The organism is Pseudoalteromonas sp. 10-33 (assembly GCF_001469195.1).
Taxonomy (GTDB): Bacteria; Pseudomonadota; Gammaproteobacteria; order Enterobacterales; family Alteromonadaceae; genus Pseudoalteromonas.
Genome location: NZ_LOFI01000025.1, coordinates 215,387 through 273,057, shown reverse-complemented (window position 1 = coordinate 273,057; position 57,671 = coordinate 215,387). Strand labels below are relative to the sequence as shown.

Annotated in this window: 50 protein-coding genes and 6 tRNA genes (1 of these 56 cut by a window edge); 22 read left to right on the top strand and 34 right to left on the bottom strand. The window is 39.2% G+C overall.

The features are described from left to right. Together ATS76_RS15305 and ATS76_RS15300 are read right to left on the bottom strand one after the other, a co-directional pair. Positions 1 to 509 carry the 5' end (the start) of an ATP-binding protein gene (locus tag ATS76_RS15305; protein WP_058552771.1) on the bottom strand. The gene continues 2,203 nt to the left of window position 1, outside the view, so 509 of the gene's 2,712 nt are visible here — the first part of the coding sequence; the start codon lies at positions 507 to 509; the stop codon falls past the left edge of the window. A 72-nt stretch (positions 510 to 581) separates the two neighbouring features. Further along, a complete protein-coding gene (locus ATS76_RS15300; protein WP_058552770.1) occupies positions 582 to 1,037 on the bottom strand; it encodes an Lrp/AsnC family transcriptional regulator in 456 nt (151 codons plus the stop codon). 127 nt (positions 1,038 to 1,164) lie between these two features. On the opposite strand from ATS76_RS15300, the gene ATS76_RS15295 reads away from it, so the two are divergent. Next, positions 1,165 to 2,334: a PrnB family protein gene (locus ATS76_RS15295; RefSeq protein ID WP_058552769.1), complete on the top strand. Its 1,170-nt coding sequence runs from the start codon at positions 1,165 to 1,167 to the stop codon at positions 2,332 to 2,334. Position 2,335: 1 nt separating this feature from the next. After that, entirely contained in the window at positions 2,336 to 3,460 is a 1,125-nt protein-coding gene (locus tag ATS76_RS15290) for an aminotransferase class V-fold PLP-dependent enzyme (RefSeq protein ID WP_058552768.1), read from the top strand. On the opposite strand, the gene ATS76_RS15285 is transcribed toward ATS76_RS15290, so the two are convergent. From ATS76_RS15285 to ATS76_RS15270, 5 genes are all read right to left on the bottom strand, one after another. Then, positions 3,444 to 3,932 carry an RNA-binding protein gene (locus tag ATS76_RS15285; protein WP_058552767.1) on the bottom strand — a complete coding sequence of 163 codons (489 nt, stop codon included), beginning with the start codon at positions 3,930 to 3,932 and terminating at the stop codon, positions 3,444 to 3,446. The genes ATS76_RS15290 and ATS76_RS15285 overlap by 17 nt on opposite strands. A 308-nt stretch (positions 3,933 to 4,240) precedes the next feature. Next, a tRNA-Ser gene (locus ATS76_RS15280) sits at positions 4,241 to 4,333 on the bottom strand. Between the two features lie 50 nt (positions 4,334 to 4,383). Then, a tRNA-Ser gene (locus ATS76_RS15275) sits at positions 4,384 to 4,474 on the bottom strand. A gap of 217 nt (positions 4,475 to 4,691) precedes the next feature. Further along, complete coding sequence (locus tag ATS76_RS19320; RefSeq protein WP_008128321.1) at positions 4,692 to 4,832, bottom strand: hypothetical protein; 141 nt, start codon at positions 4,830 to 4,832, stop codon at positions 4,692 to 4,694. A gap of 898 nt (positions 4,833 to 5,730) precedes the next feature. Continuing rightward, complete coding sequence (locus ATS76_RS15270; RefSeq protein WP_058552766.1) at positions 5,731 to 6,528, bottom strand: YggN family protein; 798 nt, start codon at positions 6,526 to 6,528, stop codon at positions 5,731 to 5,733. 381 nt (positions 6,529 to 6,909) lie between these two features. Here ATS76_RS15270 and ATS76_RS15265 point away from each other — a divergent pair, with 381 nt between their 5' ends. Then, on the top strand, positions 6,910 to 7,095 hold the full coding sequence (locus ATS76_RS15265; RefSeq protein WP_010558095.1) for a PA3496 family putative envelope integrity protein: 186 nt from the start codon (positions 6,910 to 6,912) through the stop codon (positions 7,093 to 7,095). 116 nt (positions 7,096 to 7,211) lie between these two features. Here the strand turns inward: ATS76_RS15265 and ATS76_RS15260 are convergent, their stop codons facing one another. The 3 genes from ATS76_RS15260 to ATS76_RS15250 all read right to left on the bottom strand — a co-directional run bounded on the left by ATS76_RS15260 (position 7,212) and on the right by ATS76_RS15250 (position 8,932). Further along, positions 7,212 to 7,709 (bottom strand): glutathione peroxidase, encoded by a 498-nt coding sequence (locus ATS76_RS15260; RefSeq protein WP_058552792.1) that lies wholly within the window; start codon positions 7,707 to 7,709, stop codon positions 7,212 to 7,214. A 222-nt stretch (positions 7,710 to 7,931) separates the two neighbouring features. Further along, the gene (locus tag ATS76_RS15255) at positions 7,932 to 8,231 is read right to left on the bottom strand and encodes an AzlD domain-containing protein (protein WP_058552765.1); all 300 of its coding nucleotides are present in this window, start codon (positions 8,229 to 8,231) and stop codon (positions 7,932 to 7,934) included. Then, positions 8,228 to 8,932 carry an AzlC family ABC transporter permease gene (locus ATS76_RS15250; protein ID WP_058404714.1) on the bottom strand — a complete coding sequence of 235 codons (705 nt, stop codon included), beginning with the start codon at positions 8,930 to 8,932 and terminating at the stop codon, positions 8,228 to 8,230. The genes ATS76_RS15255 and ATS76_RS15250 overlap by 4 nt, the downstream gene beginning before the upstream one ends. A gap of 244 nt (positions 8,933 to 9,176) precedes the next feature. On the opposite strand from ATS76_RS15250, the gene ATS76_RS15245 reads away from it, so the two are divergent. The 3 genes from ATS76_RS15245 (at position 9,177) to ATS76_RS15235 (ending at position 12,818) form a co-directional block, all read left to right on the top strand. Continuing rightward, a complete protein-coding gene (locus ATS76_RS15245; RefSeq protein ID WP_058552764.1) occupies positions 9,177 to 9,833 on the top strand; it encodes a cytochrome b/b6 domain-containing protein in 657 nt (218 codons plus the stop codon). A gap of 204 nt (positions 9,834 to 10,037) precedes the next feature. Continuing rightward, entirely contained in the window at positions 10,038 to 10,607 is a 570-nt protein-coding gene (locus ATS76_RS15240) for a hypothetical protein (RefSeq protein WP_058552791.1), read from the top strand. 135 nt (positions 10,608 to 10,742) lie between these two features. Further along, positions 10,743 to 12,818 carry a S9 family peptidase gene (locus ATS76_RS15235; RefSeq protein ID WP_058552763.1) on the top strand — a complete coding sequence of 692 codons (2,076 nt, stop codon included), beginning with the start codon at positions 10,743 to 10,745 and terminating at the stop codon, positions 12,816 to 12,818. Positions 12,819 to 12,887: 69 nt separating this feature from the next. Here ATS76_RS15235 and ATS76_RS15230 read toward each other — a convergent pair whose 3' ends face one another. Beyond that, a complete protein-coding gene (locus tag ATS76_RS15230; protein WP_058552762.1) occupies positions 12,888 to 13,361 on the bottom strand; it encodes a Dps family protein in 474 nt (157 codons plus the stop codon). A 313-nt stretch (positions 13,362 to 13,674) separates the two neighbouring features. Here ATS76_RS15230 and ATS76_RS15225 point away from each other — a divergent pair, with 313 nt between their 5' ends. Continuing rightward, positions 13,675 to 13,884 carry a hypothetical protein gene (locus ATS76_RS15225; RefSeq protein ID WP_058552761.1) on the top strand — a complete coding sequence of 70 codons (210 nt, stop codon included), beginning with the start codon at positions 13,675 to 13,677 and terminating at the stop codon, positions 13,882 to 13,884. Here the strand turns inward: ATS76_RS15225 and ATS76_RS15220 are convergent. Then, on the bottom strand, positions 13,881 to 14,486 hold the full coding sequence (locus ATS76_RS15220; RefSeq protein ID WP_058552760.1) for a PGAP1-like alpha/beta domain-containing protein: 606 nt from the start codon (positions 14,484 to 14,486) through the stop codon (positions 13,881 to 13,883). The genes ATS76_RS15225 and ATS76_RS15220 overlap by 4 nt on opposite strands. A 22-nt stretch (positions 14,487 to 14,508) precedes the next feature. Further along, a complete protein-coding gene (locus ATS76_RS15215) occupies positions 14,509 to 15,045 on the bottom strand; it encodes a YaeQ family protein (protein ID WP_058404720.1) in 537 nt (178 codons plus the stop codon). A 90-nt stretch (positions 15,046 to 15,135) separates the two neighbouring features. Here ATS76_RS15215 and ylqF point away from each other — a divergent pair, with 90 nt between their 5' ends. Further along, complete coding sequence (gene ylqF / locus ATS76_RS15210) at positions 15,136 to 16,080, top strand: ribosome biogenesis GTPase YlqF (protein WP_058552759.1); 945 nt, start codon at positions 15,136 to 15,138, stop codon at positions 16,078 to 16,080. A gap of 181 nt (positions 16,081 to 16,261) precedes the next feature. Here the strand turns inward: ylqF and ATS76_RS19235 are convergent, their stop codons facing one another. Both ATS76_RS19235 and ATS76_RS15205 read right to left on the bottom strand, forming a co-directional pair. Continuing rightward, on the bottom strand, positions 16,262 to 16,420 hold the full coding sequence (locus tag ATS76_RS19235; protein WP_160327120.1) for a formate--tetrahydrofolate ligase: 159 nt from the start codon (positions 16,418 to 16,420) through the stop codon (positions 16,262 to 16,264). A 33-nt stretch (positions 16,421 to 16,453) separates the two neighbouring features. Continuing rightward, entirely contained in the window at positions 16,454 to 19,432 is a 2,979-nt protein-coding gene (locus ATS76_RS15205; RefSeq protein ID WP_058552758.1) for a DUF3857 domain-containing transglutaminase family protein, read from the bottom strand. Between the two features lie 505 nt (positions 19,433 to 19,937). Between ATS76_RS15205 and fusA the strand changes: the two genes are divergently transcribed. Beyond that, entirely contained in the window at positions 19,938 to 22,022 is a 2,085-nt protein-coding gene (gene fusA, locus ATS76_RS15200) for an elongation factor G (RefSeq protein ID WP_058552757.1), read from the top strand. Between the two features lie 151 nt (positions 22,023 to 22,173). Here fusA and mdoH read toward each other — a convergent pair whose 3' ends face one another. The 14 genes from mdoH to ATS76_RS15130 form a co-directional block, all read right to left on the bottom strand. After that, positions 22,174 to 24,135, bottom strand: coding sequence for a glucans biosynthesis glucosyltransferase MdoH (gene mdoH / locus ATS76_RS15195; RefSeq protein WP_058552756.1), 1,962 nt, complete (start codon positions 24,133 to 24,135; stop codon positions 22,174 to 22,176). Then, on the bottom strand, positions 24,107 to 25,726 hold the full coding sequence (locus ATS76_RS15190; protein ID WP_058552755.1) for a glucan biosynthesis protein: 1,620 nt from the start codon (positions 25,724 to 25,726) through the stop codon (positions 24,107 to 24,109). The genes mdoH and ATS76_RS15190 overlap by 29 nt, the downstream gene beginning before the upstream one ends. A 259-nt stretch (positions 25,727 to 25,985) precedes the next feature. Continuing rightward, positions 25,986 to 28,718: an ExeM/NucH family extracellular endonuclease gene (locus tag ATS76_RS15185; RefSeq protein WP_058552754.1), complete on the bottom strand. Its 2,733-nt coding sequence runs from the start codon at positions 28,716 to 28,718 to the stop codon at positions 25,986 to 25,988. Between the two features lie 142 nt (positions 28,719 to 28,860). Beyond that, entirely contained in the window at positions 28,861 to 29,871 is a 1,011-nt protein-coding gene (hemB, locus tag ATS76_RS15180) for a porphobilinogen synthase (protein WP_058552753.1), read from the bottom strand. Between the two features lie 12 nt (positions 29,872 to 29,883). Next, positions 29,884 to 31,737 (bottom strand): sensor domain-containing diguanylate cyclase, encoded by a 1,854-nt coding sequence (locus ATS76_RS15175; RefSeq protein WP_058552752.1) that lies wholly within the window; start codon positions 31,735 to 31,737, stop codon positions 29,884 to 29,886. After that, a complete protein-coding gene (locus ATS76_RS15170; protein WP_058552751.1) occupies positions 31,737 to 32,522 on the bottom strand; it encodes a TatD family hydrolase in 786 nt (261 codons plus the stop codon). Before ATS76_RS15170 ends, ATS76_RS15175 begins: the two co-directional genes overlap by 1 nt. Next, positions 32,522 to 33,025: a hypothetical protein gene (locus ATS76_RS15165; protein WP_058552750.1), complete on the bottom strand. Its 504-nt coding sequence runs from the start codon at positions 33,023 to 33,025 to the stop codon at positions 32,522 to 32,524. The genes ATS76_RS15170 and ATS76_RS15165 overlap by 1 nt, the downstream gene beginning before the upstream one ends. A 1-nt stretch (position 33,026) precedes the next feature. Continuing rightward, positions 33,027 to 33,767 (bottom strand): twin-arginine translocase subunit TatC, encoded by a 741-nt coding sequence (tatC, locus tag ATS76_RS15160; protein ID WP_058552749.1) that lies wholly within the window; start codon positions 33,765 to 33,767, stop codon positions 33,027 to 33,029. Between the two features lie 48 nt (positions 33,768 to 33,815). Next, complete coding sequence (tatB, locus tag ATS76_RS15155; RefSeq protein ID WP_058552748.1) at positions 33,816 to 34,148, bottom strand: Sec-independent protein translocase protein TatB; 333 nt, start codon at positions 34,146 to 34,148, stop codon at positions 33,816 to 33,818. A gap of 5 nt (positions 34,149 to 34,153) precedes the next feature. After that, positions 34,154 to 34,393: a Sec-independent protein translocase subunit TatA gene (gene tatA / locus ATS76_RS15150; protein ID WP_058552747.1), complete on the bottom strand. Its 240-nt coding sequence runs from the start codon at positions 34,391 to 34,393 to the stop codon at positions 34,154 to 34,156. An 80-nt stretch (positions 34,394 to 34,473) separates the two neighbouring features. After that, on the bottom strand, positions 34,474 to 36,075 hold the full coding sequence (ubiB, locus tag ATS76_RS15145) for a ubiquinone biosynthesis regulatory protein kinase UbiB (protein WP_058552746.1): 1,602 nt from the start codon (positions 36,073 to 36,075) through the stop codon (positions 34,474 to 34,476). 9 nt (positions 36,076 to 36,084) lie between these two features. Beyond that, positions 36,085 to 36,759: a ubiquinone biosynthesis accessory factor UbiJ gene (locus tag ATS76_RS15140; protein ID WP_058552745.1), complete on the bottom strand. Its 675-nt coding sequence runs from the start codon at positions 36,757 to 36,759 to the stop codon at positions 36,085 to 36,087. 11 nt (positions 36,760 to 36,770) lie between these two features. Next, positions 36,771 to 37,526 carry a bifunctional demethylmenaquinone methyltransferase/2-methoxy-6-polyprenyl-1,4-benzoquinol methylase UbiE gene (gene ubiE / locus ATS76_RS15135; protein WP_058552744.1) on the bottom strand — a complete coding sequence of 252 codons (756 nt, stop codon included), beginning with the start codon at positions 37,524 to 37,526 and terminating at the stop codon, positions 36,771 to 36,773. Positions 37,527 to 37,609: 83 nt separating this feature from the next. Next, positions 37,610 to 38,596: a GGDEF domain-containing protein gene (locus ATS76_RS15130; RefSeq protein WP_058552743.1), complete on the bottom strand. Its 987-nt coding sequence runs from the start codon at positions 38,594 to 38,596 to the stop codon at positions 37,610 to 37,612. 479 nt (positions 38,597 to 39,075) lie between these two features. Here ATS76_RS15130 and ATS76_RS15125 point away from each other — a divergent pair, with 479 nt between their 5' ends. Next, the gene (locus tag ATS76_RS15125) at positions 39,076 to 40,857 is read left to right on the top strand and encodes a DUF885 domain-containing protein (RefSeq protein ID WP_058552742.1); all 1,782 of its coding nucleotides are present in this window, start codon (positions 39,076 to 39,078) and stop codon (positions 40,855 to 40,857) included. An 88-nt stretch (positions 40,858 to 40,945) separates the two neighbouring features. After that, positions 40,946 to 42,427: an FMN-binding glutamate synthase family protein gene (locus ATS76_RS15120; RefSeq protein ID WP_058552741.1), complete on the top strand. Its 1,482-nt coding sequence runs from the start codon at positions 40,946 to 40,948 to the stop codon at positions 42,425 to 42,427. Between the two features lie 169 nt (positions 42,428 to 42,596). On the opposite strand, the gene ATS76_RS15115 is transcribed toward ATS76_RS15120, so the two are convergent. Next, positions 42,597 to 44,747 (bottom strand): winged helix-turn-helix domain-containing protein, encoded by a 2,151-nt coding sequence (locus ATS76_RS15115; RefSeq protein WP_058552740.1) that lies wholly within the window; start codon positions 44,745 to 44,747, stop codon positions 42,597 to 42,599. A 362-nt stretch (positions 44,748 to 45,109) separates the two neighbouring features. Between ATS76_RS15115 and ATS76_RS15110 the strand changes: the two genes are divergently transcribed. Together ATS76_RS15110 and ATS76_RS15105 are read left to right on the top strand one after the other, a co-directional pair. Then, positions 45,110 to 45,883, top strand: a complete 774-nt coding sequence (locus tag ATS76_RS15110; protein WP_058552739.1) for an amidohydrolase — start codon at positions 45,110 to 45,112, stop codon at positions 45,881 to 45,883. A 76-nt stretch (positions 45,884 to 45,959) separates the two neighbouring features. Beyond that, positions 45,960 to 47,381 carry a mannose-1-phosphate guanylyltransferase/mannose-6-phosphate isomerase gene (locus ATS76_RS15105; protein WP_058552738.1) on the top strand — a complete coding sequence of 474 codons (1,422 nt, stop codon included), beginning with the start codon at positions 45,960 to 45,962 and terminating at the stop codon, positions 47,379 to 47,381. A 17-nt stretch (positions 47,382 to 47,398) separates the two neighbouring features. Here the strand turns inward: ATS76_RS15105 and ATS76_RS15100 are convergent, their stop codons facing one another. The 3 genes from ATS76_RS15100 to ATS76_RS15090 all read right to left on the bottom strand — a co-directional run bounded on the left by ATS76_RS15100 (position 47,399) and on the right by ATS76_RS15090 (position 50,904). Beyond that, on the bottom strand, positions 47,399 to 49,555 hold the full coding sequence (locus tag ATS76_RS15100; RefSeq protein WP_058552737.1) for an ATP-binding protein: 2,157 nt from the start codon (positions 49,553 to 49,555) through the stop codon (positions 47,399 to 47,401). Positions 49,556 to 49,679: 124 nt separating this feature from the next. Continuing rightward, on the bottom strand, positions 49,680 to 50,336 hold the full coding sequence (locus ATS76_RS15095; protein ID WP_058552736.1) for a helix-turn-helix transcriptional regulator: 657 nt from the start codon (positions 50,334 to 50,336) through the stop codon (positions 49,680 to 49,682). Positions 50,337 to 50,532: 196 nt separating this feature from the next. Beyond that, positions 50,533 to 50,904: a histidine triad nucleotide-binding protein gene (locus ATS76_RS15090; protein WP_058404687.1), complete on the bottom strand. Its 372-nt coding sequence runs from the start codon at positions 50,902 to 50,904 to the stop codon at positions 50,533 to 50,535. Between the two features lie 92 nt (positions 50,905 to 50,996). On the opposite strand from ATS76_RS15090, the gene ATS76_RS15085 reads away from it, so the two are divergent. Then, a complete protein-coding gene (locus ATS76_RS15085; RefSeq protein WP_058552735.1) occupies positions 50,997 to 51,599 on the top strand; it encodes a DUF2057 domain-containing protein in 603 nt (200 codons plus the stop codon). A 68-nt stretch (positions 51,600 to 51,667) separates the two neighbouring features. Here the strand turns inward: ATS76_RS15085 and ATS76_RS15080 are convergent, their stop codons facing one another. Then, the gene (locus ATS76_RS15080) at positions 51,668 to 53,509 is read right to left on the bottom strand and encodes a M1 family metallopeptidase (protein ID WP_058552734.1); all 1,842 of its coding nucleotides are present in this window, start codon (positions 53,507 to 53,509) and stop codon (positions 51,668 to 51,670) included. Between the two features lie 142 nt (positions 53,510 to 53,651). Here ATS76_RS15080 and murB point away from each other — a divergent pair, with 142 nt between their 5' ends. From murB to ATS76_RS15040, 8 genes are all read left to right on the top strand, one after another. Next, positions 53,652 to 54,662, top strand: coding sequence for a UDP-N-acetylmuramate dehydrogenase (murB, locus tag ATS76_RS15075; protein ID WP_058552790.1), 1,011 nt, complete (start codon positions 53,652 to 53,654; stop codon positions 54,660 to 54,662). Further along, positions 54,659 to 55,663, top strand: coding sequence for a bifunctional biotin--[acetyl-CoA-carboxylase] ligase/biotin operon repressor BirA (gene birA / locus ATS76_RS15070; protein WP_058552733.1), 1,005 nt, complete (start codon positions 54,659 to 54,661; stop codon positions 55,661 to 55,663). Before murB ends, birA begins: the two co-directional genes overlap by 4 nt. Then, the gene (locus tag ATS76_RS15065; protein WP_058552732.1) at positions 55,660 to 56,370 is read left to right on the top strand and encodes a type III pantothenate kinase; all 711 of its coding nucleotides are present in this window, start codon (positions 55,660 to 55,662) and stop codon (positions 56,368 to 56,370) included. The genes birA and ATS76_RS15065 overlap by 4 nt, the downstream gene beginning before the upstream one ends. 126 nt (positions 56,371 to 56,496) lie before the next feature. After that, positions 56,497 to 56,572, top strand: a tRNA-Thr gene (locus tag ATS76_RS15060). A gap of 40 nt (positions 56,573 to 56,612) precedes the next feature. Continuing rightward, positions 56,613 to 56,697, top strand: a tRNA-Tyr gene (locus ATS76_RS15055). A gap of 45 nt (positions 56,698 to 56,742) precedes the next feature. Further along, positions 56,743 to 56,817: transfer RNA gene (locus tag ATS76_RS15050), tRNA-Gly, on the top strand. Positions 56,818 to 56,828: 11 nt separating this feature from the next. Beyond that, a tRNA-Thr gene (locus ATS76_RS15045) sits at positions 56,829 to 56,904 on the top strand. Positions 56,905 to 57,032: 128 nt separating this feature from the next. Beyond that, positions 57,033 to 57,671 (top strand): GTP-binding protein (locus ATS76_RS15040; RefSeq protein ID WP_082664358.1); only part of this gene is annotated, 639 nt, incomplete at its 3' end.

The following is a 57,671-nucleotide window of genomic DNA, read 5'->3' as shown; positions in this document are numbered from 1 at the left end:
CCTAACCACCAATAAATAACATGAAGCCAATGGTCCTCAATATTATAAAGTGGGTTAAAGTTACTTAACGCAAATACACCAATATTCGATGATAGTAAGCTTACTAAAACAGCAACTACAGCAATAAAATAAGCAATGTTTTTTCGTTTACGAAAATAAAGCGGATTTCCCAACCAATACCTAAGTAATGCAGCACCTACCATAGCCTGGATAATAACGCCAAAGGCAATGTAAATGGCCTGAGTAAACGTATTGCCGACCAGCATTACTTCATGAGCTGAGTTATCGAATATATTTAAGTTAAATGCAATTGCTGCAGCGAATAAAGGGGGAATAAAGCGCCACCACCAAATATAACAGCCAATTAAAGCAACCCCCGCGGGTAACCAAATAGGTACTATTTGCGAATTAAATGCAAACGCAGTAAGGCCAATACCCAGTAAATAGTATGCTAGGGCAAACAGTATGTAGAAAATAATTGATTGAAAAGTTGAGGTGAATATTTTCACATAATATCCATATATTTATGTTTTGGTTTTTAAAATATTAGTATAGCTAACAACACTTTATTTGCTGCACTATTACAACGGAAGCTGCTTTTTAGTAAATGATTGCTTAAGTACCACCGTTGACTCTATGTTAGCGATACAACTTAAACCACCTAATTGATGCTTTACAAATTGTTCATAGCTTTCAAGATCGTTGGCAATAATTTTCAATAAATAATCATAACTACCTGATATTACACTGCACTCTAATACATGAGAAAGTTTTTCTACGGATTGTTCAAATTGATCTGCCGCGCTAACTGAATTTTGATTTAACCTAATAAAAGCATATACCAATACATTGAGATCAAGCGCTTTAGGATTAATTGCAGCGTGATAGCCCGTAATAATATGTTCTTTTTCTAGTTTTTTAATCCGTCTTAAACAGGGAGTATCAGATAGGCTAATTGTATTTGCGAGGTCAGACACCGATATTCTGGCATTTGCTTGCAAGGTAGTAAGTATTTGCTGATCTTTTTTATCTAACATATTTTGGTAACTACTTTTATTATTTTAGTGATTTCCCCTAAGTATAGGCTTTTTTATACATTTTTTTGACGATTTACGCTCACGTTACTCTGTTAGCATTTAAATATAAAAATAATAGAGCGAAATAATGAATACACATACGGCCACATTTGATGATTGGATACGCACTGAGTTTGTAGAGATAAATACTGAATTAGAGCTGCTTTATTGGCAGCAATTCGATAAAGCAAATGTTGAAGGTGTTGGTGAGAAATTAAAGCAACAATTAAAAAGGCAAGGCAATGTATTAATCTCACACTTGTTAGCAGAAGGAAATACCGATCAAGGGTTTGATCGTGCATTTGATTTATTGGGCAATGTTGGCTTATTTATGGCTGCATGTCGTCGCCATGAGATAACAGAACCTAGCAGAGAAACTACATCACCCCTGGTAGAGGCATCGGCATTGGCAATGCATATTGGTGCGTCGATTGGTGTAACCCCTCGGTTTGCTACAGCGCATTTAACTACCCACAATAAAGCTGTTAAAGGCAACTATAAACGCTTTACTCAATTACCTGATGAAAAACTCTTTTTAGACTATAACACTCAAGGTATTTTGGCGTACAAGCGAGCTAGTGATGCTTTGTTAAAAATAGTTCCGCTTGGCATATCACACCCTTTATGTGGTGAATTACTTAATGTTGCAAAAGATGCGCTCATGAATGTGATTGAATCAAATAATGCGTTATACAAACAGCTTGATACCGATCGCTTTTTTAATTGTGTTCGCCCTTATTACAAACCATATAGAGTGGGCAAAGAGGTTTATCGAGGTGCAAACGCAGGCGATTTTGCCGGGATTAACGTCATTGATATGTTACTTGGCCTATGCAGTGCAAATGAGCCCAGTTACTCACAAATGCTGGTGGACAAGTTTTTATATATGATGCCAGAAGATCAGCAAATATTAAGAGAGTCTATGCGTATTCAAAGTTTTATGGATGATTTTTTGCTTGCTCATAACAGCAAAAGCGCTCACTGGTTTAAGCATCATGCGCAGCTTTTTATACAGGTATGTAAGCTTCATGGTGACACCGCTATCGGTCATCATAACCAACTGGTAGAAAAGTTTATCGCGCAACCATCTAAGCGAATGCAAGAACAGCATTTAAGTAAAGTTACGGCAAGTGGGCCACCATTGAATGTATTGTTAGATTCGCTTGAAAAATTAAGAGACAGGCGGGCAGCGGCAAAAAGAGACGATATAAAAACGCGATTTGACGATCTTAACTTATTAAAAGAGTGGGTAAAGTAATATGTTTAAAGATGATTTTTGCATAGCTGAAGGGAGTTATTTATTAAGCCACTCTGTCGGTAGGCCGCTAAAAAGCATGGAGCGGCATTTTGCAGAACATTACCTATCACCATGGCAAGATTCAAATAAAGAGCCATGGCAGCAATGGCTACCTCAAATAGACGCGTTTACTTCTGCGTTAGGTAAGTTATTTAATTCACCAAGCTCACAGTTTTGCCCACAGGTTAATTTATCAAGCGGATTAACTAAGTTAGTGATGTCGCATCCTCAATTACAACGAGAGCACTGCAAAGTTCTTATGGCGCAAAGTGACTTTCCGAGTATGGGGTTTGCCATGCAAAAGGCGCTACCGTCTTGTGCGCAAATTGTGTTTATTCCCGAAGAAGAAAACCTAAGCGAACTATCTGTATGGGAGCGTTATTTAACTTGCGATATAGACATGGTTTTTGTAAGCCATGTTTATTCAAATACGGGGGTGCAAGCCCCGATAAACGATATTGTATTGCGCAGTAAGATTACTAATAGTCTTACAATAATTGATGTGGCGCAATCTGCTGGAGTGTTGCCTGTGGATTTAACGACACTTGATGCCGATTTCATGATTGGATCGAGTGTTAAGTGGTTGTGTGGTGGACCCGGTGCTGCTTATTTATGGATTAATAAAGACCAACTAGCACAGTGTAAACCTAAAGATGTAGGATGGTTTTCTCACGAAAATCCCTTTGAGTTTAATATTAATAATTTTACTTATCACCATAGCGCACTTCGATTCTGGGGGGGAACACCCTCTGTTGCGCCTTATGTAATTGCTGCCCATAGTATTTCTTATTTTGCAGAGCTAACAGTGAACAAGGTAAGAAAGCACAATCTAGCGATGATTTCGGATATTCATCAGTATTTAAGTGAATTTGTTGTATCGCCATTGCATAACAGCCAATGCAGTGGAACAGTTATTTTGTTTTTTGATAAAAAACAGCCGCAGGTATTAACCGCGCTAAGCAAAGCAAACATTAGCGTTGATGAGCGCAAATACGGAGTGCGAGTTTCACCGCATATTTATACAACTAAAGAAGATATCAACGCGCTGATCAAAATCATAAAGCAAGCCCTTAAGGAATTTGACTAAGTAACTGCTTACGTTGACGCAAAGCGTCTATTTGCTGTTGTGTACGCGTGACTTTTGACTCATAGGCGCTAGTAATTGGTGCGGTTTTTTTTGCAATGGCGTCAGCAATAGAAGAGGCGCCTAACCGATTAGCCTGATCTTGTGTAACATAGCTGGCTTGCTTTACTTGCTCTAGGTAGGTTTTTTCTGTTTGTTTAAGTGTTAATTGTAGCTTGCTTATTTCACGTTCTATTTGCTGAACTTCTAAAAAATTGTCTACTGAACTATCTGTAACATTATTTGCTTGAGTGGGGCTTTTATAGGCTTCAATTATATTGATTTCTTTTAGTGTGATCTGTTCGGCATCTTTTGAGCAAGGTGTTTGGCTAAAGGTAGGAACACCTTTAATTACACACTTGTATACCGTTGTATTTTGCGAAAAAGAAAAAAAAGGTAGCACTGCGCATGTAATTAACAATATGAATCGGTTCATAGCAAAACCTAAAGTGGCTATCGTTTTAGTAATAATGCACTAAGTCATAGCGGGTTACAATTTGTTTAATTTTTATAAATTTTAGGCACAAAAAAACCACAATTAAGTGGTTTATATAGTATGTGGTGGAGAGGGAGGGATAGACTTGCTTACATCCATGTAATCAGCCGCTACGCGACGCTTGCAGCGGCCTAAACTGTTCCAGACATTTTATCGAGCCCTATCGAGGGTTCTCACCCTCCCAGTTTTTATCGGAGTTAAAATTCAGGCACAAAAAAACCACAATTAAGTGGTTTATATCTAGTATATGGTGGAGAGGGAGGGATTCGAACCCTCGATAGAGCTACAAACTCTATACTCCCTTAGCAGGGGAGCTCCTTCGGCCACTCGGACACCTCTCCAACGCATAACCGGTTGTGTTAATGATATTAAAAAACCACCAACTAAAATATGGTGGAGAGATAGGGATTTGAACCCTAGATAGGCTACAAACCTATGCCGGTTTTCAAGACCGGTGCATTCGACCACTCTGCCATCTCTCCGTGACGCAGAATAATACTTAGGTGATGGGGGTGTGTAAATAGCAAAATGTCTGTTTGCCTAAAAAATAGACGTAAATACGTGTTTTTTTACAAATTAGGGGAAATTAAGGCAATTATTAATAAAATAAAGAGGTTGCAGCAAACTGTGGGAGCTAAAAAAGAGACTTTTTAGTGGTTGGGTGCTTGCTGCACCTAATAAATAACCATGGTTGGGTGATTATTTATATTGCGCTGCGCCGCCAAGTGCTAATTTTTTTCCAAGCGTATTAAGTCTAGCTAGCATTTTTGCTTTTCGGTTGGTTGGTTTAACTGCAATTTGTGTGTTTGCTGTTTGGTTTAATGTATTTATAGGGTTCATCACTTGGCTCCGGTTTAGGTCTGTTGAAAACATGCGCATTTTGCATGCGAAACGTACAAAAATAAAACGATAAAAATTACATGTGAGGCATTAGTTATATTTATCTGAATTGATGTTTGTTAACTAAGTGTTTAATTGTTTTTTTCTATTTTTTGATTTTTATATTGTTTTTATATTATTTAAACTGTTGCTAAATAAGGGTTATTTTTTATTTTTCTTTTTATTTATGCATATTCCATTATTTTTATTGGGTAATTATTCAGATTATTTTATTTTGGTTTTTACTTGTGATGTTTATAGCATTTTTCATGACGCTTCATAGGTGTGTTCAGTGCAATAAAAAATCGTTATTAATTTAATATTTAAAATATTAATTGACCTAAAAATATAATTTTTTCAATGTTGGGGCTTTTAGTAAATAAAAAGCGCCTACTTTAAGGTAGGCGCTTTAGTGTTAGTTACGTTTAAACGTGTCTAACTGGGGATGGAGCCGCTCAGCTTTTTGCTAAGGGCATTAATTTAAGAGCTAATCGTTTACTGAATACTTTGGCCTTGCGCAGCGACTCTAAATTGGGTGGTTAAAGCGCTAGTGTTATCAAAAACAGAGTAAGGCGTATGAGCTAAATTTAAGTTTATAAAAACGTTAAAAATGAGAAAGCTAACGCAAAGACGCTGTGTTTATACTTATTATTTAAATAGGTAAAAGGGTGAACGAAGTCTGTATCTGTATAAAGCCACAAAGCTGTTTACTAAGGCAAGTGCTAACCAGACCAATGCCCCGTAATCTGAGCCGAACAACATAAACGAGGGAAAAGAGAGAAAGCAGATACAAAAAAGCAGCATTCAATAAAATAAAATGCTGCTGAAGGGATGTTAAATAGGGTGAATAAAGTGCGGGTTATTTAACGTGTTTAAAGGTAAATAATTGATACCCTTCTAGCTCAGGAACTAACGTTACTAGCTGCTCTTCTTGTTTTGCAATTTCAGCAAAATTACCGCACAGTGAATTAGCGCGTTGCTCTAAATTGTTTGCGTGTAACTCTACTTTTTCTTCAATTTGTGCGCCCATGTTTTCCATGCGCTCTTCAAATGCATCCATATCACCACCCGAACCTAATAATTCAGATCCAAGCGCGACCAATATACTGCCCATAGATTGCATGACTGCTGATTCAACGGCAGTTTCTATTTGTTTTTCAAACTGGTGTTCAAAGTTTTCACCAAATTGGTTAAAACTTTGCTGGCCCATAACAAAGGTGCCTTCTTGATAAAACGTGTTTTCTACTTCCAAGCGTATATCGTCCATTAACGACGACATATCGTCTAAGCCGTTAATGTTAAACGCATTGCCTACTTCTTCTAAAGCGACACCGGCGATTTTTACACCGTCTAATGCAATATTAGCGACTTCCGGTAACTGTGTGCGTAAGCTATCGGAGTATTGAGTAAGTGCTTGGCGCTGCGAGTTATTAAGTGCAACAAACTCACCATTTACCATTAAATCGCCGTTATTGTTAAATTGCATAGCTTGGTTTTTTGCTGTAAAAATTTCTAGTTCGTTTGGCTTAATGCGAACATCATTTTTAAACTCCACATCGCATTGATCGTTGCTAAATGAAATTGTTGAATCACTGTCGTTGTGTGCCATAGCAACAGGTGTACAGATTAATGCGCTAACTAATAGTAATTTTTTCATGTGATGACTCTATTTTTTGTTGATAACAAATAACTAATAACAAGTTTGGTGCCACTATTTTTTTATTAACAAAAGCAATGGTTTATATTTTTTGTTGGGGTTGATGGTCTGTTTTGTTTTTATTATTAGGCTATATTTTGGTGAATTTAACCAACGAATATAAATTTATAAAAAAAATTTATCGATACGATAAAAAACTCTCACTTTCCACAATTGCAATTTAGCGCTATTTATTCACATTAATGACATGAAGGCTATTTACTATAGCTTTGTGGCTTTACTTTGATGCTAATTTGCACAGCATATTGGTGTTAAATTTTTTAATTTACCAATTACATTAATTAAAGCGTAATTGGTCTCAAACACTTTATGGAGTGGGTTGTGGGTAAGACATTTAGTTACGATGCGCTAGATGATGATTTTGTTGAAGACGAATACGAAATGGTCGGTCGAAATCAACACGATAAAAACAAGCAAAAGGTTAAGAAAAAGTTGGAAGACTACCTTGAGCAAAAACGTTTGCGTAAAAATCTAGGCGAAGATGACTTAAGCGATTACATCGATTAAATTGCACTAGTATAAATACACTACCAATAAATAACCGCCGGTTAAGTGCACAGGCATGTACGCTTAATAGGTTGTTACATTGGCAATAAAGAGGCTATTTGCCTCTTTATTACTTTTTACTGCGCGCTTTTAGCCTTAGTTAATGCTTTTTGTATCGTTAGCTCTAACTTTTCTGGCTTAGTAAAAGGGGCATAGCGTTTAATTGGCGTGCCATCGGCTGCAATTAAAAATTTGGTGAAATTCCATTTTATTTTTCGAGTTAAAAACCCCGGTAATGCTGATTTCAAAAATCGAAATACAGGGTGTGCATTTTTACCATTCACATCAACTTTGTCTGCTATTAAAAAGCTGACCCCGTAATTTACTAAGCACCCTTGCTCTATTTGCGAGGCATCACCAGGCTCTTGTTGGCCAAATTGATTGCACGGAAAACCTATAATCATTAACCCTTGACTGGCGTATTTCTCATGAAGCGCTTGTAAAGATGCGTATTGGTAGGTAAACCCGCATTTACTTGCTGTATTAACAATGAGAACAACTTTTCCCTCAAAGTCATCAAAGTTTATAGGTTGTCCTTGTAGGCTTGTTGCGCTTAATTGATGAAACTTTTGCATAGTGGCTTTTTGTTTTTTTTGTTGGAGCATATTTTAACGCGGTAAGAGGGTTACATAAAGTATAAAATTTAATCGTGCCGTGAGGTATAAAAACCAGTGTTCTAAGTAAAAAGTGAGTAAGGTTTCCGTGCCCTTCTCACACCCTTGGATTACATCTATGTAGGCAACAAAGAGTTGAGAGCCTAGGCTGCAAAATATTTAATTTTAAGAGGTCAATAAACCCTAATTTAAAATTAGAAACAAGCCCATACCAGCAAGTGTTGTGTAGTAAATATTATGCGTTTTATAAGCAACAATAATGGCTACAATAGCGGCACTTAAATAAGGGTTTTGCCAATGCAAATTTATGCCTTCGTCGTTCAAAAATACGATAGGTACCCAAATAGCAGTAAGAACAGCCGGTGCGCTAAAGCTCAAAAACTGCTGCATTTTGGGTCCTACTTTAAAAGGTAGTGAGCGGTGTAAAAACAAGTAACGGGTAAATAATGTAATACAGGCCATAAGTAAAATAGTGGTCATCATGGTTTAGTTTCCCTTTTAGCTGAAAGTCTTGCCGTTGTATAACCTGCACTCATTGCTAATAATGCGGAGCACACTAGCCATAATTCAAACCCTGTGCTTTTTAACCATGTAGCAGTAACACCTGCAACAATAACAGTGACTAAAGATGCGGCATTTTTAATACCTGGGATAACTAAGGCAATAAAAGTAGCTGCAATTGCAAAGTCGAGCCCTAAGTTAGTTAAATCGGGAAGCATAGAGCCTGCAACAATGCCTATTAATGTCCAAATATTCCATGCAATGTAAAAACTAAAGCCTGCACTTAGCGCATAAACTAAACGCACTTGTGTGCGATAAGCTTTGCGGTGGTGAGAAAAGGCAAATAATTCATCGGTTAATACAAAGCTAACAGGTAAGCGCCAGCGCATTGGCTGATCAATCACTTTATGCCTGACAGCAAGCCCATATAAAAAATGACGAGAGCTAATGATAAACGTAGTGAATAATATGGTCAGCAAGGGCGTGTTGCCCGCCATAAGTTCAATCGCGACAAGTTGAGCCGATCCTGCAAAAACCAGTAACGACATAGCTTGCGTTTCAAGTGCAGTAAACCCATTTTGAATAGCTAAAGAGCCACATAATATTCCCCATGGAATAACGGCTAAGCAAAGCGGAAGCATATCTAAAAAGCCTTTTATAATCGCTTTTTTAACTGGTTGCATAGCATTTACCTTGCTGGCTTGTAGAATGGAAGATAATGATACCTTATTATAAGGTTAAAGTGATTAACATGAGCTCTGGATAATAAATCTTTCTCAAGCAGTTAGTTGCAGTGCTAACTTAGTTAAATTTATTTGCATTAGGCCAGTTATTAACGCATAAATTTTTATGTTTTCGCTGAAAATCTCTAGCTAGGGTTCAGATTAATTATTATTGAATAATAATGTTTTTTAGGGGGTAAATATAATGACAACAATAAAAGTATGGGATGGGTTTATTCGGTGTTTTCATTGGCTGTTAGTCATAAGTATTGCCGTTTTATATTTTAGTGTAGAAGAGGGGATGATTGAGCTACATTTTGTTGCTGGATTCTTTACTTTAGCGCTCATTATTACGCGGATAGTATGGGGGATCGTTGGCAGTAGAACAGCGAAATTAAGTGGCTTGATTCACTCACCTAAGGCTCTGTTTCATGGGTTAAAAAAGCCGGTAGACACCATAGGGCACTCTGCCCCAGGAAGCTATATGGTCCTTGCTTTTTTTGCGCTCATTTCAACGCAATTAATTACCGGGCTGATGAGCAGTGATGGCATTTTAACTGACGGCCCGCTTGTTGAATATGTATCGAGTGATGCCGTAGATTTTTCTAATTGGTTGCATCACCTCAATTTTGACATATTACTGTATGCAATAGGTTTGCACATAGCGGCAATTGTTGTATACCGAATCAAAGGTAAGCCTTTAGTCAAAGCAATGATCACCGGAGAAAATGCATTAAAATCAACCGATGTAGAAAGACCCGTAACTAAGTCGCCTTGGCTCGCGTGGGCTATATTTGTAGGCTTACTGTTATTGCTTGCATTTACTTGGGGGCAAGAGCCTTTACAGTACTTATTTGGATGAATTGGTTTTTAAAGCAATACTTAATTACTGGTTGTAAATCTCGGTTACATTCTTTTGTTTGATTGTTAAGTAGTGGACGCATATAATTAGTACTTTGCTGACAAGTGAGCTGTTCGTAGTATGACAGTATTACTTGTTGTTATTGGTGCTTTTTGTTTATTCATAATGAATAAACTATGTCACTCTTAAGGTGTTGCCGTGTTTATGCATACGTCGTTGGCCTGCGGGGAATGGTCAACAATTGGTTGCTTAAATCATCACACTCAATTATTTATTGGTGATGTGGTGAAAGTAACCTTTTACGACATGCAAGGAGAGCTCATTAGCTTATCGTTTGACTTTAAAATTACTTCGTTTGAACAAGGGGAGCCTCACGCTTGGCCGCGTTTGATAGCGGAACACATTAATGTTCATATTCCTTTGGTTAGTGCAGGAAAAATGACGGAACAAGGTTTAATCGTCGCTTATCGGAATAACAAAATCTTTGCATTGCAAAGTAGCGGTATATACAAAGCACATATTGATTTTCATTGTATTGCGAAATGCGACGAGCGTGAAGTAAGTACGCAACCTTATGAGTATGTTTACCCTGAACATAGCGAACGCTATAACGCGGGTACTAAAGTATTACAGCCAAAAGATGGTTGCATATATCAATGTAGGCCTTGGCCTTTTAATGAGTTTTGTCGAAAGGCAAAGGATACACAGTCAATATTTGAACCAGGTATAGGTAAAAGCTGGGCTATGGCTTGGCTGCAATTATCAACTAGGTAAAAACATGTTTCTTCCCATAGGTATTACAGGTTTAGGAATAAATCGGTTACCTTTAAGCCCACTCAACTATTGAGTGGGCTTTTTTATTTTTATGATAAACTGCGAACATTATTATTTTTTTAAATTTGGTTTTTTGTGCCTAGTTCAGACTATTCTTTAAGCGTATTGCCTCATTCCCCTGTTGCTAAAAAGCAGCCTAAAACACTCATTACTCATGATAAAAAGCGGATCGACGATTACTATTGGATGCGTGATGATGAGCGCAAAAATGAAAAAGTACTTGCGCACTTACAAGCCGAAAATAACTATTGCGATGAGCAATTAGTAAGCATTAAACCCTTGCAAAATACCTTGTTCGAAGAGTTAAAAGCGCGCATTGTAAAAGACGACAATTCTGTGCCAGTTAAAGATGGCAAATACTGGTATCACTCTGAAGTACGAGGTGACGATGAATATGCGCGTCATTATCGTAGCACAAGTATTAAAGCTGAAAATAAAGCCCTTTTGCTAGATGTAAACGAGCTTGCACAAGATTTTGAATTTTTTGACCTTGGGGAAGTTGCATTAAGCCCTAATGAGCAGCTTATGGCGTATTCACAAGATACTGAGGGTCGCCGTATTTATAACGTTCGCTTTAAAAATTTATCAACAGGCGAAATGCTTGCAGATGAGCTTGAAAATACAGAAGGCCAAGTTGTTTGGGCAAACGACAATAAAACCGTTTTTTATGTCAAAAAAGATCTGCAAACTTTATTAGGCTACCAAGTGTTTAGACATGAGCTGGGAAGTGAGCAAGATCAAGATGTTTTGGTATATGAAGAACACGACAGCAGCTTTTTTATGGGACTGGGTAAAAGCCGCGATGAAAGTCTTATTATTATAGACTTGGCGTCTACCGAGTCGAACGACACCTGGGTGCTTGATGCAAATAATCCGCAAGGTAATTTTAGTGCACTTATGCCGCGAGAAGAGTGCCATGAGTTCGATGTAGATAAGCTAGGCAATACGTTTTACATTGTTACTAACTGGCAAGCTAAAAACTTTAGGTTGATGACAGCAACCGAGCAGACCATTGCCGATAAAACTCAGTGGCAAGAGCATACAGCCCACAGAGAACATGTATTACTTGAAGGCGTTGAGTTATTTAATGACTTTTTAGTACTCAGCGAGCGTGAACAAGGCCAAGCACGGTTTGTTGTAGTAAACAAAGAAGGCGAGCGTATGGCGCTTGAGTTTGACGACCCTTGTTACTACGCTGCTGTTGCAATGAACCCAGAGCCAAATGTTATAACGGCGCGCATCTATTACTCAAGCTTAACCACTCCGGGTTCTTTATACGATGTTGACCTAAAAACGGGTAAAAAAACCTTGTTGAAACAACAAAAGGTACTAGGTGACTTTAACGCGACTGATTATCAATCTGAGCGGTTGATGGTTACCGCGCGTGATGGCGTTAAAGTTCCTGTTTCTGTTGTATACCGAAAAGACAGTTTTAATAAAGATGGCACCAACCCACTGTTTCAATATGGTTATGGGGCTTATGGTTACACAATAGACCCGAGCTTCTCTAGCACGTCGCTCAGTTTACTAGACCGTGGTTTTGTTTATGTGATAGCGCATGTGCGTGGCTCCGAAATGTTAGGCCGCAATTGGTATGAGCAAGGTAAAAAAACACATAAACAAAATAGTTTTAGTGATTTTATTGATGTAACAAAGGCGCTGATTGCACAAAACTACTGTGACAGTAGCAAAGTTTTTGCATCAGGTGGCAGTGCGGGAGGCTTACTTATGGGCGCCGTGCTTAATCAAGCCCCACAGTTATATTGTGGTGTAGGGTGTCATGTGCCATTTTTAGATGTACTGACTACGATGCTTGATGAAAGCATTCCGCTTACCACTAACGAGTATGATGAGTGGGGGAATCCTAGCGAGCCGCAGTTTTATGATGTAATAGAGGCGTATTCGCCTTATGACAATATAAGCGCACAAAATTACCCTAATATATTAGTCACTACAGGCCTGCATGACTCGCAAGTACAATATTGGGAGCCCATGAAGTGGGTTGCTAAAATGCGAGAATACAAAACAGATAATAATATTTTGGTATTTAAAACTGATATGGATGCAGGCCATGGTGGCGCATCTGGACGCTTTAAAAGCTTGGAAGAGAAAGCCCTTGAAATGGCATTTTTCATTGCATTACTTGAATGATATATGTTTTTAAATAGACAAAAGCCTCAGTGATAACTGAGGCTTTTGCAGATAAAAATAACGTTTAGCTTAATCTAAGTAAGCTTTTAGCATCCAAACTAGCTTCTCTTGTTCAGAGATGTAGTCACCCATTAATGATGCTGTACCTTCATCGCCTGCATCACCCGCTTGGTTTAAAATCTCACGTTGCTTTTTAATTAATGTACTGTAGCCCGCTAATATGTTTTCTACGGCAGTAACACCATCACTTATGCCTTTTGCTTCTTTAATTTCACTGACTTCAAGGTAATCTGAAAATGCATGTAATGGCGCCCCATCGAGCGTTAAAATACGCTCTGCAATTTCGTCTACTTTTAAAAGTAACAGATTATAAATTTCTTCAAACTTAACGTGTAATTCAAAAAAGTTACGGCCTTTAATGTTCCAGTGAAAACCACGAGCATTCATATACTGTATTTGGTAGCTGCTCAGCAGAGTATTAAGTGATTTTACAATATCGTCGCTTTTTTCGCTGTTTAAACCAATTGCATTTACTTGTGACATAACTTGCTCCTTAAAAAACCGATTGTTTGTTAACCTGAGAAAAGTATTACTTTTTAAGTTAGATTAGTAAAACTGTTTATATCTATATAGTTGATAGTTAAAACCTATTGCAAGACTGGTGAAAAAGTTTCTGTTGAATATATATAGATATGGGGTGTAATTATTAAAATCCACCAGTTTGTTGCGTAAAATATGATCTAAAACAAGCTTAGAAGGTGTTATTAAATTTGTTATTTTATTTTTTGATTTAGGTCAAAAATCACTCTTTTTGAAAGCGCATAATTATGGTGCTGAATTAATTAGGTGAGTGAACATGTACGCAAAAACAGGCAAACAAAATAAAGCAGAGTTAATTGTGGTATGTATTGCGCTGGTGGCATTTGTGCTCGGTTTGGTAGCTCATTTAGCGGGTGCGAGTATCGCTAACTCAGACGTGTTTGGTTATATAGCTGCGCCAATTCCGTTGGTGCTTGGGGTTATTGTTTTACTAAGTTATAAAATAGCTGAGGCAGCAGAAGATTAACTGCCTTCGGCTAAACACTTTAAAATATAATCGACCACTTCACGTGAGTAAATCATACTGGTATGGCTTAAGTGAAACACCTTGTGTTCTGCCATACCTTTTAGTTTAGTTTCGTCAAGAAGAACGGTACCGTCTGACTTGCTGCCTTTTACAATGAGAGGCATTAAGCCGATTGGGAGGTCGCCGGCAATACTATAAAGCTTAGCTTTAAATGGCCAGTTTCCATTTTGCGTGAGTAAAAACTCAACGCTATTTTTTAAAAAAGCCTCAAATCCTTTTTGCTTCATTTTTTGTGCGATGTGACTGCCTTGATGGGGGGTACCAAGCGTTACTACTTTTGTAACGAATTGGCTGGCGCCTGAGTTAGCTTCTAAGTAAGCTCTAGCTACTAATCCGCCCATAGAGTGGCATACTAAAGCTGTTGGTTCATAGCCAATAAACTCATCTATTTGTGTAAAAATAGCATCACGATTTGGGTCAAGCGTATTGTATGTAAGGTTTAACACGTTAACGCCTGAGCTCTCTAATCTAGAGCAAAGGGGGCGCATAACAAAGCCAGACATATACAAGCCATGTAAAACAATAACGTGTTTAACTTTCATATAACCCCTAAAGTAACTGCAATTACATTAATTGCTGTGGTTTTATCTCAATATTCGTATTATCAGTGTTCACCCATACCTCACCATCTTGAATGGTGACTGTAAGCTGTATGTTGCGATCAACTAGGGCTGCAAGTGCTTGTGTTGCTACATAGTCTAAACTAAAAATACTTAAATTTTTAAATTCGTACAATTTTGGTTGGTGTTTTTGCCACCATATTGCTTGGTTGTTCTCACCATAGGTATAAAGCACAACTTTTTTAGATTTATTACAGGCTTTTTTTAAGCGCTTTTCGTCTGGTAAACCCAGTTCAATCCACAGCTCTATTTCTTCGCTGTAATTAACGTGCCAAAGCTCTGGTTCGTCATCAGCGCTCAAGCCTTTTGTGAACTCTAAACCATCACAATAGTTAAGTGCAAACGCGAGAAGGCGGATCATTAACCGCTGGTCAGTTTCCGATGGGTGCTGAGCCAAAGTTAAATTTGTATCTTGATAAACATGGCGATCCATATCGCTAAGCGATAATTGTGCCTTCATAATGGTTGATTTAAGAGCCATAACAACTAATCTAAAAATATTTTCGCCAGTATAGCGCAATTAAATGAATTGCCAGTTAAAATAGCGCTAAATATACGTTAGGAGTTAAAAATGGCTATCCAGTGGTTCCCTGGGCACATGAATAAAGCCCGAAATGAAATTAAAGAAATAATGCCACAAATGGATGTGATCATTGAAGTGCTTGATGCACGCATTCCTTATAGTAGCGAAAACCCAATGGTGGCAACCTTACGCGAAGGCAAACCAGTCATCAAAATATTAAATAAGGCTGATTTAGCCGATCCTAAAATGACTCAAGTGTGGAAAGATTATTTTGAGCAAGAAAGTGGTGTTAAAGCCATTGCGTTTGGTCATGATAAGGCCGCTGAAGTACACCGTATTAATGAGCTTTGTAAGAAGTTAGTGCCGCATAAGGTGGGCGCCGACAAACAAATTAAAGCCATGATAATGGGTATCCCAAACGTGGGTAAATCTACGTTAATTAATGTATTAGCAGGTCGTATAGTGGCCAAAACAGGCAATGAACCTGCGGTTACTAAGGCGCAGCAACGCATTAAGCTTGAAGACGGCATTATGCTATACGATACGCCTGGTATGCTTTGGCCAAAAGTAGAGAACGAAAATTCAGGTTATCGTTTAGGTGCAACGGGTGCAATACGCGACACTGCACTTGAATACGAAGAGGTGGCAAGTTACACCGCTGAGTATTTATTGCATGCTTATCCTGATCTTTTAAAAACGCGTTATAAATTAGATGAATTGCCAGAAAACGATTGGGAATTTGTGGAAATGGCGGGTAAAAAGCGCGGCTGTATTCGTGGTGGTAACCAAATAGACACGTATAAAATGTCTGAAATACTTATTAACGAACTTCGTGATGGCATTATTGGTCGTATTACTATGGAAACACCAGCGATGCGGGAAGAAGAAGAAATAATGGTTGCTGGGTTACGCGCCGCCGCTGAAGCGAAAAAAGCAGCTAAAGAAGAAGAGAAAAAACAACGCCGTGCACGCGCACGAAAAAACCGCCGTTAAATTGTGAGCTTATGTGAGTATGTTGCTCACTAAATTACAGACATAAAAAAAGCCCGTAAGGGCTTTTTTAGTTTCATATCTACCGTCACCGATATGAGCAATGTAGCAAGTAAAATAGTAGGGCGGTTACTTATCATCAACATCAAGGGGCGTTGCGGTTAATAACAAGTAACCATAGCAGTTAACGTGCGCCACACGTTGTTTCAGGGTCGAGAAACAAATTATTCATTCCGTTACAAGGCAGTGTTTCACCTTGTTGATAGTGATTATCAATTAGATTTGCATGGCTGTCAATACTCAAATGCAAATAATTATCATTATCTTGCTGTGCGTTTTTCATTCTCTTATAAATCGGTATGTTAGCGTTAAATAACTATTCTTTTTTATTTTCACTCAAGCGTAAATTTATTTTATCTACGAGGACTTCATCGAGCTTATTAAACCTGCTAACAATAAGTAAAAAATCACTTCCATCTGTTTTTATTACTTTAATAGTGGTGTTATCTAGTTCAGTTTTACCGTATGAAGTTTCTATTTTATCAATGTCATTAAAGTGACTCAGGTCTGATTCAAGCTTTCCAGCATCGTTTTTGTAGTAGCTAAAAATATAATTTTCAGTTATTCCGTTTCCATCGTCTCGATAGTCAAACATGGCATCACTATAAAAATAGAGAACGTCTTCATTTTCTGGTGTTAGGCGGTTACGTTTGAAAAAGTGAGTTTGATAAGCCCATAACTTCTCGCCTTTTATTATAGCGCTATTAGGTAAAATATTAGCTTCTTGAAGCACACCAAATAGTAATATTGGCGCAAGCGCTAGTGATATAAGGTATTGCCTGACTCGCCAGTAAGAGTTGTAGTGCAACGCTTTTTGGTTGGTGTTTGCATGCTCTATGTAACTCACTAATGGAAGCCATAAAAAAGGCATAACCAGCAATGCGATAGTGGCGTACTCTTCCATGCGGTAAACCAATGTGGTTGCAAGTATTAATAAAAATGAAATAGCAGCCCCCCAGCTAGGGATTAGTTTACTTTTATTTGACTGCAATTCACTGTGTTGTTTCAGTGCTTGATAAAGCGGGTAATACCATAAAATGGCGAAAATACCGCGGGCAATAGGCATTATGTTGGCATTGTTTTGTTGCTTTATAGCTTTGAAGTTACGGTAGCTCCAATAATTAATATAAATACCTAAGCTTAAAATGCTGTAAATAATAAATTTACTGACTGATACCGCGTAAAATGGGCTACTTTCAAAAGTAGGGCGCTTGGCGGATTCGAGTCGCCAATCTGCAAAGAAGAAAATAAGCAATAAAAGGTAACCGGCGAGTGCATATTTAAGCCAGTTACCTCCTAGGTTATCGAGTATGCCGGCCGTTGTTTGAGGTACTTCAGATTTATCGGCGTACTTTAAAATTGAGTAGTGTGTGGCTGAAATAAGCTTGTTTCGTTGCGCTAGGTAATCGTTTATTTTATCAGCAGGTATATGGTCTTGTTTTGAATAAAAGTGGTAGCTTAGCGTTAAAACATTATCAGTAAAATTAACGGATGTTTTTAAGTAAAAGTAATCGTTATCAATTTCGTCTTGGCTATTATCAAACGCCCAGTTTTTTTCTGTAAAATGAAGCTTTATGCGGGTATCAATTATGTTGGGGTATTCAAAGTAAAATGGGTCTGTGCGATCAGTTTGTTTGGGCTCGTAAACACTGTTTTGTATTTCAGAAGCGTAAAAGTCAGCTTCATATCCGTCACTAGTTTCTTCCCAAAACTGGCCAATAAGGTACGACTCCCTAGTAATAAACTGGCCTGTTTGTTGGTCTTCACTTACGTCCATGGGTTTGTCAGTTTTGAGTTCATTAAAAAAATCTTGGTAGTACTCAAAGTATGACTTTGCAACGCTGTCTAGCCCGTTGCGCGCTAAATTACTTCTGCGATTAATAGCTTGAAACTCGGCATAAGAATATTCGGTGGTAAAATGGACAGGCTCTTTTACAGTATTAGGGATATAAAATTGATCATTTACTATTACTTTTTTATGCACAGGCGTTTGTGCCATGGAGGTTAAGGTACTTTCGCCATTTTTTATAATAAGGGCATAACCGTAATCAGGTTGTGCTAAATAGGGAAGTGTACCTCGTTGATAACTAATGGTTGGATCTAACCAGTAGCGATTACCTTCGTGAGTAAGTGTAACAATAACGTGGTTAAAAACACTTGCGGTGGCCGGTAGGTCTATTAAGCGCTTTGTTTCTTCTGTGTCTACAAGGGCAGGATGCGCCTCTATTTTCATCGCTTTTAATAACGAAATAAGTAGGGCTGTTTTGTCTTTACAGTCGCCATATCGTAAAGATAGCGTTTCTGAAGCAGGTGTTGGCTGATGAGAATTCGTTCCCATTTCTAAGCCTAAATAGCGTATTTCGTCTTGGCTAAAGCGTAATGCTGCGGTAATCCTATCGGCTGTATTAGTATGCTGTGCCTGTATAGATTGTGCTACGGCGTTAATGCTATTAGGTGTTTCGATTGCCGATTTATATAGTGGTAATGCCCAATTAACAACCTCGTCCCAACGGCTATATTCAGAGAGGTAAACTTGCATATAAGGGTTGTACCATGTGGGTGTTTCAGAGTCTTGTGTGAGTAACGGTGCTTCAAATTCAGAAATAGAGTAGTCAGTACCGTATTGATTATTTATTTGTTTTATTTCTACATTGCCATTCATTGTTCTTATATTAAGAGGTGTTTGCTTACCCCATAAAACACGCATTTTTTGTTGCACGACAGGCACAGACCATCTAAGAGTGCGCCGAGTACTAAATTTATTGGCGTAGATAGGGTTGCTGCCGGTAACACTGTAGCTATAGTCGAGCATATCTCCGCTTCGCATATCGTCAACAATAATATTTAAAGACAGCCTACCGTTATAAATTTTATCAGCTAGTTCAGATTCGCTTTGGATAACCGATAACCTTGCAGTTGAAAGTTTATTAATGCGTTTGCCCTCTCTGAGGATAGAAAGTGTATGCAGGGTTAATTTTTCATAGCTTGGGTCAAAACCTAGGTTTAGTTGACTTATGTAGTCAACGCCACTTTGGTTAAGTGCTTGCATAACTAAGCGTGTGTAACGTTGTTGCTTTTGACGTTCGGGGACATAGGTTTGGTTGTCGAGTAATAGGTAGAGTGTGCCATCGCGCACTTTTGTCATATCACTTATTTGGGGTTGTTTTACGTCATGTAGGGTGACCCAATCACCAGGTACATCTATTTTATATTGCGTAGCATAAGCAGGTACGTTAATCAGAAAAGAACTACATATTAGCAGCCAATAGGTAAAGTATAGAAATATCCGTTTCATTGTTAATTCTTATTATTTTTTATTAAAGCTATACCACGTTTGGGTTTATATAGTGGCCTGTTTCTTGTCAATATTACCATATGGAATGCAATGTGAAGAGCTTTAGTATTGTGTTATTTTTAAATGCTCGCTCTGCTTTGATTTTAATTAAATAAACCTTTCTTAAATGTGTACATGAAAGAATTTACGACTGTTTATTTATTTCTTAAAGGGCGCGGCTGCAATAAAAATAACTAAACATAACAATATACTTGATATAAATAATGCCCTTTAGGTCATCGATACAAAATTAAAAAGCATTATCTAAAACGCTATGTTTATGAAATAAAGCCTAACGTTTTTATTGGTTTATATAATAAACAGCGTGTTGTGCCGTTAATATATTCTCTTTGTAAAAAAAATATAGTGAATTGATTGCATTTTAAGCGACTTCTATGGTGATGTTCGCTTTAAGTAATGCTATACTCCCGCCGAATAATTTATCGACTTTATTAAGAGTAAAATAATGGCAGATTTATCGAAGTACAGAAACATTGGTATTTTCGCGCACGTTGATGCGGGTAAAACCACTACTACTGAGCGTATCCTGAAGCTTACAGGTACTATCCACAAAACAGGTGAGGTTCATGATGGTGAATCTACTACCGATTTCATGGATCAAGAAGCTGAGCGCGGTATTACTATCCAGTCTGCGGCAGTAAGCTGTTTCTGGAAAGATCACCGTTTCAACGTTATCGATACTCCTGGACACGTTGACTTCACAGTTGAAGTTTACCGTTCACTTAAAGTATTAGATGGCGGTGTTGGTGTTTTCTGTGGTTCTGGTGGTGTTGAGCCACAATCAGAAACTAACTGGCGCTACGCGAACGAATCAGAAGTTGCACGTATTATTTTCGTAAATAAATTAGACCGTATGGGTGCTGATTTTTACCGTGTAACTGAGCAAGTACGTAAAGTACTTGGTGCAGTACCATTAATCATGACTTTACCAATCGGTATTGAAGATGATTTTGTTGGTGTTGTAGACGTATTAGAGAAAAAAGCATACGTTTGGGATGACACTGGTCTTCCAGAAAACTACTCAATCGAAGACGTTCCAGCTGACATGGTTGACAAAGTTGAAGAATACCATGAAATGCTTATCGAAACTGCTGTTGAGCAAGACGATGACCTAATGGAAGCGTACATGGAAGGTGAAGTACCTTCTGTTGAAGATATCAAACGTTGTATCCGTAAAGGTACTCGTGACCTTGCGTTCTTCCCAACGTTCTGTGGTTCTGCATTTAAAAACAAAGGTGTTCAACTTGTACTTGACGCTGTTGTTGATTACTTACCGGCTCCTACAGAAGTTGATCCTCAACCTCTTATGGACGAAGAAGGTAATGAAAACGGCGAGTTTGCAATTGTTTCTGCAGACGAACCTTTCAAAGCGCTTGCATTCAAAATCATGGATGACCGCTTTGGTGCATTAACATTCGTACGTATTTACTCTGGTAAGCTTAACAAGGGTGACACTATCCTTAACTCGTTTACTGGTAAAACAGAACGTGTTGGCCGTATGGTTGAGATGCAAGCTGATGAACGTAAAGAGCTTACTTCAGCACAAGCGGGCGACATCATCGCTATCGTAGGTATGAAAAATGTGCAAACTGGTCACACTCTTTGTGATCCTAAGCACCCAGTAACACTTGAGCCAATGGTATTCCCAACGCCAGTAATCTCGATTGCTGTACAGCCTAAAGATAAAGGCGGTAATGAGAAAATGGGTGTTGCTATCGGTAAAATGGTTGCAGAAGATCCATCTTTCCAAGTTGAGACTGATGAAGATTCAGGCGAGACTATCCTTAAAGGTATGGGTGAGCTTCACTTAGATATCAAAGTTGATATTCTTAAGCGTACTTACGGTGTAGACCTTGTTGTTGGTCAACCACAGGTTGCTTACCGTGAAACGATTACTCGTGAGATCGAAGATAGTTACACGCACAAGAAACAATCTGGTGGTTCTGGTCAGTTCGGTAAAATCGACTACCGCATCAAGCCAGGCGAAGTTGCTTCAGGCTTCACGTTTAAATCATCAGTTGTTGGTGGTAACGTACCTAAAGAATTCTGGCCTGCAGTTGAGAAAGGCTTTAAATCAATGATGCAAGAGGGTGTGCTAGCTGGCTTCCCAGTACTTGACGTTGAAGTAGAACTTTTCGACGGTGGCTTCCACGCCGTGGATTCATCTGCAATTGCATTCGAAATCGCTGCTAAAGGCGCTTTCCGTCAATCAATCCCTAAAGCGGGCGCACAGCTTCTTGAGCCAATCATGAAAGTTGACGTGTTCACGCCAGAGGATCACGTTGGTGACGTAATCGGTGACCTTAACCGTCGTCGTGGTATGCTAAGTGACCAAGAAGCTGGTTTAACAGGCGTTCGTATTAAAGCTGACGTACCATTATCAGAAATGTTTGGTTACATCGGTTCACTACGTACTATGACATCAGGCCGTGGTCAGTTCTCTATGGAGTTCTCACACTACGCACCATGTCCAGCTAACGTATCTGAAACGGTAATCGCTGCAGAAAAAGAGAAAAAAGCGGCTAAGTAATTAGTCTTTTAAACTCTAAAAAAAACCCGCACATGTTGCGGGTTTTTTATTGGTTAAAGTTTTTTCTAGCTTCTGTGTAATCTATAGTTAGCAAATATTTTAAGCATAAAAAAAGGAGCGCTCAGCGCTCCTTTCTATTGTGATAGCACGGTTAATTAAACTTTCTGATTAACTTTGCTTTGAGGGTTTTTATTTTTAGCTTACGAACACGATGAAAGCGCTGTACTGGCATTGTTGTTAATTGCTCTGCTGGTAGTGCTGGTAAAGTTTCAGGGTATTGTCCTTTACTTGGTACTAATATGCTTTTCAGGTGCCCCTTAAGTGCAGCTAGCGTTTTATCGTTATCGACTTCACTCGGACATATAAATATACCTAGTTTTCTGAGTGCGATGCCAAACTCAATACTGCTTGAGTAACGAACAATAGGTGCTGCAAGTAGCAACCCTAATAAAATAGGGGACAACCACCAGAAAAATACAGGGGTAAAATAATAAGCAATACATCCCCAAGCAACCGCAACGACAGTCGAAAACAGTGTATAACCAAACGCTTCTTTCCATGACACCATGCGGCCTTCTCGTGGTTGAGCATCCCATGTTACCTTTTTACCTAAAAACACGCATATAACAAAGTAAGCATGGAATACCATCATCAATGGGGCTACTACAACGGCAAATATAGTTTCAATGACTGAACCAGCTATGAGTTTAATTGACCCACCAAAACGCTTGTTTCTATGTATTAAAGTGACAATTAAACCCATTAACTTAGGCAGTAGTAAAATAACAATGGTTAGGTAAAGTAATGAATCAATTAAATCTGTTTTTGCAATCTGCCAAGTAGGAAATAACTGATAAGCACGGTTAAAGTAAACATCACTATTAAGTGCGCGGGTAACGGCATCAATAGTACTTAATGCGAGCATTGACAGCCAAATAAGCGACGATATATATGCTGTGGCACCCAGTAAAAAATGAAATTTACTCATAAGCTTTAATTTATTTGATGATAATAAACCAAGGTGTTGAATATTGCCTTGTACCCAGCGTCTATCACGAATTGCGTAGTCTAAAATATTACTTGGAACCTCTTCATAGCTACCTTCAATTTCAGATAACAACAGGACATCCCAACCAGCTGAGTGGAGTAAAGAAGCTTCAACAAAGTCGTGGCTGAGAATTTCACCACCAAAAGGTGCATTTCCTTTTAACGTAGGTAAGCCACAACATTTTATAAAGGCATCGATTCTAATTATTGCGTTATGTCCCCAGTAATTAGCTTGATCGGTTTGCCAAAAAGCAGAGCCCGTAGCAAGCATTGGGCTGTAAAGCACTGATGCAAACTGTAAAAAACGGCCAAAAAAGGTATTTTGACGAACAGGAATAGGGATAGTTTGAATAAGGCCCGCTTGCGGATTATTGAGCATGCTAGTTGTGAGCTCAAGCATACACTTGCCAGTCATTATACTGTCTGCATCAAGTACAATCATATGATCGTATTTACTGCCCCAACGCTCACAAAAATCTGTTAAGTTGCCTACTTTTCGATGTTTATTGTCTTCACGGCGACGGTAAAAAATATGTTTAGCAGTATCATCTAAGCGTTCACACAGTGCATGCCATGCACTGAGTTCATTGTTGGCTATTTGTGGGTCTTGTGTATCGCTTAGCAAATAAAAATCAAAGTGTTCAAGCTGTCCCGTTTCTTTAAGTGACGCTAGGCTTACTTCAAAACCAGCAATTACACGATGTGTGTCTTCATTGTAAATAGGCATTACAACCGCTGTTTTTTGCTTAGCAATAGCTTGGGCATGAATCGCGATTGGTTTTATGCGCTTTAAGGTAAGTGGATCGATACGAAATAGCTGTAATACAAACCCTATTGTACCGCTACAAAAGGCCGTCACTATCCATGCAAATGTAATTGAGAATAAAACAAGTAGTGCATACTCAAGTGGGGTCATGCCGTTAGAGTTAAGTATGTCGAACATGATTGATATGCCATAGCCAGATATGAAAATAGCGGCAATTGCAAACAACCATATACGAGCAGTTTTAAATGGCATAGGTGTTTCTTTGTTTTGCTTACTTGATGTCATTTGGATACCAAACATAGCTCCATACCTCACTAATTTCTTTATTACGTAGTTTTAACGATAAGCGCATATCAACCGGACTGTCGTCTTGTGGTGCAATTTTAAAAGCAACACGCCAGCCGTATCCATTAGGCAACTTTTGAACGGATACATCGCTTACTTCACCTGTGGTAAGTTGAATATCGGCATCTAACTTAAGTTGCTCAGAGAGAGCATCTAGAGCAGGGCCTGAAAAATCAACAGTGAATTGACGATGACTTTGTGGTGGCGGGTTTTCTTCACCCGGCAAGGCTGCACTGCCGATACGAGTACGAACTACATGTGCTTTTTCATGTTTGTTTAAACTGCTATTAAACGTACTCATTGTGTAGCTCAGCTGTAATGAATCACCTGCTTTAAAGGGTTTTTCTGGTACCCAGTAGCTAACAATATTGTCGTTCGTTTCAGTATTAGTTGGAATTTCGACTAGCTCAACACGGCCATTGCCCCATTCACCCAGAGGTTCGATCCACAAACTTGGGCGATCATGGTAATGCGCCTCTATGTCAAAGTAGTTATTAAAGTCACGGTCGCGTTGTGCAAGACCAAAGCCTTTAGGGTTTTCATATGCAAATGACGTAACACTTAGTTGCGATGGGTTATTTAGTGGGCGCCATACCCATTTATCATCCTGTGATTGAGTTAACAAACCATCAGAATCATGTACCTCAGGGCGGTAATCATCAAAAAACTTAGTACTGTTTTCACCGTGGTAGAACATGCTGGTTAGCGGTGCTATGCCTAATTTTTTTACGTCTTTGCGTGCAAATATTTGCATGTCTATTTTAACCGTTGTGCTGGTAGTGGGGTTAATATTAAATTTGTAAGCCCCAGATACTGATGGGCTATCAAGTAATGCAAACAGTACAACGTTAGTTTGTTCTGCTGTCGGTTTTACAAGCCAAAACTCTTTAAACATAGGGAACTCTTCCCCAGACGCGAGCGCTGTATCAATTGCTAATCCGCGAGCTGAAAGGCCATAAACTTGGTTTGGGCCGACTACACGAAAATAAGACGCCCCTTGAAACACCATAATTTCATCTTTATATTTATCAGTATTTAAAGGGTAGTGAAGTCTAAACCCTGCGTGGCCAAGTTGTGTGTTGGTCGTGCTTTTAGTTAACTCATCCTTTAGTGGTGCGCTTGTCCCATCGTAATTATAAAAGTCAGTATTAAAAGGAAGCCTGCTGTGTTTTGAGTCGCTATCAACAGTATTGATTGTCACCGGTGTTTTGTACAAAAAACCAGGATGAAATAACTGTAATTCATACAAACCATCATCTTTCCAAACAGCTTGATCTTGCTTAAAACGAATGGAGCGGTAATCTTGATAATTAATGTTATTTAGTGAATCAAGTTCAATATTGTTAGGGGCCTTGTAGTCTTCACTGGCTAATTTTTTTGCACGTGCACTGATCACATCAAATAAACTACTTTGTGAAATAGAGGCTTTGGTGGTGCTTGCTAATACTTGGTTACTAACTGCACATGTTGAAAGTGCAATAAATAAACCCAAAATCGACTTAGTATGAGACTGCCATCGTGTTGTAAATTTGATAAGTTGCTTCATTTTTTCTTCCTTTATGAAAACGGCTAGGTCACATTTAAAAGTGATTTTTTTACTTAATGGGTAAGCCTAAATTAATATTTAAATTTGATGTTAAGTACTGACTTTGAGGGGGTCGCAAAGTTGTATTCAATAAAAAATTAAATATGTTTACCTAACACAAAAGATATTAAGGGAGGGTAGCTGAAGCTTGTCTGAATTATTTTTACAGAGGAATAAAAAAAGCCGCAAGAGCGGCTTTTTGTTAATTACTTTATGTTACTTATTTCTTTTTAAAGCGACGCACAATAGAAAGTGGCGCTAAAAGAAGAGACAGCCAAAGTAAAGAGCCTGCATCGTTATCATCATCTGAACGTAAGTTGTTTACTTTTACAGCAACTTTTTCAGCTTTTGATACGTTACCAACACTATCTTCTACTTGTACAGTAAACGTGATTCGGTTTTCAAATTCATAATCAATTTCACCAGCAACAATTAGCTGGCCTTGATTGTTAATTGAGACACTATCGTTCTCTGATATGATGAATTTAACAACAGGTGAATCTTCAGGATTCGGATCTGCGTAATCAAGCATACCAATTACGGTACCTACAGCACTGTTTTCATCAATAGAGAAAACTTGATCTGGAGCAACAACAGGGGTTTGCTCTTCTGGTGTAAGTACAATTTCAGATTTGATATCAACAATCACAGGATCATGATCAGACGCGCGGTATGCACTTTCTGAGTAAAGCGTTGACTGGTGACCTTCGCTCTTAAACTCTACATTGTAATCAAGTACGATAGGCTCGTCGGCATTGATGTGCCAATCTTTAGCTGCCACTACCTTGCTAAGTAAAGACTCTGTAGCTACAGCGTGGTCAAGACTACCAGCACGGCCAGAGAAGCTGTAAGAGTAGGCTAGTGTGTTACCATCAAGCTCAGCCACAACATTTTTGTAACCTTTTTCGTCAAATTTGCGAATTGGATCTTCCATCGCGTAGGCGTTCATATCACCCACTAAGATAATATCTTCGTCGTCTACACCTGTTGGTTTGCTATCTAACCAATCAGCAAATGCGCTTGCACCTTCTGTACGGATTTCATTCCAACATGCTTGCCCATCGTTTTGATCTTCATTAGCACCACTTGCACTACCACAACCGCCTTTTGATTTTAAATGGGCGACTGCAACAGTAAATACTTCTTGCGACTCTAACGATTTAAAGCTTTGTGCGATAGGTGTACGGTTGCTGAAATCAAATGGTGCTGCGGTAGTGATTGCAGCAGACCCTACTTCTTCAACTTTATTTGCGCGGTAAATAAGTGCTGTTGTAATTGCGTCAGTACCTACTTGGTTAACATTAAAGTCTACAAAAGCATATTCGTTTGCACTGTCAGCATCATTCAATGCGTTTACTAAACTTGCAATAGCACTAAACTCACCAAAGCCATCGTTTTCAATTTCCATTAAACCAACAACGTCAGCTTGCATTGCGCTAATTGCACTTACTAGCTTAGCTTCTTGGCGAACCAACTCTTCAAGAGAGTCTGCACCACGGCTAGTTGGGAAACCAGCGCCTTGGCCGTCACCATTGAAGTAATTTAGAACGTTAAAGCTTGCAACACGTAGGTCTGCTTCAGGGTGTAATTCAGGTGCGTCCTCACGTGGGTTAGTTGCGATAAACTGCGGTGCAACCGTTGGGTGAATACGATATGTGCTAAAGCTGTACGCTAATGCACCTGTTACGCTGTTTACACTATCGCCTGTACGTAATGTGTTTTCTGCTGATAAACCTGGGGTCGGGTAAGCAGTGGGATCTGAGTTTTGAGTTGTTGAACCGTCATCAACTAAGATTTTTTTAGTTAAGTTTTCTACTTCAACTGCATTAGCTGCATCGCCAGGCATAGCAACTTGTGTGCCTTGGTATAAACGTTCTGTTGCCAGCTCAACTTCACCGTAACGGCCTAAACCAAAGTTATTTGTTACAACTAACTCTTGGTCTAAAGTTACCAGCATGCCTTCAAAGGCTTCTAAATCATCTTGGCTTGCCAAAGGTAAAGAAATTTTAGTGGCGCTTACTGATTGGCCTGTTGCACATACAGCAACTTGAACAACATCAGAAATTTGCGTTGAATCGAAGTATTCATCAACTGTACCCTGAACACGAACGTGATCGCCAACGTTTACATCGGTATCTGCAAAGTAAACAAATACACCCTCAGAAGTTAGTGGGTTTGTATCCTCATCAGCGGCAAGTGAAGTTAAAAAGAAGCCTTTAAGTTCATCATCGCCTTGGAAGTCGGCAGTAACAACACCTTCTAATTCTACTAATGTATCTACAAGCGGGCTTTCGTTACCTTCGCCTTGAATAGCGCTAATTAGCGTTTTATCAGCAGCACATACGATTGGCTCAATTGGATCTGGTTCAGGCTCTGTTCCGCCACCATTACCCGCGTGAGAACCTAGACCAGTAAATTCATTTTGATCGAACTGCGCCCATTCTTCGCTAGGGTTAAAGCTTGCATCAGGATTAACACGACCTGTCACTATTCCATCTTTGCGTCTTAATGTTTTGTTTGCTGTTTCTACCCCGCCTTCTGACCAAGATGAGCCAGGATCTACACCACGTTGGCCGAAGCTATCAACAACTGTTGTTCCTTTCACCAAAACTAAAGCATCATCACCATTAAAGTTTACTACGGAGTCAGATAAATCTGCTTTTGCAATAAGGCCTGCATCAGCTCTTGAGTCAGCATTAACAATAACATAAGTGCTATTAGCAGCAAGAGTACCGCTTAACGTTAATTCAGTAGAAACAGTGCTAGAGCCATTAGAGTAGCGCTGCAATGTGTAATCACCTAGAGAGATTTCCGATGATGATGTGTTATATAGCTCTATCGCTTTATTATAGCCACTACCTTCAACATACTCAGATATGATTAAGTTAGCGGACGCTGGTGCACTAAGACCTGCTAGTACAAGCGCCAGTGGCGTTATTTTTGTTTTTAACATTTTTTTATTATTCCCGTGTATTTAAATCCCAAAATGGGACTCCAGTTTAGAGAATCTAAATGACAAAAAGTAATACAACCATGTAACTTAATGTAAATGAATGTAAACAAAAAGGCGGTTTTACCGCCTTTTTATCAATAACTTACTTTTTAGTGAGGTATTGTGCGGCTTGTTTAGCAAAGTAGGTTAATATTCCGTCAGCTCCTGCACGCTTGAAAGCAAGTAAAGACTCTATAATTGTGGCCTCCTCACTTAACCAACCGTTATCAATGGCGGCTTTGTGCATTGCGTACTCCCCGCTGACCTGATATGCGAAAGTAGGTACACCAAATTCGTCTTTTACGCGGCGCACAATATCAAGGTAGGGCATACCGGGTTTAACCATCACCATGTCGGCACCTTCTTGTAAATCAAGTGCGACTTCTCTAATTGCTTCATCTGAGTTGGCGGGATCCATTTGATAGTTTTTTTTGTTGCCCCCTTTTAAGTTACCTGCAGAGCCAACAGCGTCTCTAAAAGGCCCGTAGTAGCTAGAGGCATACTTAGCTGAGTAAGCCATAATACGTGTATGAATATGGCCATCTGCTTCAAGTGCTTCGCGAATAGCGCCAATACGACCATCCATCATATCAGATGGGGCAACTACATCTGCGCCTGCCTCGGCGTGCGAAAGCGCCTGCTTAACAAGAATTTCAGTGGTTATGTCATTAATTACATAACCTTTATCATCAATAATGCCGTCTTGACCATGAGTAGTAAATGGGTCAAGGGCTACATCGGTAATAACCCCAAGCTCAGGAAAAGCTTCTTTTAAAGCGCGCACAGTACGTTGTGCTAAGCCATCTTCATTAAAGGCTTCTTCAGCCATCAGGGATTTTTTGTCACCAGGAGTTACCGGAAAAATAGCCACGGCAGGTACACCTAAATCTACAAGCTCTTTTGCTTCTTCAAGCAAAAAATCAATCGATAAACGTTCAATTCCAGGCATAGATTCGATGACTTCTCGGCGATTTTTACCTTCTAGTACAAAAACAGGGTAAATAAGGTCATTTACGCTAAGTTGGTTTTCGGCCATTAGACGACGAGAAAAGTCATCACGGCGCATTCTGCGCATACGAGTATACGGGAAAAGGTCTAGTCCAGATTGGGCCATATTACTATGCTCCTAATGTATAGTTTCAAAATTAACAACTTGGTTACGACCTTGTTGTTTAGCGCTATAAAGTGCTTTATCTGCGCATTCCGTGAATAACTCAGGGGTATTCATATCATCAGCGATAAATGTATAGACACCGGCACTAATCGTAAATTTAACCTCAGCACCAGCAACAATGACTGGGTTTTGGTATATATGTAGTCGTATTTGTTCTGCTATATCAAAAGCGCCTTGGTTTGCAGTGTTAGGGAGTAAAATTACAAACTCCTCACCGCCATAGCGAGCGACCTCATCCAGCGGTCGTTTCAAAAAGCGTTTGATAATATCAGCAGTTGCTTTTATAACGTTATCACCGCTTAAGTGTCCGTAGGTATCGTTAATTGTTTTAAAGTGATCGATATCAATCATAATAATACTTAGCGGTGTTTGTTCTCTTCGTGAACGACGAAGTTCCATTACCAGCTTCTTATCAAAAAAGCGGCGGTTTTTAGCGCCTGTTAACGCATCTTCTGTATTAAGTTGTTCAAGCTCTCTGTTTTTTTCTTCAAGCTCTCTAAGTGTTACTTGTAGTTCAAACGTACGCTCGTCTACTTGTGATTCAAGCTCGTACTGAGCTTCTTCTTGCAATGCGAGCCGCTCTTTTAAGAGTGTATCTTGCGCCGTATTCTCTGCTATCAAGGTTTGTTGTTCGATTATCTGCTCATCTCGTTCAGTTATGAATTGCTTCATAACCGCGTAACATAAGCAAAAGGTACAACCAAAAAAGAATACAGATATAATGATCAAACCCATTGTTTCGAAGGTGTACCACCCCATTACGGTTATAACAAAATAAACCGCTACTGCATTAAAAAAGCCCAAAGCTAGTAATAAGGCATTTTTAGATTTTGAAGGGTGGCCGCGAGTAGATAAGTAGGTTGTTAAAAGATACAAACTCAAAACAATAGGGGTTATTATTAGGCAATATGTAGTGATTAACCAGTCAGGAAGTAGCCAAATAAATAATAGAGATACCGCGAGCAATTTTGTTATTAACTTTTGCACGCGTGCTATTTTGCAAGTGTGTAGCTTGCACATTTGTAGCTGTAAAGGGAAAAACAAAAGCGCGATTAAAATAAGTAATATTGGCATTATTACTTGTTGAATTGCAGGAATACTCGGGTGTAAATAACGAAAGCCAAACCCGCCTAAATACGCTAAAAAAAGGCCTAGCGTGAAAGTGATCGCTCCCGCTAGTGCAAAATAGCGCTTTCGAGTAAATCCATACAAAAGTATACAGCTTAATGCTAGTGCTGCCAAAAAGCCGACCATTAATCCATAAACTAAGTTGAAGCCTTCTTTTTTAGTTAAATAAATATCTTGTTGCCATAAACTAATCGGAATACGTAAACCTGATGGATTGTTAACCTTAAGAATAACCCGAGTTGTGGAGCTTGCTGGAAGCGTCAGTTTAGCTAACAAAAACTCACTTTTTATGGGGCGTTCATTAAGTGAGAATGAATCACCCAGCCTAATTTCTGACAATATCTGTGCATTATTTAAGTGAAAAAGCTGAACTTCATTTAAAAATGGATTGTCTATTAAAATTAATGGGCTAAAGCGACTATTTAACGTGTTATTTATTTCAAACGAGATCCAAACAGGGCGACTTTCTAGGCCAAAGTTTAAAAGTTTTTGATTAACCGAACGCCATTTATTAGGTTCAAGTTGTAAAGCCGTTTCTATCGATGAAGGCTCAAAAGAATAAGTAAGATTTGTAACGATATGGGACGAAAAACCTGAATGTATTACTACGGTAGACGCAAGGCTTTTAAAAGTGAAAAGCACTATAAGTAGGAAAATAGTGGCCTTTAAACTGTTCATTAACGAGTTTCTAAACCAAAAACAGTATAAAAGTTATCTGTTGTTTGCTTAGCAATAACATGAGGCTCAAGTTGGTAAAGTTCAGCAATTGTTTGGCAAATATAGGGCAGCAATGAAGGCTCGTTTTTGCGAGACTTCGGTTTAGTTTTAACTGTTCGTGGAATTAAAAAAGGCGCGTCAGTTTCAATAAGTAGGCGATTTAAGGGAATACTTGGGATTAAAGATTGCAGTGCTTGTCCGCGCCTTTCATCACAAACCCACCCAGTGATACCAATGTATAAGCCTAATGCTAAATAGCGCTTTAATGCGTTTTCATCTCCTGTAAAGCAGTGGAGTATGCCACGTACATTAAACTCGCTAAGAATATTGATCATGTCATCACTCGCATCACGTTCATGCAAATAAACCGGTAAATTTAACTGTTCGGCTAGCGCAAGTTGGCGCCTAAATACGCTGCGTTGAATATCTCGAGGGGAAAAATCACGGTTATAATCTAGCCCACACTCACCAATCGCAATAACCTGAGGTTGATTGGCAAGCAATGTTAATTGACTCTCTAGCGAATCAGTTGCTGTTTTGGCATCATGTGGATGAATACCAGCGGTCGAAAAAAGTTGATAGGTTTTAGCTAACGCTAAAGATTGTTCACTCGATGAAAGGTCACAACCAATAAGCAGCATTTTTTCAACACCCGCGCTTTTGGCGCGGGTAATGACATCCAAATGCTCATCATCAAACTGGTGGTTTGTTAAGTTAACTCCAGCATCAACCAGTGTGTAAGACATTACTTGGTTCGTTTAACGCGAATAGAACGGTTTTGACCATCTTTACTAAGTAAAAATGAATTAAATACCCCGCGGGTAATGGTTACAGCATCAGACGCTTTTAAGCGTATGCTATCAGAGCCAATTTGACGCCATTTTTGGTTATTATTTAATGTAATAATGAGTTCACCATAAAGGGCTTTTTCAACTGATGTTATCGTTGCTTTAATTTCACTTTCTTTATTTTTTTTATCTTGTTTATGTTCTAGGCCAAAGTCATCTTTTGGCGCATCAACCACTGCTACAGCAGGAGTACTTGTTGAAGTGCTTGGGGCAGTAAGCTTTTGAGTCACTGTTGGTTTTGTAAGTGATTTTCCTGCCATTGTATTGTCGTAACATAATAGACGGTTAAAATCATTTTCGATAAAGCTACATGCTTTTAGTGCTTGTGTATTAATGTCTGACTGCGCAGAAAATGCAGGTGCGCTTAATATAACCAGTAGTGAGAGTATTTGTTTTTTCATTTTATTCCTCAACTTCTTCTCGTGGTTTAGCGGTGTAAAATTTCGCTAAAATTAAACCTAATTCAAACAAAAGCAGCATAGGGAATGCTAAAAGTGTTTGTGATAGAACGTCGGGCGGTGTTAAAAACATCGCTACTACAAAAACACCCACCACAATGTAAGGGCGTTTTTCTTTTAAACTCGCAGTTGTGGTTGCCCCACTCCAGCATAACAGCATGATGGCAACCGGAATTTCAAATGCCACACCAAACGCAAAAAATAGTTTTAATACAAATCCTAAGTAACTACTTATATCTGGCGCGAGAGTCATCATTTCAGGACCTGTATTGGTAAAAAAACCTAAAATAATGGGTAGCACTACAAAATAGCAAAATGCTATACCGCCATAAAATAGTAAAATGCTTGAAGCAAGAATTGGCATCAGCATTTTCTTTTCGTGTTGGTATAACCCCGGAGCTATAAACCCCCAAATTTGATGCAATATCCAGGGTATAGAGGCAAATAAAGCGACAAATAATGTCAGTTTAAATGGGGCGAAAAAGGGAGCAGTTACATCGGTTGCAATCATGGTTGCAGTGCTTGGTAAATGAGACACTAACGGCTGCGCAACAAACGTATAGATATCATTTGCAAAATACACTATTGCAATAAAAATAACTAATATACTCAACAGTGACTTTATAAGTCTGTCGCGTAGCTCTATTAAATGAGCTACAAATCCCGATTTTACTTCTTCAGCCATTATTCTTCATACCATTTAATAAGTGGACCACATAAAGGTAAATTAAATTCACTTTTTTTCATCAATAATTTGTTTTGGTTCTGATTCTTTTGGCTGTTTTTTATAGCTGTGGGTTACCGATTCAGCAGCTTGCTTTAGCTCACTTAAAGAGCTTTGCAACTCAGGGCTTAAATCTTGCAGGTTTTGCTGTTCAGCTTTTTTTAGATTTTCGTGGAGTTCATGTACGCGCAGCTCTTCACTGATCTCAGCTTTAACAGAGTTAGCCAGAGATTTTACCGTTTTGATCCAGCGACTAACTGTTCTTATTGCTACGGGTAAACGCTCAGGCCCCAGTACAACTAAGCCTACAATAAAAACAACAATTAGCTCCCACATGCCCATGTTAATTAAACCTTATCACTGTCTTTGGTTTTTTCTGTGTCTGTGGCTGCGGTATTTTGCGATTTTTGAATTTGTTCAGGTGTCTCTGTTTCAGTTGGTTTTTCATCCGACATTGCTTTTTTAAACCCTTTTACAGCTCCGCCTAAGTCACCACCCATGCCGCGTAATTTTTTAGTACCAAAAAGAAGTACAATGATTGCTAAAACAATCAATAATTGCCAAATACTAATGCCGCCCAATCCCATGGTTTTCTCCAATTAATAAAATGATTAAATGTATATTTTAAATACTAATTATACGCTCTAAACTGCAAATAGCACTTTGTTTATGTGTGTCGCCAAGCAGCAATAAAACATGCGACAGAACAGGTTATTGTAAGACCTGCAGCAATGAAATCATGCTGTAAATAACACAATGCTGACACCACCAAAGTAGCACTCCCCAACAAACTAAGCACTAAAGGTTTATGAGATACTGGTTGTATAGGCACTTGTTTGCGTGCGGGACGCTTTAGGTTTTGATAAATCAAATCGGGAAGTTCAGGCATTTTTTCTGCCCAAAACGGTAAGTTTGCATACATTTGTTTTAACACAGACAATGGACCTACTTGTTCCTTTACCCACTGTTCTAAAAAGGGTTTAGCAGTTTTCCATAGATCAAGCTGAGGGTAAAGTTGCCTTCCCAGCCCTTCTACATACAGTAAAGTTTTTTGTAGTAATACCAACTGTGGTTGCACCTGCATATTAAAGCGACGCGCAGTGTTAAATAAATTTACCAGCACATGACCAAATGATATTTCAGCAAGGGGCTTATTAAAAATAGGCTCACACACCGTTCTAATAGCAAACTCAAACTCTTCTATACTGGTATCTTCAGGGACCCAACCAGAATCAACATGCAGTTGTGCAACTTGACGATAATCGCGATTAAAAAAGGCGATAAAGTTTTCTGCTAAATAGCGTTTATCTTCTTTACTTAGGGTGCCAACAATGCCGCAATCTATACCAATATATTTTGGGTTCTCGGGGTGCTCGCGAGATACGAAAATATTACCTGGGTGCATGTCAGCATGAAAAAAACTATCTCTGAATACTTGCGTAAAAAACACTTCTACACCACGTTCTGCAAGCAATTTCATGTTTGTATTTTGCGCTATTAACGACTCGGTGTCTGACACGGGTATACCGTAAATGCGCTCCATGACTAACACGTTGCTTCGACTGTAATCGCTATAAACAGTGGGGATGTAAAGCGCATCAGAATCTTCAAAATTACGTTTTAATTGAATGCCATTGGCGCCTTCACGCATTAGGTCTAATTCATCAAGCAGTGTTTTTTTATACTCTTTTACTACTTCTACGGGGCGCAAACGTTTTGATTCGTTATGTACATTGGCAAGTACTTGAGCGAGCTTTTCCATTAATGCTAAGTCGGCATTTATTTGTTCATGGATGTTTGGGCGAATTACTTTAATAACCACATCTTGTTCAATATTATTGTCGTCAATAAGCGTTGCAGTATGCACTTGTGCGATTGAGGCGGATGCTAATGGCGTTTGTGAAAATTCACTAAATAGCTCGCTAATATCATTAATTTCAAGTGCATTTTCTATAATTTTTTGTGCTAGTTCGCCTTCAAAAGGCTGAACTTGGTCTTGTAAAAAGGCAAGCTCTTGCGCGATATCGTGAGGAAGTAGATCGCGACGTGTTGACAACATTTGACCAAATTTAATCCATACAGGGCCCAGATCTTGTAATGCTAAACGTAAGCGCAGCCCGGCAGGTTTTTCTTTATGCTGATTTCGTAACCAAAATAAACACCCTCTGGCAATTTTTGCAAACCAAGGCGCTTTATTTTTAGGTACTAATTCGTCTAAACCATAGCTAAGTAATGTTTTAGTGATGTAATACAATCGTGAAGAAAACACAAAAAGTCCTTAGCGTGTTATAGCGTTTAATAAAGTGTTTATACGCTGCTCTATAGCGGCAACTTGGCCTTTTAGTTCTCTATTTTGTTGTTTAAATTGTGCAAGTTCTAAAGGGTGAATAGTGACTGCTAATTCGTCTTGAAATAAGCTTGTAAGTGTAGAGCTTAGTTTTGCTGTTACTTTACTTCCTTGATGCTTTAGCGACATTAAATGCATATAAAGTTGTTGAGCTGGTGCATCGCCGATATACGCTGATAGTTGCTCAGGCCAATCTATGTCTATTTCCGAAAATGCACCGCTATATGCTTGAGCTATATTCAAATCACCTTGTAAATCAAGTTTATCTTGGCGAATTAACTGAGTAAGTATGGCCGGGTTTTTAAGTGCAACAAGCGTGTCGATATCAGCGCTGATCATGCAATCGCTATAATCGCTGTTATCTGCGGTATAAAGGTGTAATTTTTCGTCAGCAAAAACAAGTTGTATGGTTTGTTGCCAGTCTCTAACTTCAACAAGTAAACGCTTTTGTTTTACTGTAGTTAGCTTGTGGGCAACGTTAGGGTCGAGTTTAAGTGCTTGGTTTAAAATGCGCTCAATAAGCGAAAGTACAAAGTGGGGTAGCATCAAAAAGGTTGATGTATTTGTATCATCACTGGTTTTTTCAGTTGCTTGATCAAGCGCCATGACTCTGTGCCTTAATATTTAAAACCACGGTGAAGGGCAACAATTCCGCCAGTTAAGTTTTGATACGTTGTTTGTTCAAATCCAGCTTCATTCATCATTGCTTTAAGCGTATCTTGGTCTGGGTGCATACGAATCGACTCTGCTAAATATTGGTAAGACTCACTGTCGTTAGCAACTAGCTTGCCCATTGTTGGCAGTAAATTGAACGAGTAAAAGTCATATGCCTTGCTAAGTGCTTCATGTTTTGGCTTAGAAAATTCTAATACTAATAAACGACCACCTGGCTTCAATATGCGGTACATAGAGCGCAGTGCTTTATCTTTGTCGGTTACATTACGTAAACCGAAGGCAATGGTGATCACATCAAAGCTATTATTTGGAAATGGCAGCATTTCAGCATTCATTTGCACGTAGTCAATATTGCCTACAAGGCCCAAGTTATGAAGCTTTTCACGGCCTACTTTGAGCATAGATGAATTTATATCGCCCAAAACCACTTGGCCAGTTTCACCGACTAGTTGACTAAATTTTGCCGTTAAATCGCCTGTACCACCTGCTAAATCGAGTACATGATGGCCTTTACGAACGCCAGAACTGGCTATAGTTTGACGTTTCCATAAACGGTGTACACCAAAAGACATTAAATCATTCATTACATCGTACTTAGCCGCAACAGAGTGGAATACGTCTGCAACCATTGATGCTTTTTCATTTTCAGCAACAGTTTTGTAGCCAAAGTGCGTGGTCTTTTCAGGGGTTTCGTTCATGATTAATCTCTATCGTGGCAATAAGTACTAGTGTACTTTATTGTGCACCGAAGGTGCAATTTGAATATGATTTATCAGGTGTTTTATTGACCGGCGGTAAAACTGCTTTGACCAAGTGAGCGGGCTTTAAATGCCGCATGAGACGCTTTTTTAGCCAGTTGGTTAAAGTCTTCTTTTTGCTGATGCTGGGCAATACCTAATGATAAATTAATACTAGGCAGTTTTGCACCACTTTTTGAACTTACAAAACGCAGCTTTTCAACGCCCTTACGGACTTTTTCAGCAATGAGAATTGCTGTTTCAGGGTCAATGTCCGCTAGTAAAACAGTGAACTGATCTTTAGCAGTACGCCCTGGTAAACCACTTTGCATCACATACTTTTGAACTTGTTTAGCCACTTTATTTAAAATGACTTCACCAATAACATCGCCAAAGTTATCCACAAAATGGGCTAAGTTATCTATTTGAATGGCAATGGCACAAATTGACTTGGATTGGTTTGTCCAAAGTTCAGTTTGCTGGGTCAAATAATGACGTTTAAATAAACCGGTTTGACTGTCTATAATGTGTTGTTTTCGAAGTTGAGAAAGTTGTTTTTGTGTTCTTTCATGTAGTTTTTTAGCTCTAGCTAGCTCTTGCTTAAACTTTTTATGCTGGGCGAGTAACTCAGCAGTTTGCTTATCAAGTTTATTAAGTGCTTGGCGGCTTTGTTCTATATTATTTTCGTCAAGCGAATGGACACATTCACTCACTTGATCAGCAAAGCGGCTGATTTGCTTTTCTGTATTTTGTGCATTGTTAGATAATGAGGTAATAACACCGTCTACGTTTTGAATCATCGACACTTGCGTATTGTGTCCGATGTTTAAAAACTCAAAGTAAAGCTGCTCTATTAATACACCATCAATGTTTTCATCGGTAGAAATAGCGCGATCTAATGTTTTATTTAATTTTAGATTTGCTTGGCTAACATAGGTGTATACAACTTGAAAATTCAGGGGCGTTGGCGGCAATGCATAACGTTCTAAGAACAAACACACTTGAGTCATTTTCTCTTGAGCAATAGCCATGGAATCATGGAACATCATTATTTAATACCAACTAAGTACGCATCAATGCTTAATTTATAATTTCATTCCATGAGTCGATTGTGCGTCCGAGCTTTTTTATTATTTTTTTTAATACAGTAATTGTTATAACTGCTATTAAAAAGCAAAAATAGGGCCAAGGGAACTTAAATTTTACTTTAGTCGCTTAATAGCTGCTTTTCTCATCAATTAGGCTTGTTTTTAACTCATTTAATATGATTTATCGTTTAATAAATATTTTAAACGGTATTTTATAGGGCTGGTTTTTATTTAGACACTCACCTTACAATTGTGTTTTTAGTATTAAAATAAGAGGCGTACCATAAGCAGTGTTTTGAGTTTAACGTTAAGTAAGTTTTAAACCTAAAAGACACTCTCAGCAACGATGCTTATCTCATTTACTTGCTATTTACTGAGTCTGCGATAGTTTTGTGAAATTCATTATCTGACTAAACTTTATTATGACGAATCATTTATTACTCAAGCCAATACGCAATACGCTCATCAGCATGACGTTTTTATGTACTTTAAGTGCCTGTCAAACCACAAACCATAACGTCGATAGTCAATTTACAGCGATAGCTAACAGCATTGTAGATTACCGACAAACTATGAGTCCTTATGCTAACACTGAGGGCGTTAATGGTTATTTGTTGGCTAATTTATCGCCTGAGTTTTTAGAGCAGCAATACAATAAAAAAATTCAATTTTTGGCTGAGTTAGATGCAATTAACACAAATAAATTAAATGCTGAAAACCAAATAAACTTCAACATTATTCGGGCGCAGGTACAAAACAGTGTTGACGAATATGTATTTAATACTCATTACATGCCGTTAACTTCTGAGTACGGTTTTCATTCTGGCTTATCGTATATTGTAAAGAGTAGCCAATACAAAACACTGCAAGATTATCAAACTTATTTAGCGCGTTTGGCTCAGGTTCCTCGCTTTTTTGAACAAAACATTTATTGGATGAAAAAGGGTCTTGAAACAGGTTTAACGCAACCTAAAGCGGTACTTGAAGGGTACGAAGAGTCAATATTGGCCTATATAGTTGATGATGTTACAACATCTGAGTTTTACAAACCTTTTTTAAAAAATAGTGCAGGGTTGCCTGAGAGTGAATTTAAATCGCTTCAACAACAGGCTAAATTGGTAATAAAAGATAAAGTAATTGAATCGTATAAAAATTATTTAGCTTTTTTTACACAGGAATACCGCCCCGGTGCGCGCACTACCATAGGGATTTCAAATACGTCAAACGGGGAGTCGTTTTATAAAAATAGAGCAAAATATTACACCACTACCGAGATGACCCCTAAAGAAATACACGAGCTGGGGTTACAGGAAGTAGCCCGCATTCGCGGCGAAATGGAAGCAATCATAAAAGAAGTTGAATTTGAGGGAACATTTGCAGAGTTCATCCACTTTTTACGAACCGATCCGCAATTTTATGCAACTACACCAGAGCAACTGCTAAAAGAAGCAGCATACATAGCTAAAAAAATGGACGCGCAACTACCAAAGCTGTTTCATACGTTACCCCGTAAACCATATGGTGTTGCGCCTGTACCTGCGAGCATTGCACCTAAATACACAACGGGTCGCTACTCTGGGTCAAATAGGGATGATGAGGCAGGGTATTATTGGGTAAACACGTACGCACTTGATAAACGCCCACTGTATGTACTAGAAGCGCTGACTTTACACGAGGCTGTACCTGGCCATCATTTACAAATATCATTGAATGCAGAGCTAGAAACCCTGCCAAGCTATCGTCGAGATGCGTATTTATCGGCCTTTGGTGAAGGCTGGGGGCTTTACTCTGAGTATTTAGGCATTGAAGCCGGTTTTTACCAAAGCCCATATAGCCGATTTGGCCGTTTAACTTACGAAATGTGGCGAGCGGCTCGCTTAGTGGTTGATACTGGTATGCATATGTATGGCTGGAGCAGAGAGCGTGCTATGCAGTTTATGAGCGAAAATACGGCGTTGTCGTTACACAATGTGAAAACCGAAACGGATCGCTATATAACTTGGCCTGGCCAAGCGCTGTCGTACAAAATTGGTGAGCTCACAATTAAACGTTTACGTAAAGAAGCTGAGCAAGCACTTGGGCAAAATTTTGATATTAGGGAGTTTCACCATCAGGTATTACGCCATGGGTCTGTTCCTTTATCAGTTTTAGAGGCGCAAGTACGTTTGTATATTAATGAAGAGTTAGCCAAACAGAAGAGTTAACTTACAAATGGTTAATTCTTGAATGCATAAAAGTGTTGTGTCATGTTGGGCATAGCACTTTTTTATTTTTACAGCAGCGAACCCTACAATGAATAATTTTATAATGTTTAGTATTGATGTATTTGCGAGTCTATTTATTGTTTTTTTAGGTTTGCTGGTTTTAATTGTCGTTATTTTTTATATCCGCGATGTTACACAAACAAAGCATGCAATTAGACGAAATTACCCGGTAATTGGGCGCTTTAGGTATTTTTTTGAACGCCAAGGCGAGTTTTTCAGACAGTACTTTTTTGCCCTTGATAGAGAAGAAATGCCTTTTAACCGTGCTGAGCGAAGTTGGGTTTACCGTGCTGCAAAAAACGTAGACCGTACTGCGGCATTTGGATCTACACAAAGCTTAGAGGTCACAGGTACGGTCATGTTTATGAACTGCGCCTTTCCTACGCTTGATGAGGAAGCGCTTGCGCCAAGTGAAGTAACGCTTGGGCCCTATTGCCAAACACCTTATTCAACCAATTCGTTATTTAATGTATCGGGAATGAGCTTTGGTGCGCTGTCTAAACCCGCTGTCCGTGCTCTTTCTAAAGGAGCAAAGCTCGCAGGCTGTTGGATGAACACGGGTGAAGGTGGCTTGAGCCCTTATCACCTTGAAGGGGGCGCCGATTTAGTTTTTCAAATTGGTACTGCTAAATACGGGGTACGCGATGAAAGTGGGCAACTCAGTATCGAAAAGCTCAAACAGGTTGCAGCACACGAGCAGGTTAAAATGTTTGAGCTTAAAATGAGCCAAGGTGCTAAACCCGGCAAGGGAGGCATGCTTCCAGGGCGCAAGGTAAATGCGGAAATAGCTAAAATACGCGGTATCCCTGAGGGGGAAGATTCTATTAGTCCAAATGGGCACCCTGAAATTAAAAACCCCAGTGATATTCTCGATATGATTGCAACGGTACGAAATACTACAGGTAAACCAACTGGCTTTAAGGCCGTTATTGGTGCGTATGGCTGGTTAGAAACCTTATTTGCTGAAATAAATCACCGTGGTATAGAGTCAGCTCCTGACTTTATTACTATTGATAGTGCCGACGGTGGAACCGGTGCCGCCCCTCAACCCTTAATGGACTCTGTGGGATTACCGCTTCGTGAAAGTTTACCGCTAGTAGTTAATATGCTTGAAAAACATGGACTGAGAGATCGCGTTAAAGTCATTGTTTCGGGTAAGCTTATTGTGCCTTCTAAAGTTGCTTGGGCGTTAGCGCTTGGGGCTGATTTTGTTGTGTCGGCGCGCGGGCATATGTTTGCATTAGGGTGTATTCAGGCAATGCAATGTAACAAAGATTCTTGCCCTACCGGTATTACTACTCATAACGAACGCTTACAGCGCGGTTTAAACGTTGCTGATAAAGCGCAGCGAGTGGCTAACTACAATAAGTATATTCACTATGGCGTGGGGCTTATTGCTCACTCATGCGGCGTAACAAGTGCACGAGAGCTTAAACGTGAGCATGTACGCATAGTGCAAGAAAGTGGCCTTTCGGAGCCATTAGACAAAATTTACGAAAATTATAAGTAAGGAACGATAATATCTATCAGATAGGTGGCTCTGCAAATTATTTAGGCAGCTATGATGTACCTTATATTACAAACTTTAGAACCTAGAGCTTAGCTAAATCTTACAAATAAATTTCTTGCCATCTGCATTAATTCTTAAACCAAAGTGAGGCTATTACTCTAAAAAAGCTCTAATATTTTGGTGTATTCTCAGAGTAAAGCTTAATACTATTTAGGTTGCTGGTTGATACAAATGAAACAGCCAACTTATCATTGTTTACTTTTATATTAAGGATATAGTCATATGGTTTCATTTTAAATACGCTTTTTGGGTCTTGCATAGTATTTAGGGCAACATTGTAAACTTCTTGATAGGTAGCTAAAAAAAGAGTTGTATCGTTACTTGCCATAGTGATTAATGATGGTTTTATATGAGTTATGTTATCTGGAGTTTCCAGCATACTATAGGTATTAGTTAGACTGTTAAAAATTAGGAATTGCTTGTGTTTAGCATTTACAATTAGTCGGGTGTCGTCAAACCAAGCGAGTGAAAGAGGTGTATCAATATCACTAATAACTTTATTGTTATTTTCAGTGTTTAGTAACATTAGCTCATTGTTCTGGCTATCGGCATTGGTGTATATAACTGCTACTTTATTATTTTTGATTGCAGCGAAGTTTACCTGATGAGGTATTTTCCATTGTTTAATCACACTGTAGTCTTTAGCGTTTAATATCTCAAGCTGTTTATTACTGTAGCTTAAGAGCCGAGTACTAGTTGAATTTGCTGCTATAATCTTTTTTTCAGTACCTAATTTATCTGTAATGTTGAAATATTGATTATTAGTTTTTAACCAGTGCTTCAGTTTTTGTCCATAACGAGTGGAGAAATAGGTTTTTTCATTATTTAATGCTATGGCGTCTTGCTCATGCCTATCTGCTGAGGCAATATAATTCATGGTCGTAGTTTTTAAATCTAGGATACCCACATCATAGTCGTGCAAGTCAGTGCTAATTAGTAAGCTTTTTTTACTAAGGGGGTAAACATAGTTTGCCGCATCAATCGGTGCTTCAATCGCTTGTTCTAATTGCATTGAAGCGAGAGAATATGATCCAATTTTTGAATCAAATCGGTTATACCAAATTAATGAATTACTATCTTCTGAGAAAGTTGCCGCCCATATCCTGTGAGAGCTGGTTGCTAGTCGCTTCAAAGAACTTCCATCCAGATTAGCCATATATATCTCAGACTGTCCTAAGTTGTGACGTTCGAAAATAATTCTATTCGGGTTAGATATAGATGTCAGGAAATAGTCGCCAGTCCCTGCAATATTAGGTGTAGTGATACGCAACTCTTCTTTTGTAATTTTATCATAAGCATATAAGGCATTGAGATGAGTAACCCCTCGGTATTTGTTGCGACGAAATATCGCTATGTCACCTACCTCATTGTATTGCGTTACTTTTGTTCCTTCAATTGAGTGACTTTGCATTAGCTCCTTTTCGATTTTACCAGATTTTAAGTTACTAGCTTGCCATTGCATACAGCTACTATAATCGCTATTGGAACATTTATAGTAAAATAGCCTTTCACCATCACCGGACCAACCAAGTGAGGTAACATTGCCTGAGTCTACTAGATATTCCTTTCTGTTTTTGAGGTCCATCACGTATAAGTCACTACGCATTTTCTGTTCTTCGTTTGTAAGTGTATAAGTTAATTTACTTTTATCAGGAGGTAATAATAACTTGGCATAAAGCCCTTTATGCCAAGAAATAGTTTCACCTTTTAACATCAAAAAAGGAGCTGAAGATGAGGAGTTACTTTTAGTTTTGGCTGGTTCTGAGTAGAGCCATAAGGCGGTAGTGATTAAAATTAAAGCAATTATAATAAGCCAAGAATTATATGCTTTCTTTAGTGGCTTAGTGAGTTGTTGTGCATGTAAAGCTTCAGGGCAAATATTCGTTTTTAGATTTTTTGGTTGTATGATTGATTCTTTAGGTAGTGAGCTCAATGGAAGAAATAAACTATAGCCTTTACGGTAGTGTGTTTTGATACTTTGGCCGGGTTGTTTCGTAGATTTTAATGCTTTTCTCAATTCTGAAATAGCGCGATTAATTGCATTGTCATCTACAAAACTTTGTTGCCAAATATTATCAGCCAATTCTTTACGAGAAATTATTCGTCCATCATTTTCAATAAAGTAAGTTAGTAGTTTGAATAATAGAGGATCTAGCTCTCTTTCGATGTCGCCATCGCTAATGCTTTGCCGATCAATGTTTAAAAGCCACTCGCCAACCAGTATTGTACTTCCTTGCGTTAAAAAATGTGCCTGGCTCATACCGTCCCTTAAAATTACCTATAACTTTAACGTTAGAAATAATATCAGAAACAGCTCCCTTTTAGGGATATTTCACGCCTAACTTTGATATATATTATCTACCTCTTAAAACTAGGAGTTCTTAATGCTGTAATGATCCGACGAACAAATATAAACACTAATATTTGTGTTGTCGGCTGCGATAATTGTTAATTTAATCGCTAATAACCAAAAAAGTGTTAATTTTTAGTTGTTTGGGGGGCTGCTAGCTGGGCAAAAAGCGCTATAGTGTTTAATGATAAGGTTACTAAGTTTATTGATAATGTAATCTGTACATACTTTGCTAAAAATAATAAAACCCTAAAAGAGGCAGCCCATATTTTATGTCAACTTTAACGCTTACATTAGTACAAAGCTCTCTTCACTGGCTCGATAAAAGCGCTAATTTAGCGATGTTTGATAAGCAACTAGGTGGGCTAACAGAAAAGCCTGACCTTATTTTATTACCTGAAACGTTTGCCACTGGTTTTGCTATAAACCATGATTGCGCGGAGCCAGAGAATGGCCTAGTGCTTACTTGGTTAAAACAACAAGCAAAAAAACATAATGCAGTGATTGCTGGGTCGGTGCTGGTGGCGCAAAATGATAAAGAAGCCAACCGTTTTTATTGGGTAAAACCATGTGGTGAAGTGAACCATTACGATAAGCGTCATTTATTTCGCTTAGGCAATGAGGGAGATCATGTAATAGTAGGAAATGAGCGAAAAGTTTTTGAAATTAATGGTTTTAAACTACTGCCTCAAGTTTGCTATGACCTGCGTTTTCCGGTGTTTCAGCGCAATAAAAATGACTACGACATAATGGTTAATGTGGCAAATTGGCCAGCGGTACGACGACCCGTTTGGGATACATTATTGGCAGCTCGTGCGATAGAAAATTTATGTTATGTGGTGGGGGTTAACCGTGTAGGCGATGATGGTAATGGCGTTGCTCACAATGGTGGTACGGCTGTTTATAACTTTAAAGGAGAGACCTTAGCCAAGGCGGGCGATAATATTAAACAATTATTGACAATTACACTTGAAAAAGAGCCTCTAGATGCGTTTAAAACGGCTTTTCCAGCTTATTTAGATGCCGATCCGTTTACGCTAACTTAAGTTATCTTCAATTAGCACTAAAAATATTTAGTGTTAAAATAGACGCTATTACATTAATTGGCGGCTAATTAGCATTATGAATACTTTAATCACTCCTGTTATTTTAGCTGGGGGTATTGGCTCTAGACTGTGGCCTTTATCGCGCCAAGCCATGCCCAAACAATTTTTACCGCTACTCGATAACCACTATTCGTTATTACAAAGCACTTTAGCGCGAGTGTCAGGTAATCAGTTTGAAAAGCCAATACTGGTTTGTAACGAACAACACCGTTTTATTGCTGCCGAGCAAAGTGCAATTATTAACCCGCAAGCGCTTTTACTAGAGCCTCAGGGTAAAAATACGGCGCCTGCCATTGCGTTAGCCGCATGTTACGCACTACAGCAGGGGATTGATGGACCAATGTTAGTGATGCCAGCCGATCATTATATTGAAAATTTTGATGAGCTAACACTTCAGTTAAATGATGCTGTTAAGTTAGCTGAGCAAGGAATGCTAGTTACCTTTTCAATTACACCTACACACGCGCACACAGGGTTTGGGTATATAAAGCAAGGCAGTAAAATTTCAGGCTCAAACTGTTTTGAAGTCGCTGAATTTAAAGAAAAGCCAACCCTAGCAACAGCACAAAAATACCTAGCGGAAGGTGGTTATAGTTGGAATAGCGGCATGTTTTTATTTACGCCACGGGCTTATTTAAATGAGCTGGAACGTTTTGCGCCAAAAATAGCACACAGTGTTCATGCTGCTTCTCAATTTTCACACGACTTAGGCTTTACAAGGCCAAACATAGAGCCACTTAAAAGCTGCCCAAGTGACTCTATTGATTACGCTATTTTAGAGCGCAGCAACAATGTAGCGGTTATGCCTGTTGCGCTTAAATGGAGTGATGTAGGTAGCTTTAGTGCGCTTGCAAACCTTACTAAGCAAGATGCGCACGGTAATAACGAAAACCAAAACCATATAGCACAAAACAGTACGAATAATTTTGTTATTAGCGAACACGACCATAGTATCGCAACGCTTGGGGTAAGTGATTTAGCCATTATTCACACCCACGATGCCACACTGGTTGCCGATAAGAATAAGCTCGACGGTTTACCTTTATTACTTAAACAATTAGCACAGAGCCAAAGTGATAAACTCAATCACCATCAGGTTGTGTATCGTCCGTGGGGTAACTACCGCACTTTGGTTGAAGATAGTGGTTTTAAAGTTAAAAAAATAACCGTTAATAGCGGTGCTAAACTTTCAACACAGCAACATCAGCATCGTGCAGAGCATTGGGTGGTGGTATCGGGAATTGCCAATGTTCGCATTGATGAGCAGTTGCTAACGCTCACCCAAGACCAATCGTGCTACATTGCCGCGAAGCAAGTTCATAGCTTGGCGAATAACCAACAAGTGCCATTAATTGTTATTGAAGTACAAACGGGTGCCATACTTGATGAATCCGACATACAACGGTTTGATGACTTATATGGCAGAGAAGGGCTTTAACGCCTTTTTAATTTACTTTATGAAAGTTGTCCACGGACAAATTTTAAGTATTTTTCAAGGCTGCGTTGCCACAGTTCGAGCGCTTCATTGAGTAGATCGTTATGTGGCTTATTATCAAGCAATCGGCGCTCAATTTTTTTAAGTTCCATGCCATAGCGGTTAAACCCTAATTGTAATGCAGTGCTCGCTTGGCGATGCAAAAGTTTAATGCATTGCTCGGGGTGCTGGTCTATTAATCCTTGGCAGCGAATTAACTTATTTCGAGCAGAAAGTACAAACTCATTATAAATAGACGATACCTCATCCTCACTAAACGAGCTGGCGAGTGTTTCTATAGCCGTTTTATCATAAAGGGTATCAATAAGTTCTACTGCAATATTTGTGGTTTGATTTGATTGAGAGTCGCTTAATGCTTGGCGTAGTTTTTGGTGTTTAATTGGCTTACCAACAATATCTTTAATGCCCAGCGCTAAATACTCTTTAACTTCATCAGGACTTAAACTGGCAGTAAAAGCAAGTATAGGTGTTCGCTGGTTTTTGTGCTCAACACGCTTGAGGCGCTTAATAACTTCTTGTCCTGTTAAATCAGGTAGGTTCATATCAAGTAAGACTACGTCAAAGTGATATGCTTGCATTAGCTCAATGGCGCTTTTACCGTCTTTAGCGAGCTTAATTTTGTGCTCGTCGTCTGCCATAAACTCAATGGCTATTTTTTGGTTTAGATCTAAATCTTCAACCAAAAGAACATCAAGCCCTGTTAAGTAGTCTTTTGTTTGATGGCGTTGCTCTACAAGGCTTAACTCACCTAAGGTAAAGGTCGTTATAAAGCTAAACACACTACCAATACCCAGTTCGCTAGAAATCTCAAGGCGACTACCGAGTTTTTCTAATAAGCGGCTTGTAATTGCAAGCCCGAGACCCGTGCCACCTTTTTCTTTACCTGCACTACTTTGTACATAGGGCTCGGTTAAGTATGCAATTTCATCGTTTTCAATACCCGGACCTGAATCCTTAACACTGACTTTAATGGTGTGTTCTAGCTGCTTTTCTAAAATCAAATCAACCTGAATTTTTACCACACCACGGTCGGTGAACTTTATTGCATTGCCGACTAAGTTAATAATTATTTGTCGTAGCTTTTGTTGGTCGCAGTAGTAACAGGCTTGCTCGGGAACATTACACACAAGCTCAAACTTAAGCTGTTTTTGTTCAGCTAACGGGCTGAGTAACAGGCATAAATTATTTAGCCAGGTTTTAAATTCAATGTCTTCTTCATAAAGGGCTTCATCACTTTGGTCTAAACTTGCATATTCAAGCACTTTATCGACTAGTAAATTTAATGATTCTGCTGAGTTAATAATTGCTTCGCAATAAGCCTTACTGTGTGTATCGCTTGTTTGGTTCATGACCAGTTGCGCGCTACCTAAAATACCATTAAGTGGCGTGCGTATTTCATGGCTAATGGTAGATAAAAATAGTCCGCGTATTTCTAAATCTTTTTGGGCTTTAGCGGCTAACGTATTGAGGTGATGTTCCCGGCGTTCATTACATAATAGCGCCATGCCTGCAGCATAAAACATCGGTGCAATAGTTCCGTTTAAAAATAGTACGGTACTAAACCAGCTGCTTGAAACGATATCTTTTTGCTCAATTTCATTCATAAAAATTGAACGTGCAATAAAGGCTAACACCACGAGTGTTAAAATTGTAATGTATACAATACTGCCGTTGGGATAAGGTTTACGAGCGTACTTTATAAATATAAACAGTAAAAACAAGGCTTCTGAAATATGTTGTAAATCGGATGCGATTACACGGCCAGCTAAAGAGGGATCAAAAAAACTATAATAACCAAATACCACTGCACTAAATGCAGTGACTGAACAAAGAAGCTTAAACCCAGGCCCGCGATAATTCAAAAATTGGCTAATAGAAAAACAGTGCACAATAGAGGCTGCAAACATTAAGCTACATGCTGCATTTATAACAATTAAATTATGGGTGTTACTCATAAAAGCAAATGCAATAACTGCACATAGCATTAATACCGGGTAAAAAATATAGAGTAGTGTCCCCGGAATTTGCTTATTTGTTCGCCATGTTAAAATATTCAAAAATATCATAACAACAATAACGGCTATGCTGGCAAAATAAAGAGTGTAGGAATCGAGCATCAGGCTTCCAGCAAAGAAATTTTAAGTTAGAGTAATTAAAATATTTTAAGTTAACAAGTGCTTAGGCTAAATACAAAAAAAGACACCTAAGTGTCTGTTTTTGTATTTCAGTCAAAGTAAGCGTTTAGCGAATTTCGTCTGGTATATTTTGCTGTGCCCAAGATAATAGCTCAATACGGTTACGACACTTAGTCTTTCTAAATGCGCTGTATAGATGAGTTTTTACTGTGTGTGGGCTAATGCTAAGTTCTTCAGCAATTTCTTTATTTTTAGAACCGTTACTCATTAATGAAATAATTGCTTTCTCGCGCTTAGTAAGTTTGACAGGTTCAATATCGCCCTCTGTAAGCTTGTGAAGTGCGTCTTTATTAAACTGCAACATGCGATTTAACGCATTACACATGATGTCGCGACGATACCAAAGCTGATCTTCTAATAAGAGTCGAATACCTTTCATTAGCACATCTGCATTGTCGGTCGTATAAAACACACCACGAATCCCGCTGAGTAATGCTCGATTGGCAAGCTCAGGGTTTTCATCTAAGTTAAATAATATGATATCGCACTTAACACGTAGGTTTACTAGTTGTTCTTTTAATTTTCCCCACGCGTCATTGCTAGACGTTTCAATAAAAAGTAAGCGAGTCCCTTCAGGTATATCCAATATATTAGTACCCGTTGTTACGTCTAGTCCTTGCGTTTTTAGCAATGGCTCTAATACGTTAATACCAATAGTATTAATTGGATCTTTATCTAATAACAAAAAGGCAGAACTGCTCATGTTTTTATACTCTTTTATAAAGCTGACTGATTAAGTTTATCACGATTCCCACACCTTTAGTATTAGAAAACCGCTATCGTACTTAAAAACAAGTACAATTTTATGATTATTTAAACATAAAATGTTGCAAATAAGTAATTGTTTTTTAATTTATAGGAACACATGCTTTTACATAGCATGTAGTAACCGAGCTTAATTAAACGATTTCTTTTTTGTTATCTTGATAAGGAGGCCACCCCATTTGCTTACCGGCAAGCATGTGAAGATGGATATGATAGACGGTTTGGCCGCCATGATCGTTGCAGTTCATAACAACACGGTAGCCGTCATCGCTAAAGTTATGTTCTTTTGCAAGCTTTGCGGCCACCACATATAAGTTGCCCACTAAGTGTGCGTTATCATCATTTATATGATTTATGGTAGGAATTGCAATTTTTGGGATAATTAACACATGAAAAGGAGCTTGAGGGTTTATATCTTCAAACGCGAGGGTATTTTCGTCCTCGTAAATTATGCTTGCTGGGATTTCGCGATTAATTATTTTTGTAAATAGTGTCTCTTGGCTCATTGTGTGTTCCTTATCAAGTGGTATGAAATTTAGATTCACTAATGACAAATTTTCAAAGCAGTGTCAAACTCAAATCAACCAAAGGAGTTAATATGCGTAAATCAGTGTTAATGAGCAGTGTAGCTGCATTGCTATTTAGTGTATCGGGTATGGCAGAAAATATTCACTTTCCTGAAGAGTTTGTGCCGTTACAAGTCGGTGAGCGAGTAATAGAAAGCTCTTTGTTTAGTCGTGTAGACGATTTAGAGCTAGCGCCGGGTTCTTACCGGCTAAAGCTCAAGTATACCGACTTATACGATGAAGATTACGATATGCATGAGGTGGTTGAGTCAGAGCCTTTTTGGGTTGATATTACGATTGAGGCAGGCACAGATTACACCTTGGTATTTAATCGTGCTGAAAATGCAGTAGCGGCTAAAGTATTTGCTCAATCGCCCATGGTAAGTTTAAAAGCTAAAGGCAGTGCGTTAGCTGCACCATTGAGTGTTGTCTCTAATAACCAACTAGCTAGCGAAGCGCCAGTTAGGACTATGCGTGAGGCACCTGCGGGTCCAGAAAAGCCGAGTAGACCGATTAAACCAATTGCACCCATTACAGGAAAAGGCATGCCAAGTGCGGCGCAAATGCTCGACTTTTGGTGGCAACAAGCAACAATTGCTGAGCGACAGGCTTTTTTAGCTAAAGTAACAAAATAAGCTGTTTGAGATAAGCATTAAAAAAGGGCCAAATTTGGCCCTTTTTAGTTCCTATTTTACGCTGTTTATTATTCAAATAATGCGTCAATAGTGCCTTGTGCTAGTGGGTGGTAACCCGGGCGTGCTTTTAAGTACACCTTTTGTGCCCACTCTTTTTTACCGTTAGTAATAAGTGATTTGTACAGAGGGACAATTAGCTTACGACGACCAATACCTGATAAATGCTTATCAAGCGCAGGGTAAATCGGTTGGTAACCGTTACCCACCGCAAGCATATACCATGCAAATGCGCGTTCTGCGTTGGTTGATTGCGTTAAGTTAAACTCATCGTCTAATTCAGTCATTTTTTCAATGCTTAAATCACGTGGTAGGTTATTTAAAAAGTGTAACCACTCATGTACTGTCCAGTTTGCTGTTGGGAGCTGCGCTGCAGTTGTTGTGCCTTGTAACCAAGCTGTGGTTGCAGTATCGACCTTATCGAACGCATCAGAGGTTGGGCTTGGCGCATCGCTTGGTAAACCAGGTTCAAAAATCCACTCGTTCACTTTATCCATACTAACAATACCTGGGTACTTGGTAATTAAATGGGCTTCAATATAGGTAACAAATTGCGCAGTCGTTAACGATTTAAAAGCAAACTCGTCAAAGTAAGTTTTTACGAAAGGGTCAAACTTGTCACGACCAAATTTGTTTTCCAAGTAAATTAAGAATAACTGACCTTTAGTGTAAGGCACCGAGCTAAACGCATCATCTGGATCGCGGCCATTAAGCTTTAAGTTAAGACGAGTATCAGGCGCATCAATAGTTTTAAGCTGTGCACGTAACCCAGCGGCATCAAGAGCTTGCTCCATTACGGCACGGTCGCGACCAAATACTTCTTCCATAATGCGGTTTTCAACGTATGAGGTAAAACCTTCGTTTAACCATAAATCTTCCCATGTTGCATTAGTGACCAAGTTACCAGACCAAGAGTGGGCAAGCTCGTGCGCAATTAGGTTAACTAAACTTTTATCACCAGCCACTACAGTAGGCGTAATAAATGATAAGCGTGGGTTTTCCATGCCACCAAATGGGAAACTTGGCGGAAGCATAAGTAAGTCGTAACGTCCCCATGCATAGTTGCCATACATGGCATTGGTTTTGTCGATCATGGCTTGCGTGTCGTTAAACTCAGCAACTGAGGCATCTAAAATTTCTGGCTCAGCAAAAATACCGGTTTGATGAGACATCGCTTTAAACTCTAAGTTACCTGCACCAATAGCAATTAAGTATGGTGAGATAGCTTGCGGCATGTCAAAGTGATAGTCGCCATCTTTATAAAGAGCGTCTTTGTTGTCGGCACTCATAACCGCACGAATATCTTTAGGTGTAGTAATACGCGCAGAATAGGTTACTCGCATTGCCGGTGTATCTTGTACAGGTAACCAGCTACGAGCGTGAATCGCTTGCGATTGGCTATACATAAACGGGTGCGTCTTACTTGCAGTTTGTTCAGGTGTTAACCATTGTAAGCCTGATGCCTCTGGACGGCTGTTATAGTAAATACGCACTACTTTGGCTTGGTTTTTAAACTCAATAGTAAGCTTTGAACCTTTGACATCATCACGATTCGCTAAAGTGAATTTAGCTTTGTGCCAGCTGCCGGTTTTTGTTTGATACATTACTTTATCGATGTCTAGGTCGCGAGTATCAAGCACTAGCTTTTTGCTTTTGCTGTTATTCCACTGAAGTGTATGCTCAACAAAGCCTTCTAATTGCTTGTCTTTAAAATCGACATCTAAATCAAGGTTTAAGTGAGTTGTAACAACATCGTCAAGATTGGCGTATGAGTTTTGATCAACAGCATTCGCCATTGCTTGCGAGCACATGCCCGCCATAGCGAGGCTTAAAAAGAGAGGTTTAATTTTCATAATTACCTTGAACACAAATAAAAAGAGCAGGTTTTATAACACGATTGGCAAGGTGGGTTGAGCAATTTTTACAATCTGATGCGCATTTTGCGACGATGAGGTAAACTATTGCGATTAGTTGGCGGTTTATCTTGAGAGCTTTGTGACGCACGCATTACACCCTTTACACACCTTTGCATTAGATACCCAATGCCAAAATTTAGTTGAAATTACTGATATTGAGCAACTATACACGCAAAGCTTTTCGTCACCATTTTGTTTGTTGGGGGAGGGGAGTAATACCATTTTTTTAAGCGATTACCATGGTACGGTAATTAAAATGGCAACCAAAGGGATTACTATCACACCCCGTGAAACCGATACTTTAATAAGCGTTGCCGCCGGTGAAAATTGGCACGCATTAGTAAGTTATTTACTTGATAAAAATTTACCAGGGCTTGAAAACTTAGCACTTATACCCGGCACTGTTGGAGCGTCACCGGTGCAAAATATCGGGGCTTACGGGGTTGAGCTTTCAAAATTTGTAGAGTCGGTCGAGTATTTTGACATACACAGTAAAGAACTTGTGTGTTTGACTAACGAGCAATGTGAGTTTGGCTACCGCGACTCTGTATTTAAACATGCACTGAAAAATAAAGCCGTTATTACACGTGTTTTACTAGCATTGCCAAAGCAATGGCAACCTGTACTGAGTTATGGACCATTAAAACAGTTAACAACCGTGACTCCACGCGCTGTATTTGAGCACGTTATTCAAACTCGTAATAGTAAACTACCAGATCCATACACGTTACCCAATGCGGGCAGCTTTTTTAAAAACCCAATAATTACCAATCAACAATTAGCAACGCTATTAAAGCAATTCCCTGAATTACCGCACTACGCATTCGGACAAAGCAAGCATAAGGTCGCTGCAGGGTGGTTAATAGATAACGCAAACCTCAAAGGTTATCGGGTTGCGGGCATTGAAGTTCATAGGCAACAAGCATTGGTATTAGTAAATCATGGCGATAGCCACGGCGAAGATCTAATTAGTATAATCAAGCACATTCAACATATTGTGTATTCGCGTTATAGCATACTGCTTGAGCATGAAGTGCGCTTAATAAATACAACTGCCGAATGCTATGTACAAGGAGGCGTTACACAGTGAAAGCACCTGATGGCAATAAACTCGCAATATTAAATGCATTAAATAAACCGGGCTTTGTATCAGGGCAAGCGCTGGGAGAGCAGCTAGGTATTAGCCGTGCGGCTGTGAGTAAGCATATTAATAGCCTACAAGAGATGGGTTTAGATATTTTTAAAGTAACGGGCAAAGGTTATAGCCTAAACAACTACGCTGGGCTTTTAAACCAATCGCAGATACAACAGCATTATAATCAATTAAATAGTCAGTTGAAGTCGCAGTCAGCGAACGTAGAAGTTCACCCTATAATTGACTCAACAAACTCCGAGCTTATGCGGCGTATACAAGCTAAAACAGCACTTGAGTCGGGAACCATTATAGTGGCCGAAATGCAGCAGGCTGGGCGAGGACGACGAGGCCGTGTGTGGCAGTCACCGTTTGGTGCAAACCTTTATTACAGCTATTTTTGGCGTTTAGATGATGGTCTTCAAGCGGCTATGGGGGTGTCGATTGCGGTGGGGTTAGCGGTATACGATACAATTAAAGCGCTTTATGACATAGATTTAGAGCTTAAGTGGCCAAACGATATCTACCTAAACAAACAAAAACTTGCAGGTGTACTTGTTGAACTAGATGGGCAACCGCAGGGACCGTGTCAGCTGGTATTAGGAATTGGTATTAATTTACAAATGCCAGAAAATTTCAGCCAAAATATAGATCAAGCATGGACTGATTTAAGCCAGCATACCCAAAAGCTAGATAAAAATGAGCTGGTGGCATCACTCACTTATCACATAGAGCATCGGTTAGATCAGTATCGTAAAAGTGGGTTACAAACAATGCACCAGCAATGGAACTCACTGAATGCTTTTGCTGGTGAGTGCGTAGAGCTAAATACAGGCCACAGAAGTTGGCGTGGGATATGCGAAGGAATTGATCCTCAAGGGGGGATTCGTATTCGTCAAGATGGTGATGTAAAAAGCTACTATGGCGGGGAAATATCACTGAGAAAGGCACCGCTATGAGATTACTCATCGATGTAGGTAACACCTCTTTAAAAGCCGTGCTTTGGCACAACGAGCAGGCACAACAAGCCGATTTAAATAAGTTACCCTGGCCGCAAATAACAGACGTTGTATACGCGTGTGTAGGTCGAAATGATTTACTCAATAAAATATTAGCTCAAGCTGCTACGCATCACATTGCATGTTATGAAGCAACGGTAACTAAAACACTTCAAGGGCTTACCTGCGCGTACGAGCAAGTAAACAACTTAGGTATTGATAGGTGGCTTGCGCTCATTGCTGGGTTTACATTGCATCCAAATAAAGCGTGCATAGTGGTTGATGCGGGTACGGCCACAACGATTGATGTATTAACTAGTGAAGGGCAGCACTTAGGCGGGTGGATTTTACCTGGGCTTGATTTAATGACGTCATCGCTGACGCAAAATACTCAGCGTGTATTTGACGACGAAAAAACTCCGTTTGTAAATCAGTTAGGAAAAAACACCCCTAACGGCTTAAAAAATGGTGCGTTAGTGGCCACTATAGGCGCAGTTGAACAAGCTAAATTACATTTAGGTGCAAGAAATGGCACCCAAACAATACAAATTGTTTTTGCTGGTGGCTATGGCGCGTTATTACAGCAGCAATTTGAAGGCAGTATTTATGATTCTTTGTTGGTAATGAAAGGTTTAAATTATTGGCGAAATTTAAGCAAAACGAGCTAAAAATAGAAAAATAAGTAACTTTTGCATGAATATTGAACATTTAAGCAATAAAATCGCATTTTTTTTAATTTTATAGTTGCATCCCAATAAACCTTACTCTAATATCTCGCCCCGTACTAAAGCAGTGCCGACTTAGCTCAGCTGGTAGAGCAACTGACTTGTAATCAGTAGGTCAACCGTTCGACTCGGTTAGTCGGCACCACTTTCCTTTTACCGAAAGTGAATTAGTAGAGAATTATCGTGGAGGGGTTCCCGAGCGGCCAAAGGGATCAGACTGTAAATCTGACGGCTCAGCCTTCGCTGGTTCGAATCCAGCTCCCTCCACCACTTTATTCTTGACGGTTAGAGGTAGATTAAGAACAGATTCCTAACGCGGGCATCGTATAATGGCTATTACCTCAGCCTTCCAAGCTGATGATGCGGGTTCGATTCCCGCTGCCCGCTCCAGTTCTTGTGTTGCTGATATAGCTCAGTTGGTAGAGCGCACCCTTGGTAAGGGTGAGGTCGGCAGTTCGACTCTGCCTATCAGCACCAGTCTTAAGAATCTTCTTGATTACTTCCTTTATCTGTCAGAAAATACTATTTGAAAAAATTAACTTAATCTACCTTCGGTGGATTATTTTCATATGTAATCTAGATACACAAAACTGATAGGTTCCGTCATGGCAAAAGAAAAGTTTGAACGCGTAAAACCGCACGTAAACGTTGGTACAATCGGCCACGTTGACCACGGTAAAACTACACTAACTGCAGCAATCACTAACGTACTTGCAAAAGTATACGGCGGTGTTGCTAAAGATTTCGCATCAATCGATAACGCTCCAGAAGAGCGTGAGCGTGGTATCACTATCTCAACTTCACACGTTGAGTACGACACACCAAGTCGTCACTACGCACACGTAGATTGTCCTGGTCACGCCGATTATGTTAAAAACATGATCACAGGTGCTGCACAAATGGACGGCGCTATCTTAGTAGTAGCTGCAACTGACGGCCCTATGCCACAAACACGTGAGCACATCCTACTTTCTCGTCAGGTTGGCGTACCTTACATCATCGTATTCATGAACAAATGTGACATGGTTGATGACGAAGAGCTACTTGAACTAGTAGAAATGGAAGTTCGTGAACTTCTTTCTGAGTACGATTTCCCAGGTGACGACTTACCACTAATTCAAGGTTCTGCACTTAAAGCACTTGAAGGCGAGAAAGAGTGGGAAGACAAGATTGTAGAGCTTGCAGAAGCACTAGATTCTTACATTCCAGAGCCAGAGCGCGACATCGATAAGCCATTCATCATG

What these genes read in the sequence shown, in the direction of transcription:
- ATS76_RS19320 (WP_008128321.1), bottom strand. Translation starts at nt 4,832, where the DNA reads ATGAACCCTATAAATACATTAAACCAAACAGCAAACACACAAATTGCA.
- ATS76_RS15080 (WP_058552734.1), bottom strand. Translation starts at nt 53,509, where the DNA reads ATGAAAATTAAACCTCTCTTTTTAAGCCTCGCTATGGCGGGCATGTGC.
- ATS76_RS15175 (WP_058552752.1), bottom strand. Translation starts at nt 31,737, where the DNA reads ATGAACAGTTTAAAGGCCACTATTTTCCTACTTATAGTGCTTTTCACT.
- ATS76_RS15185 (WP_058552754.1), bottom strand. Translation starts at nt 28,718, where the DNA reads ATGTTAAAAACAAAAATAACGCCACTGGCGCTTGTACTAGCAGGTCTT.
- ATS76_RS15095 (WP_058552736.1), bottom strand. Translation starts at nt 50,336, where the DNA reads ATGAGCAGTTCTGCCTTTTTGTTATTAGATAAAGATCCAATTAATACT.
- ATS76_RS15085 (WP_058552735.1), top strand. Translation starts at nt 50,997, where the DNA reads ATGCGTAAATCAGTGTTAATGAGCAGTGTAGCTGCATTGCTATTTAGT.
- ATS76_RS15255 (WP_058552765.1), bottom strand. Translation starts at nt 8,231, where the DNA reads ATGATGACCACTATTTTACTTATGGCCTGTATTACATTATTTACCCGT.
- ATS76_RS15285 (WP_058552767.1), bottom strand. Translation starts at nt 3,932, where the DNA reads ATGAACCGATTCATATTGTTAATTACATGCGCAGTGCTACCTTTTTTT.
- ATS76_RS15260 (WP_058552792.1), bottom strand. Translation starts at nt 7,709, where the DNA reads ATGCAAAAGTTTCATCAATTAAGCGCAACAAGCCTACAAGGACAACCT.
- ATS76_RS15140 (WP_058552745.1), bottom strand. Translation starts at nt 36,759, where the DNA reads ATGGCGCTTGATCAAGCAACTGAAAAAACCAGTGATGATACAAATACA.
- ATS76_RS15270 (WP_058552766.1), bottom strand. Translation starts at nt 6,528, where the DNA reads ATGAAAAAATTACTATTAGTTAGCGCATTAATCTGTACACCTGTTGCT.
- tatC (WP_058552749.1), bottom strand. Translation starts at nt 33,767, where the DNA reads ATGGCTGAAGAAGTAAAATCGGGATTTGTAGCTCATTTAATAGAGCTA.
- fusA (WP_058552757.1), top strand. Translation starts at nt 19,938, where the DNA reads ATGGCAGATTTATCGAAGTACAGAAACATTGGTATTTTCGCGCACGTT.
- ATS76_RS15090 (WP_058404687.1), bottom strand. Translation starts at nt 50,904, where the DNA reads ATGAGCCAAGAGACACTATTTACAAAAATAATTAATCGCGAAATCCCA.
- ATS76_RS15250 (WP_058404714.1), bottom strand. Translation starts at nt 8,932, where the DNA reads ATGCAACCAGTTAAAAAAGCGATTATAAAAGGCTTTTTAGATATGCTT.
- ATS76_RS15205 (WP_058552758.1), bottom strand. Translation starts at nt 19,432, where the DNA reads ATGAAACGGATATTTCTATACTTTACCTATTGGCTGCTAATATGTAGT.
- mdoH (WP_058552756.1), bottom strand. Translation starts at nt 24,135, where the DNA reads ATGTTTGGTATCCAAATGACATCAAGTAAGCAAAACAAAGAAACACCT.
- ATS76_RS15230 (WP_058552762.1), bottom strand. Translation starts at nt 13,361, where the DNA reads ATGTCACAAGTAAATGCAATTGGTTTAAACAGCGAAAAAAGCGACGAT.
- ATS76_RS15245 (WP_058552764.1), top strand. Translation starts at nt 9,177, where the DNA reads ATGACAACAATAAAAGTATGGGATGGGTTTATTCGGTGTTTTCATTGG.
- ATS76_RS15170 (WP_058552751.1), bottom strand. Translation starts at nt 32,522, where the DNA reads ATGTCTTACACACTGGTTGATGCTGGAGTTAACTTAACAAACCACCAG.
- ATS76_RS15225 (WP_058552761.1), top strand. Translation starts at nt 13,675, where the DNA reads ATGTACGCAAAAACAGGCAAACAAAATAAAGCAGAGTTAATTGTGGTA.
- ATS76_RS19235 (WP_160327120.1), bottom strand. Translation starts at nt 16,420, where the DNA reads ATGAAAAACGCACAGCAAGATAATGATAATTATTTGCATTTGAGTATT.
- ATS76_RS15130 (WP_058552743.1), bottom strand. Translation starts at nt 38,596, where the DNA reads ATGGCTATTGCTCAAGAGAAAATGACTCAAGTGTGTTTGTTCTTAGAA.
- ylqF (WP_058552759.1), top strand. Translation starts at nt 15,136, where the DNA reads ATGGCTATCCAGTGGTTCCCTGGGCACATGAATAAAGCCCGAAATGAA.
- ATS76_RS15290 (WP_058552768.1), top strand. Translation starts at nt 2,336, where the DNA reads ATGTTTAAAGATGATTTTTGCATAGCTGAAGGGAGTTATTTATTAAGC.
- ATS76_RS15220 (WP_058552760.1), bottom strand. Translation starts at nt 14,486, where the DNA reads ATGAAAGTTAAACACGTTATTGTTTTACATGGCTTGTATATGTCTGGC.
- ATS76_RS15105 (WP_058552738.1), top strand. Translation starts at nt 45,960, where the DNA reads ATGAATACTTTAATCACTCCTGTTATTTTAGCTGGGGGTATTGGCTCT.
- ATS76_RS15215 (WP_058404720.1), bottom strand. Translation starts at nt 15,045, where the DNA reads ATGGCTCTTAAATCAACCATTATGAAGGCACAATTATCGCTTAGCGAT.
- ATS76_RS15100 (WP_058552737.1), bottom strand. Translation starts at nt 49,555, where the DNA reads ATGCTCGATTCCTACACTCTTTATTTTGCCAGCATAGCCGTTATTGTT.
- ATS76_RS15165 (WP_058552750.1), bottom strand. Translation starts at nt 33,025, where the DNA reads ATGAAAAAACAAATACTCTCACTACTGGTTATATTAAGCGCACCTGCA.
- ATS76_RS15190 (WP_058552755.1), bottom strand. Translation starts at nt 25,726, where the DNA reads ATGAAGCAACTTATCAAATTTACAACACGATGGCAGTCTCATACTAAG.
- tatA (WP_058552747.1), bottom strand. Translation starts at nt 34,393, where the DNA reads ATGGGATTGGGCGGCATTAGTATTTGGCAATTATTGATTGTTTTAGCA.
- ATS76_RS15115 (WP_058552740.1), bottom strand. Translation starts at nt 44,747, where the DNA reads ATGAGCCAGGCACATTTTTTAACGCAAGGAAGTACAATACTGGTTGGC.
- ubiE (WP_058552744.1), bottom strand. Translation starts at nt 37,526, where the DNA reads ATGAACGAAACCCCTGAAAAGACCACGCACTTTGGCTACAAAACTGTT.
- ATS76_RS15295 (WP_058552769.1), top strand. Translation starts at nt 1,165, where the DNA reads ATGAATACACATACGGCCACATTTGATGATTGGATACGCACTGAGTTT.
- hemB (WP_058552753.1), bottom strand. Translation starts at nt 29,871, where the DNA reads ATGGCCCAATCTGGACTAGACCTTTTCCCGTATACTCGTATGCGCAGA.
- tatB (WP_058552748.1), bottom strand. Translation starts at nt 34,148, where the DNA reads ATGGGCATGTGGGAGCTAATTGTTGTTTTTATTGTAGGCTTAGTTGTA.
- ATS76_RS15125 (WP_058552742.1), top strand. Translation starts at nt 39,076, where the DNA reads ATGACGAATCATTTATTACTCAAGCCAATACGCAATACGCTCATCAGC.
- ATS76_RS15300 (WP_058552770.1), bottom strand. Translation starts at nt 1,037, where the DNA reads ATGTTAGATAAAAAAGATCAGCAAATACTTACTACCTTGCAAGCAAAT.
- ATS76_RS15065 (WP_058552732.1), top strand. Translation starts at nt 55,660, where the DNA reads ATGAGATTACTCATCGATGTAGGTAACACCTCTTTAAAAGCCGTGCTT.
- ATS76_RS15120 (WP_058552741.1), top strand. Translation starts at nt 40,946, where the DNA reads ATGAATAATTTTATAATGTTTAGTATTGATGTATTTGCGAGTCTATTT.
- ATS76_RS15240 (WP_058552791.1), top strand. Translation starts at nt 10,038, where the DNA reads ATGCATACGTCGTTGGCCTGCGGGGAATGGTCAACAATTGGTTGCTTA.
- ATS76_RS15110 (WP_058552739.1), top strand. Translation starts at nt 45,110, where the DNA reads ATGTCAACTTTAACGCTTACATTAGTACAAAGCTCTCTTCACTGGCTC.